This is a genomic window from Corynebacterium sp. HMSC068G04, from assembly GCF_001814885.1.
In the GTDB taxonomy this organism is placed as follows: domain Bacteria; phylum Actinomycetota; class Actinomycetes; order Mycobacteriales; family Mycobacteriaceae; genus Corynebacterium; species Corynebacterium hiratae.
Genome location: NZ_KV818333.1, coordinates 1 through 56,119 on the forward strand (window position 1 = coordinate 1; position 56,119 = coordinate 56,119).

55 protein-coding genes and 1 riboswitch (1 of these 56 cut by a window edge) are annotated in these 56,119 nt (G+C 61.8%); of the genes, 17 read left to right on the plus strand and 38 right to left on the minus strand.

Features of this window, described 5'->3' with window-relative positions; genetic code table 11:
• Nucleotides 1-34: 34 nt before the first annotated feature.
• The gene (gene mqo / locus HMPREF2993_RS07120) at nt 35-1,537 is read right to left on the minus strand and encodes a malate dehydrogenase (quinone) (protein WP_046648068.1); all 1,503 of its coding nucleotides are present in this window, start codon (nt 1,535-1,537) and stop codon (nt 35-37) included.
• A 300-nt stretch (nt 1,538-1,837) separates the two neighbouring features.
• Between mqo and HMPREF2993_RS07125 the strand changes: the two genes are divergently transcribed.
• The 4 genes from HMPREF2993_RS07125 to HMPREF2993_RS07140 all read left to right on the plus strand — a co-directional run bounded on the left by HMPREF2993_RS07125 (nt 1,838) and on the right by HMPREF2993_RS07140 (nt 5,488).
• Nucleotides 1,838-2,851, plus strand: a complete 1,014-nt coding sequence (locus HMPREF2993_RS07125; protein WP_049155451.1) for an alpha/beta hydrolase — start codon at nt 1,838-1,840, stop codon at nt 2,849-2,851.
• 56 nt (nt 2,852-2,907) lie between these two features.
• Entirely contained in the window at nt 2,908-4,293 is a 1,386-nt protein-coding gene (gene mtr / locus HMPREF2993_RS07130) for a mycothione reductase (protein ID WP_049155408.1), read from the plus strand.
• Nucleotides 4,294-4,634: 341 nt separating this feature from the next.
• Nucleotides 4,635-5,051, plus strand: coding sequence for a hypothetical protein (locus tag HMPREF2993_RS07135; RefSeq protein WP_049155406.1), 417 nt, complete (start codon nt 4,635-4,637; stop codon nt 5,049-5,051).
• 35 nt (nt 5,052-5,086) lie between these two features.
• A complete protein-coding gene (locus tag HMPREF2993_RS07140) occupies nt 5,087-5,488 on the plus strand; it encodes a hypothetical protein (RefSeq protein ID WP_070512652.1) in 402 nt (133 codons plus the stop codon).
• A 232-nt stretch (nt 5,489-5,720) separates the two neighbouring features.
• On the opposite strand, the gene map is transcribed toward HMPREF2993_RS07140, so the two are convergent.
• The 5 genes from map to dxr form a co-directional block, all read right to left on the minus strand.
• A complete protein-coding gene (gene map, locus HMPREF2993_RS07145; protein WP_046648064.1) occupies nt 5,721-6,593 on the minus strand; it encodes a type I methionyl aminopeptidase in 873 nt (290 codons plus the stop codon).
• 69 nt (nt 6,594-6,662) lie between these two features.
• Nucleotides 6,663-8,513: a penicillin-binding transpeptidase domain-containing protein gene (locus HMPREF2993_RS07150; RefSeq protein ID WP_046648063.1), complete on the minus strand. Its 1,851-nt coding sequence runs from the start codon at nt 8,511-8,513 to the stop codon at nt 6,663-6,665.
• A 57-nt stretch (nt 8,514-8,570) separates the two neighbouring features.
• Complete coding sequence (gene ispG / locus HMPREF2993_RS07155) at nt 8,571-9,734, minus strand: flavodoxin-dependent (E)-4-hydroxy-3-methylbut-2-enyl-diphosphate synthase (protein ID WP_070701698.1); 1,164 nt, start codon at nt 9,732-9,734, stop codon at nt 8,571-8,573.
• Between the two features lie 74 nt (nt 9,735-9,808).
• Nucleotides 9,809-11,020: a M50 family metallopeptidase gene (locus tag HMPREF2993_RS07160; protein WP_070701700.1), complete on the minus strand. Its 1,212-nt coding sequence runs from the start codon at nt 11,018-11,020 to the stop codon at nt 9,809-9,811.
• A 15-nt stretch (nt 11,021-11,035) separates the two neighbouring features.
• Nucleotides 11,036-12,202: a 1-deoxy-D-xylulose-5-phosphate reductoisomerase gene (dxr, locus tag HMPREF2993_RS07165; protein WP_070701702.1), complete on the minus strand. Its 1,167-nt coding sequence runs from the start codon at nt 12,200-12,202 to the stop codon at nt 11,036-11,038.
• A gap of 192 nt (nt 12,203-12,394) precedes the next feature.
• On the opposite strand from dxr, the gene HMPREF2993_RS07170 reads away from it, so the two are divergent.
• Nucleotides 12,395-12,844 carry a DUF2631 domain-containing protein gene (locus tag HMPREF2993_RS07170; protein ID WP_010190371.1) on the plus strand — a complete coding sequence of 150 codons (450 nt, stop codon included), beginning with the start codon at nt 12,395-12,397 and terminating at the stop codon, nt 12,842-12,844.
• 85 nt (nt 12,845-12,929) lie between these two features.
• Here the strand turns inward: HMPREF2993_RS07170 and HMPREF2993_RS07175 are convergent, their stop codons facing one another.
• The 3 genes from HMPREF2993_RS07175 to rlmN form a co-directional block, all read right to left on the minus strand.
• The gene (locus HMPREF2993_RS07175) at nt 12,930-14,519 is read right to left on the minus strand and encodes an ABC transporter permease (RefSeq protein WP_246818645.1); all 1,590 of its coding nucleotides are present in this window, start codon (nt 14,517-14,519) and stop codon (nt 12,930-12,932) included.
• Nucleotides 14,516-15,337, minus strand: a complete 822-nt coding sequence (locus tag HMPREF2993_RS07180) for an ABC transporter ATP-binding protein (protein ID WP_070701704.1) — start codon at nt 15,335-15,337, stop codon at nt 14,516-14,518. Before HMPREF2993_RS07180 ends, HMPREF2993_RS07175 begins: the two co-directional genes overlap by 4 nt.
• Before the next feature lie 70 nt (nt 15,338-15,407).
• On the minus strand, nt 15,408-16,514 hold the full coding sequence (gene rlmN / locus HMPREF2993_RS07185; RefSeq protein WP_070512717.1) for a dual-specificity RNA methyltransferase RlmN: 1,107 nt from the start codon (nt 16,512-16,514) through the stop codon (nt 15,408-15,410).
• Nucleotides 16,515-16,607: 93 nt separating this feature from the next.
• Here rlmN and HMPREF2993_RS07190 point away from each other — a divergent pair, with 93 nt between their 5' ends.
• Nucleotides 16,608-17,012, plus strand: coding sequence for a LapA family protein (locus HMPREF2993_RS07190; RefSeq protein ID WP_046648056.1), 405 nt, complete (start codon nt 16,608-16,610; stop codon nt 17,010-17,012).
• A gap of 3 nt (nt 17,013-17,015) precedes the next feature.
• Here HMPREF2993_RS07190 and HMPREF2993_RS07195 read toward each other — a convergent pair whose 3' ends face one another.
• From HMPREF2993_RS07195 to rpsB, 5 genes are all read right to left on the minus strand, one after another.
• Nucleotides 17,016-17,870: a phosphatidate cytidylyltransferase gene (locus HMPREF2993_RS07195; RefSeq protein WP_175973262.1), complete on the minus strand. Its 855-nt coding sequence runs from the start codon at nt 17,868-17,870 to the stop codon at nt 17,016-17,018.
• A 132-nt stretch (nt 17,871-18,002) separates the two neighbouring features.
• Entirely contained in the window at nt 18,003-18,560 is a 558-nt protein-coding gene (gene frr, locus HMPREF2993_RS07200) for a ribosome recycling factor (RefSeq protein ID WP_046648055.1), read from the minus strand.
• Between the two features lie 70 nt (nt 18,561-18,630).
• Entirely contained in the window at nt 18,631-19,368 is a 738-nt protein-coding gene (pyrH, locus tag HMPREF2993_RS07205; protein ID WP_070512635.1) for a UMP kinase, read from the minus strand.
• A gap of 248 nt (nt 19,369-19,616) precedes the next feature.
• Nucleotides 19,617-20,429: a translation elongation factor Ts gene (gene tsf, locus HMPREF2993_RS07210; protein WP_070701706.1), complete on the minus strand. Its 813-nt coding sequence runs from the start codon at nt 20,427-20,429 to the stop codon at nt 19,617-19,619.
• Nucleotides 20,430-20,675: 246 nt separating this feature from the next.
• Complete coding sequence (gene rpsB / locus HMPREF2993_RS07215) at nt 20,676-21,503, minus strand: 30S ribosomal protein S2 (protein WP_010190382.1); 828 nt, start codon at nt 21,501-21,503, stop codon at nt 20,676-20,678.
• A gap of 394 nt (nt 21,504-21,897) precedes the next feature.
• On the opposite strand from rpsB, the gene HMPREF2993_RS07220 reads away from it, so the two are divergent.
• Nucleotides 21,898-22,404 (plus strand): M23 family metallopeptidase, encoded by a 507-nt coding sequence (locus HMPREF2993_RS07220; protein ID WP_070515659.1) that lies wholly within the window; start codon nt 21,898-21,900, stop codon nt 22,402-22,404.
• On the opposite strand, the gene HMPREF2993_RS07225 is transcribed toward HMPREF2993_RS07220, so the two are convergent.
• From HMPREF2993_RS07225 to rplS, 9 genes are all read right to left on the minus strand, one after another.
• Nucleotides 22,367-23,278, minus strand: a complete 912-nt coding sequence (locus HMPREF2993_RS07225) for a tyrosine recombinase XerC (protein WP_070545798.1) — start codon at nt 23,276-23,278, stop codon at nt 22,367-22,369. The two genes, HMPREF2993_RS07220 and HMPREF2993_RS07225, sit on opposite strands and share 38 nt — an antisense overlap.
• 15 nt (nt 23,279-23,293) lie before the next feature.
• Complete coding sequence (gene dprA / locus HMPREF2993_RS07230) at nt 23,294-24,472, minus strand: DNA-processing protein DprA (protein WP_070512629.1); 1,179 nt, start codon at nt 24,470-24,472, stop codon at nt 23,294-23,296.
• On the minus strand, nt 24,469-25,992 hold the full coding sequence (locus HMPREF2993_RS07235; protein WP_070701708.1) for a YifB family Mg chelatase-like AAA ATPase: 1,524 nt from the start codon (nt 25,990-25,992) through the stop codon (nt 24,469-24,471). The genes dprA and HMPREF2993_RS07235 overlap by 4 nt, the downstream gene beginning before the upstream one ends.
• The gene (locus HMPREF2993_RS07240) at nt 25,979-26,416 is read right to left on the minus strand and encodes a YraN family protein (RefSeq protein WP_070701710.1); all 438 of its coding nucleotides are present in this window, start codon (nt 26,414-26,416) and stop codon (nt 25,979-25,981) included. The genes HMPREF2993_RS07235 and HMPREF2993_RS07240 overlap by 14 nt, the downstream gene beginning before the upstream one ends.
• A gap of 205 nt (nt 26,417-26,621) precedes the next feature.
• A complete protein-coding gene (locus tag HMPREF2993_RS07245) occupies nt 26,622-26,927 on the minus strand; it encodes a DUF2469 domain-containing protein (RefSeq protein WP_005528899.1) in 306 nt (101 codons plus the stop codon).
• Between the two features lie 88 nt (nt 26,928-27,015).
• The gene (locus tag HMPREF2993_RS07250; RefSeq protein WP_046648047.1) at nt 27,016-27,657 is read right to left on the minus strand and encodes a ribonuclease HII; all 642 of its coding nucleotides are present in this window, start codon (nt 27,655-27,657) and stop codon (nt 27,016-27,018) included.
• A gap of 5 nt (nt 27,658-27,662) precedes the next feature.
• Nucleotides 27,663-28,364 (minus strand): signal peptidase I, encoded by a 702-nt coding sequence (lepB, locus tag HMPREF2993_RS07255; protein WP_070701711.1) that lies wholly within the window; start codon nt 28,362-28,364, stop codon nt 27,663-27,665.
• On the minus strand, nt 28,342-29,037 hold the full coding sequence (gene lepB / locus HMPREF2993_RS07260; protein WP_246818647.1) for a signal peptidase I: 696 nt from the start codon (nt 29,035-29,037) through the stop codon (nt 28,342-28,344). Before lepB (HMPREF2993_RS07260) ends, lepB (HMPREF2993_RS07255) begins: the two co-directional genes overlap by 23 nt.
• Nucleotides 29,038-29,258: 221 nt before the next feature.
• Complete coding sequence (gene rplS / locus HMPREF2993_RS07265; protein WP_046648044.1) at nt 29,259-29,603, minus strand: 50S ribosomal protein L19; 345 nt, start codon at nt 29,601-29,603, stop codon at nt 29,259-29,261.
• A 173-nt stretch (nt 29,604-29,776) separates the two neighbouring features.
• Nucleotides 29,777-29,891: riboswitch (TPP riboswitch) on the plus strand.
• On the opposite strand from rplS, the gene thiC reads away from it, so the two are divergent.
• The 6 genes from thiC to HMPREF2993_RS07295 all read left to right on the plus strand — a co-directional run bounded on the left by thiC (nt 29,887) and on the right by HMPREF2993_RS07295 (nt 35,532).
• Nucleotides 29,887-31,689 carry a phosphomethylpyrimidine synthase ThiC gene (gene thiC, locus HMPREF2993_RS07270; RefSeq protein WP_070701715.1) on the plus strand — a complete coding sequence of 601 codons (1,803 nt, stop codon included), beginning with the start codon at nt 29,887-29,889 and terminating at the stop codon, nt 31,687-31,689. (Overlaps the previous riboswitch by 5 nt.)
• Nucleotides 31,682-32,332, plus strand: coding sequence for a thiamine phosphate synthase (locus HMPREF2993_RS07275; protein ID WP_070701717.1), 651 nt, complete (start codon nt 31,682-31,684; stop codon nt 32,330-32,332). The genes thiC and HMPREF2993_RS07275 overlap by 8 nt, the downstream gene beginning before the upstream one ends.
• Entirely contained in the window at nt 32,329-33,474 is a 1,146-nt protein-coding gene (gene thiO, locus HMPREF2993_RS07280) for a glycine oxidase ThiO (RefSeq protein ID WP_070701719.1), read from the plus strand. Before HMPREF2993_RS07275 ends, thiO begins: the two co-directional genes overlap by 4 nt.
• Nucleotides 33,471-33,668 carry a sulfur carrier protein ThiS gene (gene thiS, locus HMPREF2993_RS07285; RefSeq protein WP_070701721.1) on the plus strand — a complete coding sequence of 66 codons (198 nt, stop codon included), beginning with the start codon at nt 33,471-33,473 and terminating at the stop codon, nt 33,666-33,668. Before thiO ends, thiS begins: the two co-directional genes overlap by 4 nt.
• Nucleotides 33,669-34,448, plus strand: coding sequence for a thiazole synthase (locus HMPREF2993_RS07290; RefSeq protein WP_070701723.1), 780 nt, complete (start codon nt 33,669-33,671; stop codon nt 34,446-34,448).
• A gap of 25 nt (nt 34,449-34,473) precedes the next feature.
• Nucleotides 34,474-35,532 (plus strand): ThiF family adenylyltransferase, encoded by a 1,059-nt coding sequence (locus HMPREF2993_RS07295; protein ID WP_070701725.1) that lies wholly within the window; start codon nt 34,474-34,476, stop codon nt 35,530-35,532.
• Here the strand turns inward: HMPREF2993_RS07295 and HMPREF2993_RS07300 are convergent.
• Nucleotides 35,529-37,694, minus strand: a complete 2,166-nt coding sequence (locus tag HMPREF2993_RS07300; RefSeq protein WP_070515664.1) for a YhgE/Pip domain-containing protein — start codon at nt 37,692-37,694, stop codon at nt 35,529-35,531. The genes HMPREF2993_RS07295 and HMPREF2993_RS07300 overlap by 4 nt on opposite strands.
• A 319-nt stretch (nt 37,695-38,013) precedes the next feature.
• Between HMPREF2993_RS07300 and HMPREF2993_RS07305 the strand changes: the two genes are divergently transcribed.
• Nucleotides 38,014-39,123: an HNH endonuclease signature motif containing protein gene (locus HMPREF2993_RS07305; protein WP_046648037.1), complete on the plus strand. Its 1,110-nt coding sequence runs from the start codon at nt 38,014-38,016 to the stop codon at nt 39,121-39,123.
• A gap of 218 nt (nt 39,124-39,341) precedes the next feature.
• Here HMPREF2993_RS07305 and HMPREF2993_RS07310 read toward each other — a convergent pair whose 3' ends face one another.
• The 4 genes from HMPREF2993_RS07310 to rimM are packed head-to-tail and all read right to left on the minus strand — an operon-like array spanning nt 39,342 to nt 43,398.
• A complete protein-coding gene (locus tag HMPREF2993_RS07310; protein ID WP_070701727.1) occupies nt 39,342-41,648 on the minus strand; it encodes a Tex family protein in 2,307 nt (768 codons plus the stop codon).
• Nucleotides 41,649-41,688: 40 nt separating this feature from the next.
• Nucleotides 41,689-42,057 carry a hypothetical protein gene (locus tag HMPREF2993_RS07315; protein WP_046648035.1) on the minus strand — a complete coding sequence of 123 codons (369 nt, stop codon included), beginning with the start codon at nt 42,055-42,057 and terminating at the stop codon, nt 41,689-41,691.
• Nucleotide 42,058: 1 nt separating this feature from the next.
• Nucleotides 42,059-42,901: a tRNA (guanosine(37)-N1)-methyltransferase TrmD gene (trmD, locus tag HMPREF2993_RS07320; RefSeq protein ID WP_070701729.1), complete on the minus strand. Its 843-nt coding sequence runs from the start codon at nt 42,899-42,901 to the stop codon at nt 42,059-42,061.
• Entirely contained in the window at nt 42,898-43,398 is a 501-nt protein-coding gene (gene rimM / locus HMPREF2993_RS07325) for a ribosome maturation factor RimM (RefSeq protein ID WP_046648033.1), read from the minus strand. Before rimM ends, trmD begins: the two co-directional genes overlap by 4 nt.
• Before the next feature lie 33 nt (nt 43,399-43,431).
• Here rimM and HMPREF2993_RS07330 point away from each other — a divergent pair, with 33 nt between their 5' ends.
• Together HMPREF2993_RS07330 and HMPREF2993_RS07335 are read left to right on the plus strand one after the other, a co-directional pair.
• A complete protein-coding gene (locus tag HMPREF2993_RS07330; RefSeq protein ID WP_070515676.1) occupies nt 43,432-43,830 on the plus strand; it encodes a cupin domain-containing protein in 399 nt (132 codons plus the stop codon).
• A 23-nt stretch (nt 43,831-43,853) separates the two neighbouring features.
• Nucleotides 43,854-44,522: a TetR/AcrR family transcriptional regulator gene (locus tag HMPREF2993_RS07335; RefSeq protein ID WP_046648031.1), complete on the plus strand. Its 669-nt coding sequence runs from the start codon at nt 43,854-43,856 to the stop codon at nt 44,520-44,522.
• 53 nt (nt 44,523-44,575) lie between these two features.
• Here HMPREF2993_RS07335 and rpsP read toward each other — a convergent pair whose 3' ends face one another.
• A complete protein-coding gene (gene rpsP, locus HMPREF2993_RS07340) occupies nt 44,576-45,100 on the minus strand; it encodes a 30S ribosomal protein S16 (protein ID WP_046648030.1) in 525 nt (174 codons plus the stop codon).
• Between the two features lie 294 nt (nt 45,101-45,394).
• Here rpsP and HMPREF2993_RS07345 point away from each other — a divergent pair, with 294 nt between their 5' ends.
• The gene (locus HMPREF2993_RS07345) at nt 45,395-47,647 is read left to right on the plus strand and encodes an acyltransferase family protein (protein WP_070701731.1); all 2,253 of its coding nucleotides are present in this window, start codon (nt 45,395-45,397) and stop codon (nt 47,645-47,647) included.
• A gap of 69 nt (nt 47,648-47,716) precedes the next feature.
• Here HMPREF2993_RS07345 and ffh read toward each other — a convergent pair whose 3' ends face one another.
• From ffh to HMPREF2993_RS07390, 9 genes are all read right to left on the minus strand, one after another.
• Nucleotides 47,717-49,315, minus strand: a complete 1,599-nt coding sequence (gene ffh, locus HMPREF2993_RS07350; RefSeq protein ID WP_070701732.1) for a signal recognition particle protein — start codon at nt 49,313-49,315, stop codon at nt 47,717-47,719.
• A 49-nt stretch (nt 49,316-49,364) separates the two neighbouring features.
• On the minus strand, nt 49,365-51,464 hold the full coding sequence (locus HMPREF2993_RS07355; protein ID WP_070701734.1) for a [protein-PII] uridylyltransferase: 2,100 nt from the start codon (nt 51,462-51,464) through the stop codon (nt 49,365-49,367).
• A gap of 3 nt (nt 51,465-51,467) precedes the next feature.
• Nucleotides 51,468-51,806 (minus strand): P-II family nitrogen regulator, encoded by a 339-nt coding sequence (locus HMPREF2993_RS07360; RefSeq protein ID WP_070701736.1) that lies wholly within the window; start codon nt 51,804-51,806, stop codon nt 51,468-51,470.
• 3 nt (nt 51,807-51,809) lie between these two features.
• Nucleotides 51,810-53,195 carry an ammonium transporter gene (locus HMPREF2993_RS07365; RefSeq protein WP_070701738.1) on the minus strand — a complete coding sequence of 462 codons (1,386 nt, stop codon included), beginning with the start codon at nt 53,193-53,195 and terminating at the stop codon, nt 51,810-51,812.
• Between the two features lie 157 nt (nt 53,196-53,352).
• Nucleotides 53,353-53,721, minus strand: coding sequence for a Na+/H+ antiporter subunit G (locus HMPREF2993_RS07370; protein ID WP_070701740.1), 369 nt, complete (start codon nt 53,719-53,721; stop codon nt 53,353-53,355).
• A gap of 4 nt (nt 53,722-53,725) precedes the next feature.
• Complete coding sequence (locus HMPREF2993_RS07375; protein WP_070701742.1) at nt 53,726-54,016, minus strand: cation:proton antiporter; 291 nt, start codon at nt 54,014-54,016, stop codon at nt 53,726-53,728.
• A complete protein-coding gene (locus HMPREF2993_RS07380; RefSeq protein ID WP_070701744.1) occupies nt 54,016-54,567 on the minus strand; it encodes a monovalent cation/H+ antiporter subunit E in 552 nt (183 codons plus the stop codon). The genes HMPREF2993_RS07375 and HMPREF2993_RS07380 overlap by 1 nt, the downstream gene beginning before the upstream one ends.
• Nucleotides 54,568-56,109: a monovalent cation/H+ antiporter subunit D family protein gene (locus tag HMPREF2993_RS07385; RefSeq protein WP_070515684.1), complete on the minus strand. Its 1,542-nt coding sequence runs from the start codon at nt 56,107-56,109 to the stop codon at nt 54,568-54,570.
• Nucleotides 56,110-56,119, minus strand: the 3' portion of a protein-coding gene (locus HMPREF2993_RS07390) for a cation:proton antiporter subunit C (protein WP_010190439.1). The gene runs 428 nt beyond the window's last position; the window shows 10 of its 438 coding nt (coding positions 429-438); the start codon falls outside the window, past its right edge; its stop codon occupies nt 56,110-56,112.

Here is a 56,119-nt window from a genome sequence, read left to right on the forward strand (position 1 = left end):
TTACTGAGAGTTACCTGCGAAGCGAAAAGCGGGACTACTTGGACTCAAGCTGCAGGGTCTTCTGCGTGTACTCCCACATCTCCTCGTAGAGCTTCTTGTCCTTGGAGAGCTTGGTGCCGTAGGACGGAATCATTTCCTGAATCTTGTCGCCCCACTGAATCATGTGCTCACCGAAGCAGCGCTCCAGCAGCTCGACCATGATGGCCGGGGTGATGGAGGCACCCGGGGAAGCGCCGAGCAGGCCGGCGATGCTGCCCTCGGGGTTGTTGATGAGGGTGGTACCGAACTCCAAGGAGCCGAACTGCGGTGCACCCGCCGGCTTAATGACCTGGACGCGCTGGCCAGCGATGACGGTCTCCCAATCGGCCGGATCGGCGCTCGGGACGTATTCCTTGAGGGTTTCGACGCGCTTGTCGAAGTCCTTGAGGACCTCAGTAACCAGGTACTTGGTCAGGCCGAACTCCTGTGCTGCCACGCCCAGGTAGGAGGTGATGTTGTCCGGACGGATGGACTTGAACAGGTCCAGGTAAGAGCCCTTCTTCAGGAACTTCGGGGACCAGCCACCATAGGGGCCAAACAGCAGGCCTTCTTCACCGTCGATGACACGGGTGTCCAGATGCGGCACGGACATCGGCGGAGCACCGACGGCAGCCTTGCCATAGACCTTGGCGTGGTGCTGCTTGACCAGCTCCGGGTTCTTGGAGCGCAGCCACAGGCCAGAGACCGGGAAGCCCGCGAAACCAGAGACCTCACGGACACCTGCCTTGCGCAGCAGATCGAGCGCGTAACCGCCCGCGCCGACGAAGACAAACTTGGCGTGGACAGCTTCGTAATCACCGGTGTGCAGGTTCTTTGCTACCACACGCCACTTGGAACCGTCACGCTTAATATCGACGACCTCGTGGCCGTAGCGGATCTCGGTGCCTGCAGCCTTAGCTGCGGTGAAGAACTGCTTAGCCAGGGCGCCAAAGTTAACGTCAGTACCGGCATCGGTCCACGAAATGGCCACCTTCTGGGAGCCGAAATCGCGGCCCTCAGACATCAGGGGCAGCTTCTCCTGGAAGGTGGCGTCATCATCACTGAACTGCATGTTGGGGAACATGTGATTGTCCTTCAGCGCGTCGAAACGGCGCTTCAGGTAATCCACCTGAATGGAACCCTGCGCGAAGGACACGTGCGGAACCGGGTTGATGAAGGCCTTCGGGTCAGTGAGGATGCCGTTGTTGAGCTGGTGGGACCAGAACTGGCGAGAAACCTGGAACTTCTCGTTGATGTTCAGGGCCTTGGAAACGTCAATGCGGCCGTTCTTCTCCGGGGTGTAGTTCAACTCGCACAGTGCAGAGTGGCCCGTACCGGCGTTATTCCACGGGGAGGAGGACTCAAGAGCAGGACCGTCCAAGCGCTCGAACACCATCTGAGTCCAGCTGGGCTCGAGTTCACGCAGCATGGCGCCGAGGGTGGCGCTCATGATACCTGCACCAATGAGTGCGACCTCAACCTCGTCTACTACTTGTGCTGTCTTCTTATCGGAGGACACTGTACTTATTACCTCTTAGAGTCGATGTATTCGATGTGGTCAAATGCCCTGCGCATGTGGGTGCGCAGGGCGCGGTGAGAAAGCGCTCGACGATGCTAAGGCCAAGCCGGCATACAGACCTCCACTCAGGAAGATCCGTCAAGCATTAATTCCACCTTACGCCCCTTCCTGCGAAATAGGCATTCCTCGAAACATAAATGCCCGAATCCCAAACCACCACCCCTTTTGAGGTGCAGGGCATATCAGCTCAGCTCCCCGCCCATCCGAACGGATCTGACCGCACGACCTATCATGAACTCCATGACATTTGACAAACTCGAATGGTCAGAAGATCTTCTCGGCCCAGACTTTCAGGCTGCCACGCTCGAGCTCGGCACCGATCCCGATGGCGAAGGCGATGTCTGCGCGACTCTCGTGCGCTACAGCCCCGCCGCCAACGCCCACGACGATCGCCCCGCTCTAGTGTGGGTCCACGGCATGACAGACTACTTCTTCCACGAGCACGTTGCCCGCTACTTCTATGAGCTCGGCTACGCCTTCTATGCAGTCGATTTGCGCAAATGTGGTCGCTCCCGCCGGGAGGGACAAACCTGGCACTACATCAGTGATGTGCAGTATTACGATGCCGACCTCAACGCGGCCCTCGACGCCCTCCCCAACCCACGTGTCGTCATCATGGGACACTCCACAGCCGGCACCATCATCGCTCTGTGGCTTGATCGTCTTCGCCGCCACGACCCCGCGCGTTTCAGCCGTATCGCCGGTGTCGTTTTCAACAGCCCTTGGCTGGCCATGATGGGAATGTCGGACGGCGCTTATGAGGTGGTCAAGCGCATAGTTTATGCCGGCGCTGCTATCGCTCCACGCGTCGAGCTACCCGCCGGGGATCTCACCACCTACGGGGAATCCATCCATTCCCACGAACAGGGCGAGTGGGATTTTGATCGCCGCTTGAAACCGCTGGGCGGGCACGCGAAATACTTGGGCTGGGTCGCTGCTGTTTTCCACGGCTTCGACGCCATCCATTCCGGGCGTATCACCATTGGAGTTCCACTGCTGACGATGACCTCGGCGCGCTCACAACTTGATCAGCCCTATAGCGAGTCCTCCAACACGGCCGATGTCGTCGTCGATGTCCGGCAAAGTCAGCGCTGGGCTAAGGAGCTGAGCTCGCGCTACACCCTCCACGTCGTCCAAGATGGCCGCCACGACCTTTTCCTCTCTCGGCCCGAACCGTTGGAGGACGCGCTGAATGCCGCGGCCGAGTGGCTTCGCGTCGTTGCGCCGATAAACGCAGAACAGCGTGCTCAGTAAGTGTGCGCGCTGCGCGCTCTTCGACCTCCAGAAGCCGCGGCTGTAGAACCTTTAGAATGGTCGCCATGACTTCTGCACAGCACTTTGATCTCGTCATCATTGGCACCGGGTCGGGAAACTCCATCCCCTCCCCCGAGTTTGACGATAAATCTATCGCCATCATTGAAAAGGGAACCTTCGGAGGTACCTGCCTCAACGTGGGCTGCATCCCTACAAAAATGTATGTCTATGCGGCCGACGTTGCGCTTGCTGCGCGTGAAGCCACGCGCCTTGGCGTCAGCGCCCACGTGGACGCTGTGGACTGGGAGGGCATTGTCAAGCGCGTTTTCGACAACCGCATTGATCTGATCGCCCAAGGCGGCGAAGAGTACCGCCGCGGGGAGGAGACCCCAAATATTACGGTCTTTGACCAACACGCGCGGTTCATCGGGCCAAAGACCCTGCAGGTGGGCGATGACATTATCACTGGCGACAACATCGTCATCGCTACCGGTTCGCGCCCGGTACTACCTGAGCCCTACGCCAGCGCAACTGCCCCGATCCATACCAACGAAGACATCATGCGCCTGGATAAACAGCCCCGCAGCCTCATCGTTGTCGGCGGCGGCTACATCGCTATGGAGTTCGCCCATGTCTTTGACGGCCTGGGCACCAAGGTGACCGTGGTCAACCGCTCGGAGACATTCCTCCGCTTCCTCGATGAAGACCTACGCTCACGCTTCAACGTCATCCTGCGAGAGCGTTTCGATGTCCGCATCGGTAGCGCCACGGCGGTGGAAGAAACCGCAGACGGTGTCCGCCTCACCTTGGATAACGGTGACGTCCTGGAAGCAGAGGCAATCCTTGTCGCCACCGGCCGCCAGCCTAACGGCGACCTGATGGATCTCTCCGCCAGTGGGATCGAGATGCACGAGGACGGACGCATCAAGGTCGACGAGTACGGCCGCACCACTTGTGAGGGCGTGTGGGCGCTGGGCGACGTCTCCTCGCCCTACATGCTCAAGCACGTCGCCAACGCGGAGCAGCGAGCAGTGCAGCACAATCTGTTGCACCCAGAGGATCTTCAGCCCATGCCCCACGAGCACGTTCCCGCCGCCGTCTTCACCCACCCGCAGATTGCGACCGTGGGCCTCACCGAAGCCCAGGCCCGCGAGCAGGGCTACGACGTCACAGTGAAGGTACAGAACTTCGGCGATGTCGCCTATGGCTGGGCCATGGAGGATTCAACGGGCGTCTGCAAGCTCATCGCCGACCGCTCGACCGGTCAGCTCCTCGGCGCTCACCTCATGGGCCCGCAAGCCTCCACTCTCATACAACAGTTAATCACCGCAATGAGCTGCGGCCTCGACATGCGCACGTTCGCCCGTTCACAGTATTGGATCCACCCGGCGTTGCCGGAGGTCGTCGAAAATGCCGTTTTGGGACTAGAGTGGCTAGAGTGATCGTTACAGATCGTTCAGTGATTTATTTCACACTACCCTTGAACTACTTTCCCCTTATTTATCTATTGGCATTACAAGGCCACCTTAACGCCCGCAACATCACTCAGCCAGCTTTCAGGGTTTAACCCAATTTGGGGGTACCCCTGCCGCTTGCGTAAAAGAACGCTCCAACTAGCGTGCATTTTGGCTGACCGTTGGATAGGTTTTATACAGACACCGGAACGAGTCGATGGTCTCTGTCGGCTCAGTGTGTTTTGGGGATACCAAACTCATCCCTATCCCTGTGAATCGAGGCTCCTCCGCCAGGAGGCCTTGCACGTACGACATTAAGGAATTTTGATATGCGTATCCGCAATGCAGCCCTCGCCGGCGCTACCGCTCTCGCAGTTGCCTTCGGCGGCTCCACCGTTGCCACCGCAGCCACCTTCGACGGCTCCAACACCACCGAAGCTGTCGAAGACGCAAAGGGCGGTCAGCCTTACGACAAGCCTGAGGGCTCCCTGTCCTCCAAGGTTGGCGGCTGGTTCAACGTCGACGAGGACGACAACATCGGCACCGAGGCTGACGGCCGTGCCATCTTTGGTTCCTCCAAGTCTGAGCACTGCGATGAGGGCGAAGCTGGCGAGTGCACCACCATCGGCGACCAGCCGACCTGGGCCAAGACCTTCTACGGCGTAGGCGTTGCTAGCGCCGTCGCTTCCATCGCCGGCCTCATCGGCGTGGTCTACAACTTCTTCGTCCACGGCCCGTCCTTCTAAGACGCCCCACACACTTTCCGAAAGGCTTAAACTTCATGCGTAACTTCCGCACCGCCGCTGTTGCTGCTGCAACCGCCGCCTCCGTTGCTTTCGCTGGCACCTCCGTTGCTTTCGCTGCTGAGAACACCGAGGAAACCTCCCTCTCCTCCGAGCTGTCCTCCGCAAACGAGAAGGTCAAGGAGGACGACAGCGACGCTACCCTGTCCTCCAAGTGGGGCGACGCTACCGAGGGTGACAAGAAGGTCACCGGCGCTGACCTCTTCGGCGAGAACACCGCTGATGACACCACCAACCCGACCTGGGCTAAGGCTTGGCGTGAGGGCACCTACGCTGCTATCGGCTCCGCCATCGCAGGTGCCCTGTTCGCTGCGTACAACTTCGCTGTGTACAACCACATTATCCCGGCACACGTGCTGGACCCGATCTTCCGCCGCTAATTAGTACGCGGACTCGCTGATTAGCTCAGCGCCTTAGAAAGCGCCCATCTCCTTTTACGGAGGTGGGCGCTTTGTCTATCTCCGACCTCTGGCGCAACGGGCGCACGCACCCCCTCCAAACTGACGAAAGTGCTCCGGATCCTTTGAAGAATCCGGAGCACTTTCGTCAACAAGGGCAGCTCTGTGCGTCTTAAGAGGTACTGTCTTAAGACCGAGCCTTACCGCCTCTTAGCTAGTCGAGTTCACCAGGCAGGGTAAGGATCTCGTTGCCGTCATCGGTGATAACGATGGTGTGCTCGAACTGGGCGGTGAACTTGCCATCGGTGTTCTGGACGGTCCAGCCGTTGTCCCAAATCTCATAGTCCAGCGAGCCCAGGTTGATCATCGGCTCGATGGTCAGCGTCATTCCTGGCTCAAGGATGTCGCGGTAGGTCATAGAGTCGTAGTGCAGCACGACGAGGCCGTTGTGGAAGGTGGGGCCTACACCGTGGCCAGTGAAATCGGTAACCACGTTGTAGCCGAAACGATTGGCATAAGACTCAATAACGCGACCAATAACGTTAATCTCACGGCCGGGCTTCGCCGCCTTGATGCCGCGCATCATCGCTTCCTTCGTGCGCTCCACCAACAGCTTGTGCTCCTCCGAGACATTGCCGGCGAGGAAGGTGGCGTTGGTATCGCCGTGCACACCATTCTTGAAGGCAGTGACGTCGATATTGACGATGTCGCCATCCTCAATCACCGTGGTATCCGGGATGCCGTGGCAGACAATCTCATTGAGGGACACGCAGCAGGATTTCGGAAAGCCCAAGTACCCCAGCGTCGACGGGTAGGCACCGTGATCGCACATATACTCGTGCGCAACGCGGTCAATCTCATCCGTGGTCACACCGGGAGCCACAGCCTTTCCGGCTTCCTGCAGAGCGTTGGCCGCTATGCGTGAGGCCTCACGCATGGCCTCAATGACCTCCGGGGTCTGCACAAATGGCTCGCCCTGCGCTTCCTGGACCGTATCTTTCCACACGTACTCTGGGCGTTCGATATCCTTCGGTACCGTGCGGATTGGAGTATCTTTTTCTTGTTTCAGCATCGCGCGCTTAGTCATAACTACTCATGGTAGCCCTCTTCCCCAGCACCCGACAAAGAGCACCATTGGCACACTCATGAGCGCGCGCTACTGCTCTTGTGCGGGAGCAACCTCGCCGTGGCCTTCCGCGCGGAGGGCATCCAAACGCTGTAGGAAGTTATCAGTGATGTTGACGGAAATCGTCGAGCCACCACCCAACACCACGAGAGTGGCGAAAGCAATGTCATCATCGCGGAAACCGGTAAACCACGCGTGCGAGCCGTCGTTGATTTCTGCCTCACCGGTCTTTCCATAAATGGTTCCCTGTGCTTGCATACCCGCCGCAGTACCGCTCGCCACCACCTGACGCATCATGTCCCGTACCTGATTCAGCGTCTCCTCACTCGGCGCGGGGACCTCCTCGGAAACCTTGGTCTCCCGTGTCTCGATGAGAGTCGGCGTCGGGGTCCTGCCAGCCGCTACTGTCGAAGAAACAAGCGCCATGCCAAAGGGAGAGACAAGGTCAAGGCCCTGGCCATAGCCGGCTTCCGTGCGTTCAAGCGGGGTTTCTCCCTCTGGGATCGAACCGGTAATCGTCGAGAGCCCCGGCACCTCATAGTCGATGCCCAGCCCGTATTGCTTGCCCACGTCGCGAAGCTCACCCTTGGGGAGGTCGGTCGAGATCTGCGCGAACGTGGTGTTGCAGGATTGTGCAAAGGCTTGGCGCAGCGGTACCGAACCGAGCGAGAACCCGTTGTAGTTGGTCACGGTGCGCCCGTACAGATCCATGGTGCCCGGGCAGGGCACGATGGAATCTGTGGACAGGCCTTGCTTGTCGACGCCCGCCGAGGCCGTAATAATCTTGAAGACCGATCCGGGAGGGAACTGGCCTTGGAGGGCGATGTCGCCCTTCTTATCTGCTTCCGGGGTTTGCGCCACGGCCAGAATTTCGCCCGTGGAGGGGCGCATGGCCACAATCATGGCCTCGTACCCGGGGTGCAGATTAATGGCTTCTTGCGCAGCACGCTGAACGTCATAATCCAGCGAAACCTTGATGGACGGAGCCGCTTCGGGCTCGTGATACTCGACGTCGGATAGCGCAGCCCCGTGTTCGTTCACGACAGAGACGGACCAACCATTCTTGCCATCGACTTCTTCAGAAACCATGGATCGCACACGGGAGAGGATGTCGGGTGCCAGGCCGGTATCGCGAGTGATGAGCGCCGGCTCCTCATTGAAGCGAATCCCCTTCTGGTTTTCCAGGACGGGACGCAGCCTCGCTGCCTGGGCCTCGTTGAGCATGGTGACCGAGTAGGAGCCATCGATTCCTTCGAGGTTTGTGGCAAGTTCGCCAGAATCAACCTCCGGAATGGAATCATCCTCCCGATGCGCTTGGCTCAAAGCGCCGGAAATCTTAGCTGCCAGCGGACGCGGGTCATCGACAGCGTCGGTATCGACAACAAGGCGGTATTGCAGCCCCGGTGACATCAGCTCGACGCCATCGGAGGAGACCACGCCCGCGCGCTTCGGCGCGACTGAGCGCAGCTCGAGGTGCTGGTGCGCGCCGAGATCGGGGTGAATGATGCTGGGCTGCCAGCGGACAGTCCAGTCCTTGTCCTTGCGAGTCAAGGCCATAGACGTGTCATAGCGGAGGGAACGATTACGCGGCAGAGTCCACGTCACTGAATAGTGCGCGGTGGCCTGAGCCTCTTCCTGATCTACCCCGGTCAGTTCGACGTCGAGGCCCTCTGCTTGCAGGCCCGCGAAGGTGGCGTCAAGGGTGTTCGTGGCGGTCGAGCCATCGTCGATCAGCTGCACCAGCTCTTCGTTGTTGCGAGTTTCCATGCTCTCGAGAAACTCTTCTGCAATTGGGCGTGCGGACACCGGCTTGGGGGTACATCCCACCACAGACGACGCCGCGAAACCTACCGCACCCAGCAGCGCCACGAACCTCTTCATGCTTGGGCAGCGTAGCAGCCTGGGGCGGCGCGGCGGCCACCCCACACCGCAGGCGTGCTACTTGGTAACGCGAACCTCAGCCTTGGCGCCTTCCACGGCCTCCAGGCCCTGTTCTTCTGCCAGGCGCATTGCTTCTTCGATGAGCGTTTCCACGATCTTGGATTCGGGCACGGTCTTGATGACCTCACCCTTGACGAAGATCTGGCCCTTGCCGTTGCCAGAGGCCACACCGAGATCTGCATCGCGGGCCTCGCCCGGGCCGTTCACCACGCAGCCCATAACGGCCACGCGCAGCGGGAATTCCATACCGTCAAGGCCCTCGGTGACCTCGTTGGCCAGCTTGTACACGTCCACCTGTGCGCGACCACAGGACGGGCAGGAGACAATCTCCAGCTTGCGCGGGCGCAAATTGAGGGACTGCAGAATCTGGTCACCGACCTTGATCTCTTCGACCGGGTCCGCGGACAAGGACACGCGGATGGTGTCACCGATGCCTTCGGCAAGCAGGGCACCGAAAGCGACCGAAGACTTGATGGTGCCCTGGAATGCGGGGCCGGCCTCGGTAACGCCGAGGTGCAGCGGGTAGTCGCACTGAGCGGCGAGCTGGCGGTAGGCCTCCACCATGACGACCGGGTCATTGTGCTTTACGGAAATGGCGATATCGCCATAACCGTGCTCCTCGAAGAGCCCGGCCTCCCAGAGTGCAGACTCGACGAGGGCCTCCGGAGTGGCCTTGCCGTACTTCTCCATGATGCGCTTGTCCAGGGAGCCTGCGTTAACGCCAATGCGAATCGGAATACCAGCATCGCCGGCTGCCTTAGCTACCTCCTTGACGCGGCCATCAAATTCCTTGATGTTGCCCGGGTTAACGCGGACAGCGGCACAGCCGGCATCGATGGCGGCGAAGATGTACTTGGGCTGGAAGTGAATATCGGCAATCACCGGGATCGGGGACTTCTGCGCAATTGCTGGCAAAGCCTCCGCATCCACAGTCTTCGGACAAGCTACGCGAACAATATCGCAGCCACTGGCGGTCAGCTGAGCAATCTGCTGAAGGGTGGCGTTGATGTCATGCGTCTTCGTCGTAGTCATCGACTGCACGGAGATGGGGTGGTCAGAGCCCACGCCAACCTGGCCGACCATGAGCTGACGCGTCTTGCGGCGCGGCGCCAAGGTGGGAGGTGGGCCGTCGGGAATACCAAGACCAATAGGGGTCGACATGTGTGCTCCTTGCTAATTGGGTTTTAACGCCCCTACTCTAGCACCGCGCACGACAGCGGGAGCAGGCAGCCAGATCACCAGCCAAACAGCCGAATTGGGTTGACCACGTCCGCAATCATGATGAGCGCACCCACCGCCATAAGAATGAAAGCCAACACATAGGTCACCGGCATGAGCTTGGTGTAATCCGCCGGGCCCTTCGGTTCCTTGCCCATGAGACGGCGCAGGGCATCACGGATCTTTTCGTAGAAAATCACGGCGATGTGACCGCCATCAAAAGGCGGTAGCGGAATGAGGTTGAACAACGCGAGGAAGAAATTGAGGGTGGCCAGCATCATAAAGAAGGAGGACCACAGACTGCGCTCCACCAGCTCGCCGCCCACACGGGAGGCGCCCACCACGGAAATAGGCCCGTTGACATCACGCTCCTGCCCGAAGATAGAAGCCACCACACCCGGAATCTTTGCCGGGAATTGGGCGATGCCCTGGACGGTGGCGTTCAAGGCATATCCCGAGTAGCGCGCGGTGGCCGGGATAGCGTCGACAAAGGAGTAGGTCTCCCTGATATCGATAATCTGGTTGGTCATGCCGATGGCGCCGACCTTCACCAGCTGTCCCTCCGCGTTGAGTCGAGTCACCGTAGCAAGCGTGATATCGAAATCACGCGCTGCACCATCGCGCTCGACGGTGAGGGTGACGGTGTCACCGGGGTAGTTCATGACGGTATCGCGAAGCTGCGCGAAGGAGTCCATAGTCTCGCCGTTGAGCGCGACAACGATATCCCCCGGCTCCACGCCCGCTTCACCGGCTGGGCCCAGGCCCTGGCAGGGTTCTAATTCACCCTCGGCATTCTGGTTCACAGCACAGGAGACCTCCCCTACGCGTGGACGAACATCCGCGTCTGGGTTAGGCAGGCCGGTGGTCATGGCAATGATCAGCAGGATAATGAATCCCAACAGCAGGTTAACCGTGATACCGCCGGCCAGAACGATGATCCGCTGCCACGCCGGCTTCTTATACATGGCATAGGGCTCTTCTTCCTCCGTGAGGAACTCATCCTGCGCCGTCATGCCCGCGATATCGCAAAAGCCACCCACTGGAAAAGCGGCAAGGCCGTATTCGGTGTGGCCACGTGTAAAGGAGGCGACGCGCGGCCCAAAGCCGATAAAGTAGCGCCGCACTCGCATCCCGAAGGCACGGGCGGTGAACATGTGGCCCGCCTCGTGTAAGGCAACGGTGATGCCGATCCCCACAGCGAAGAGGACTATACCGAGGACATTTGCCATAAAATAGGGGGCTTTCTAACGAGCGAGCGAATCCACCAACGCATTAGCGCGACGGCGGGCCTCACCTTCCACGGCGAGGACATCATCGACGCTAGAGGGTACACCAGCAAACTCTGAGGCCTCACCCACGACGTGGCTAACCACGTCAACAATTTCCGGGAAGTGAATGCGGCCCGCCAAGAAAGCAGCTGCCGCTTCCTCGTTCGCGGCGTTGTACACGGCAGCGTGGGTACCTCCGGCAGCGGCCACCTCACGGGCAAGGCGAACGGCCGGGAAGGCTTCGTCATCGAGCGGCTCGAAGCGCCAATCATGTGCGGCGGAAAAATCTAACGCCGGCTGTGCGCCTGGCACGCGGTGCGGCCAATCCAACGCCAAGGAGATCGGCAGCTTCATCGACGGCGGGGAGCATTGTGCAATCGTGCAGCCATCGGTGAAGGTGGCCATGGAATGCACGATGGATTGGGGGTGGACGGTGACGTCAATGAGGTCCGGGTGGACGTCGAAAAGCAGCGTCGCCTCAATGAGCTCAAGGCCCTTATTCACCAACGTCGCCGAATTCAGGGTGTTCATCTGCCCCATCGACCACGTCGGGTGTTGCGCAGCCTGCTGCGGGGTGACATCCCACATCTCCTCGCGAGTCCACCCGCGGAAAGGACCACCGGAGGCGGTGAGTACGAGGCGCTCGAGCTCCACACCGCTGCCTGCGCGCAGGCACTGCGCCATGGCGGAATGCTCGGAATCCACCGGGATGATCTGCCCCTCCCCCGCCAGGCGGGTCACGATGGAACCACCAGCAACGAGGGATTCCTTATTCGCCAACGCCAACAGCTCACCCTTCTCCAAGGTGGCGATGGTGGAGGCCAAGCCCATGGAGCCCACAAGCGCGTTGAGGACCTTATCGGCGTCCACCGCCTTGACCAGCTCCTCGGCAGAGTCTGGGCCCGAAAGCACGGTGCCACCGAGGGCCTCGGAAACGGTGCGTGCCGCATCGGGCTTGGCGACGGCCACGTGGTCAAACGAAAGGTTGAGCGCACGAGCCTGCTCAACGACGAGCTGCGGGTTGGAACCGCCGGCGGCGATACCCACGACTGTGAACTTATCCGGGTTATCCGCGATAACGTCCAGAGCCTGGGTGCCAATCGAGCCAGTAGAGCCGAGAATAAGAATGCGTTGGGTACTCACCCTCTCAACCCTAGCCGGTCAACCCAAGCAAGAGTCGTGAGCGCTGCGCTAACGATAGTCGGGGGTGTTTAATCGCGGTTATCGGCAGGATCATTTAAACTACTACACAGAATAACTGGCATTTTTCGTGCACTCGCTCGAATCAATTAGTTCTAAGCAGGGCGAGCTGCATGTACACGCAAAGGAGAGCAAGTGTCTTCCCACAAGCCGGCATCGCAGGTTTTCGACGGCGTATCCACCGATGACGTCCCGTCCGCAGGTTTCGGTTGGTCCCGCATCAGCCGCTCGGGCGTACAGATCGCTGGTTGGACGTCCGTCGTGTTCCTGCTTGCTTATAACTTTGGTAACCACAAGGGTCACGTGGAGACGATCTGGCTCTTCGCCCTGGCAATCCTGATTGCCCTTGGTCTGGTGATTTACGCCCTGCAGCCAAAGCTCTCCCAGGTGCGCACCCTGACCGCCCGTAACAAGCCGGTGGGCCACGAGGAACCGGATTGGGCATATGAGCAGAAGACCGTTCACAACGTCTACGCTTCCCTGACCGATGATGAGCTGCGCGCCCTCAACATTGAGCCCTCCCGCATTGCTCACCTCCGCGGTGTTTCCGAAGGCCGCCACGCCGCCAAGCCGGTGACCAACTAAAGCTTCTTCGCTTTAAACAAAGCTCCCTTCCCGCAGTTCATGAATGGACTGCAGGAAGGGAGCTTTTTCTGTCTGCCCTTGTCCCCTAGCTCACGTAACGGTTGACCTTGGCGTAGATTTCCGGCGTCCGCTCTTGTGCCTTGTTTCCAGCGAACCGCCAGACCCCGGCGTAGACAAGCGACGGAACCAGCACGGAAACAATCAACGCGGTATACAACAACCAGCCGCCACGCTCATAGGCGAGGGCAGAAACCACGATGCCAGGAAGCGCGGGCCCCCACACCAACAGCATGCCGACAAACGCAGTGAGAAAAGCACCAGCAGAATAGCCAGACTTATCATTCCACCGGTTCTGCCCAGGAGCGGACAAGGGATAAGGGTTAAGCACGGTCAGGCCCAAACCCACCGCCGCGGTGGAGATGAACACGCCTATGGCCACAGCTGTGCTCAACAAGCCCAAGGTGAAGTTCTCGCTAAAGACAAGAGCCACTACGGCGAGCAGAACAAACCCAATAAAGGGAATAGTCACGTGTGCGAGGTGACGCGCATGAAGGATGGTGCGCGGGGCAACCGGCGCCACCATATGGACCCAATTCGATGGCCCATCGAAGCCATAATCATTAGCCAAGAGAGATGAGAGCACGATTGCGCTGAAGCACAGCATGAAATAGGCGGTGAAATCATCGCCTCTCCACAACTGATAGAGCGTCAGCACGCCGAACAGAGGCATCATGTACAGCATGCCTGTTTGCCGTTTATCACGGGTGAGATAGCGCAACGCGCGGGTATATTCCATCGCCGCAGGGCTGGAATAAGACCACGCGCCCAACTCCAACTTGGACACGCCCTTTCCTGTCACCTCGCTGGCTACGTCACCACCCGCTCCCGGATTGCGCATGAGACCAGTTATCTGACGGGACCACACCCAGCCAAGCAGCCCAAGGCTGGCCACCGCGATGAGCAGTTGGGCTAGGGCGGTGAGGAGGTGACCGTCGGCAAGCGCGAGCGTCCACCCCACCCCTGCGCCAAACGGGGTCCAGGCGCTAACGGCACCCACGGTGTGAAGAGGCGGCAAAGACTCCAAGACACTCTGCGCTTGCAGCATGCCAAAGACCAGCAGGCCCATAACCACCATCGCCGCGATTTGGGTACGGGATTTCTGGGAATCTGCGATGACGGAAGCCACTTGGCCGAGACATTCGCCGAAGATGATGGTTGTCGCGCACGATAAAACCATGCCCACAACGAAGGGCACTGCAGCCCACCCAGGCCCCGTCAGAATAAGAAAGACACTTCCGATGACCGCATACACTAGGGAAAAGACAACCGACATGATAGCGCGGGTAGTCAGCAGGCCCGACAAGAAAAGGCCCGGAAGAACCTCGCGGGAAGTCAGAGGAAGAGCTCCTAAGGTTGTCGGACTCAGTTGCTTCTCCCCCGCCGGCATGAAGAGAGCGAGGAGTACGTAGATGAGCATGCCGCCTGCCACCCCGACAGTCAGCGCTTGGTAACCGTGGCCCGGGGTGGTGATATCGGAATACACCATGAATGCGAGCGACAGGAGGCCGAGTGCCCCGTAGATCAGCATCATAAGCCCCATGATGAGCGTCGCCGGGTTGGAGGAAACGCTTCGCCACCACAGAGTGCGATGAAGGCTGAACAGAGTGGATGTCATTCGCGCTCACCTGCCGCTGGCGAGCGCAGCCACCCAAACTTCGAGGCGTCCAGATCCCGTCCCCCAACGGCCGCGATGAACAGATCGCTCAGGCTTTGGCCCTGCCGGACATCATCCACGTGGCCTGCGGTGATGACTTGGCCGCCGTTGATGATGGCAACGTGGTCACAAAGCCCCTCAACAAGCTCCATGACGTGCGAAGACAAAATAACCGTGCCGCCACGCGCAGCATAGGCGCGCAGCATCTGCTGGATGAGGCGCCCGGAGACCGGATCCACGGCTTCCAGCGGCTCATCCAAGATGAGCACCTCTGGGTTGTGCAGGACGGCGCCGGCCAAGAGGATCTTTTTGGTCATGCCGGCGGAATAATCCGCAATGCGCTTATCAGCGGCATCGGAGAGGGAGAGGGCGTCGAGAAGCTCCTGGGCACGGCGGAGCGACTCGGTGCGTTCCAGTTTGTGCAGCGCTCCAAGGTAGTGGAGGTACTCAGCGCCGGTCAGTCGGTCAAAGACCGGTGCCCCATCCATGAGCAGACCCATGGCCCGCTTGGCGGGGATGGGATCCTCCCACACATTGTGACCAGCGATGAAGCTGTGGCCAGAATCCGGGCGCTGGAGGCCACAGGCCATGGTCAGCATCGTGGTCTTGCCCGCGCCATTGGGCCCCACTATCCCGTAGATGGAACCACGCGGGACATCCAGGTTGAGGTGGTTGACAGCGATCTGAGAACCAAAGGACTTGCGCAGGTCGCGCACCGCAAGAGCTTGGGTGCGCGGATCAGCGGCTAAGTCCGCACGATAAGGATAAGTCATAAGCATTAACGGTATCAAGAACCATTAATGCTTTGTTCTCCGAAAAACTATCGTTAGGAAACTGTAAGCAGAGCCCTTAAGCGGTCTCGCGCTCATCAGCGGCGAGCTGGCCACAAGCCGCAGCGATTTCATCGCCCTTGGTATCACGCACGGTACACGGCACGCCCTGCGCGATGACGCGGCGAACGAACTCGTCCTGGCGCGCCTTCGGGGCAGCGTCCCACTCCGAACCCGGTGTGGGGTTGAGCGGAATGACGTTGACGTGAACCTTAGAGCCCAGTGCCGCATGCAGCTTCCGGCCCAGCATGTCGGCGCGAAAATCCTGATCGTTCTTATCGCGGATCAGCGCATACTCGATGGACACGCGGCGGCCAGACTTGTCGGCGTAGTACTTAGCGGCATCGAGCACCTCCTCGACCGGCCAGCGGTTGTTGACCGGCACGAGAGTATCGCGCAGCTCATCGTCCGGGGTGTGCAGGGACACTGCGAGGGTGCAGGACAAATCCTCATCCGCGAGCTTGCGGATGGCCGGGGCCAGCCCCACCGTCGATACAGTGACGTTGCGCTGGGACAATCCGAAGCCGCTGAGATCAGGTCCGGTAATCTGGCGCACCGCATGAACCACGCGCTTGTAGTTGGCCAGCGGCTCGCCCATGCCCATGAAGACAACGTTGCTTAAGCGCCCGCCTTCCTCTTCCAAAAGGCGAGCAGCGTGCCTAAACTGCTCCACAATTTCCGCGGTGGACAGGTTGCGGTCCAGCCCGCCCTGGCCGGTGGCGCAGAACGGACAGGCCATGCCGCACCCGGCCTGGGAGGAGATACACAGGGTGGCGCGCCCTGGGTAGCGCATGAGCACGGACTCCAGCAGCGTGCCGTCGTGCAAACGCCACAGGGACTTGGTGGTCTCGCCGTCGTCGGTGGAAGTCTGCCGAATGGGTTGCATGAGCGTGGGGAACAAACGCTCCTGGACTGCCTCGCGGGAGGCAGCCGGGATATCCGTCATCTCGGAAACATCGGCGGTGTGGTGGACGTAGTAGTGCTTGGCCAGCTGCTTTGCCCGGAACTTAGGCAGGCCAAGTTCCGCGAGCGCCTCAATGCGCTCGGCCTCGGTCAGGTCCGCGAAGTGCTTCGGGGGTAGCCCGCGGCGCGGAGCGGAGAAATTCAGTTTCAGTGGTTCAGCCATGGTAGAGCCCATTTTCCACGTTCTCAGCCACATTATCCAATCTAGGCTCTGCTGGAGTGGCGAAAGTGACATCTCAACCTATTTAATAGATGCATGACGAATCCAGAAAACTCCCCTGAGGAATTCCGCACCACCGCTCCGGCCGACGAGCCGCTGACCGACCTGTCTGCGGAAACCACTTCCGGTGGCGGTGCGGTGGAGCCGGCTCCGCGCGCAACCGACTATGACAATAAAAATGACGGAAAGGTCAAGGGCTCCTTCGCCGCCAGCACGTGGATTGCCCTCATCGTGGGCTTCCTGCTGCTCATCGTCCTTATCATCTTCATCCTGCAGAACCAGCACCAAGTACCGCTGAACTTCCTTAACTGGTCAGTGCAGTTCCCCGCCGGTGTCACTTACCTCATCTGCGCCATTGCCGGCGCGCTCATTATGGCCCTGGTGGGCGGCTGGCGCATGTTCGAGTTGCGCCGCCAGGTACGCAAGCAAGCGCGCCGCTAAGACCTACGGCGCCAGGGTGGTCAGGAAGCTCATTGCCACCCACGTGACCATCGCGGATGGCAGCATGCCATCCAGGCGGTCCATGATGCCGCCGTGACCGGGCAGCAAGGCAGACATATCCTTGATGCCCAATTCCCGCTTAAACTGAGACTCCACCAAGTCACCGAGGGTGGCGCAGAAAACGAGCCCGAGGCCCATGAGCGCGCCCACCCATGGAGTGTGGTGCAGCAGGAACGCGAAACTCAATGCACCGGTCAGGGTGCCGAAAACTACCGAGCCGGCAAAGCCCTCCCACGACTTCTTGGGGCTCACCGCGGGGGCCATGGGGTGCGATCCAAACATCACGCCGGCGATGAAACCACCGGTGTCGGAGGCGACGACGCAGAGCATAAACACGACAATCGACGCCGCCCCCGAGGCGAAGGGGGTCTCCACCCGCGAAAGCATCGCGGCAAAAGTGCCAAAAAGTGGGATCCAGGTGAGAACGAAAATACCCACGGACATATCGCGCAAATAGTTGATCGGGGGGCGATGTCTGCCGTTGTGAAAGAGGCGGCCGAACATGAGCGCCAAGACCGCAACCACATAAACCGCGACGAGGCCGGAGGCATTGAGGAACCACGAGACCCACACCATGGCTTGTCCCAAGACGATGAGCAACGTCCGCGGGACGTAGTAGGAGTGCTCCCGCAGCCTGGTAAGGACCTCCCACATGGCTAAGCCCAGCGCTGTGGCTACGACGAGGTACCACACAAGGGGCCCGGCCCACACCGCAAAGACAACGAGCGCACCCAAACCAACACCAACGGCAATCGCCGCGGGCATGTCTCGACCCGCGGAGTTTTTGGGTTTGGGCATTCGGCTCGAGTGCTCAGTGCTCACGCGTGCTCCTCATTCAATCGTGGGGTAAGTCAAGTTCTACACAGAAAAGACCGCCGTGCTGGTCGGTGCCTGGCGCGGCGGCAAGTCAAAACTCTGTGAGCGCGGAGGCTAGACCTCCATGAGCTCTTCTTCCTTGTTGGCTACGAGCTGGTCCACCTGCTCGATGTAGCCGGACGTAATCTTTTCCATCTCCTTCTCGGCGGCGATAACTTCGTCCTCACCCGCGTCGCCATCCTTCTGCAGCTTCTTCAGCTGCTCCATGGCACGGCGGCGGATGTTGCGGATAGCAATCTTGCCGTCCTCGCCCTTGCTCTTGGCCATCTTGACCATGTCGCGGCGGCGCTCCTCGGTCAGCTGCGGGATGGTCACTCGCAGTACCTGACCATCATTGGTCGGGTTCACACCGAGATCCGAGTTGCGAATTGCGTTCTCAATCTCATTCATCACGGACTGCTCATAAGGCTTGATGAGCAGCATGCGCGGCTCAGGGACCGAGATGGTGGCCATCTGGGTAATCGGGGTCGGAACCCCGTAGTACTCAGCGACCAAGCCGTTAAACATGGACGGGTTGGCGCGGCCGGTGCGGATGGTGAGCAGCTGCTCACGGGTGTGCTCTACCGAAGCGGTCATGTGCTCTTCAGCTTCGAGCTGGATCTCGTCGATCATGAGGGTTACAACTCCCTTGAAATAGTCAAAAGTTCTGGGAAAGAATTTAGCAGGTCGCAGCCCATTTGTACTAGGACTGGACCAGCGTGCCGATCTGCTCGCCGTTGACAGCGCGCTTGATATTGCCTTCCGTGAGAAGGTTGAAGACCAAAATCGGCATATTGTTGTCCATACAGAGGCTGAATGCGGTGGCATCGGCCACCTTCAGACCCTTCTCAATAACCTCACGCGGGGTGATTTCGGAATACAGTTCGGCATCCGGGTTGGTGCGGGGGTCGGCCGAATAGACGCCATCGACTGCCTTGGCCAAGAAGAGGACTTCCGCGCCGATCTCTAGGGCTCGCTGCGCCGCAGTGGTATCGGTGGAGAAGTACGGCATGCCCATTCCGGCGCCGAAGATGACGACGCGGCCCTTTTCCAAGTGGCGGTCGGCACGCAGCGGGAGGTAGGGCTCAGCGATCTGTGCCATGTTGATGGAGGTCTGCACGCGGCAGTCGATGCCCTGCTGTTTGAGAAAGTCCTGCAGCGCCAGGGAGTTCATGACGGTGCCGAGCATGCCCATGTAGTCGGAGCGCGCGCGGTCCATGCCGCGCTGGGAAAGTTCGGCGCCGCGGAAGAAGTTACCGCCGCCGATAACGACGGCGATTTCGGTCCCCTGCTGCGCCACCTCGGCAATTTGGCGGGCGACGTTTTCTACCACATCAGGGTCGATGCCGACCTTGCCACCGCCGAACATCTCACCGCCCAGCTTGAGCATGACTCGCTTGTATCCGGTTCGCTTCGGTTCAGGGTTGGTCACGGTCTTCATCGTCTCCTTCACGCATGGCGACGCTTCAGTTAAGCGCTTGAATAATTCTGTTCCATCTTAACCATAGGAAGCCGCTCGCTAATACTCAGCTGCGAGCGAGCCCCACCCTCAGGGGCAGGCTAAAACAGCGAACTCCCTCCCCCACTTGTTTCCTTTGGCCACACGGCGTAGGGAAAAGGAGTGGAGGAGGGAGCAGAAGGCAGTCGCCGCACGACATGCGGCCATGACTGCGACAGCTTCAGAAGCGCTTAGACGCCGACCTCGTAACGGACGAAACCGGTAATGGTGGTGCCAGCCTCCTCTGCAACCTGCTTAACGGTCTTCTTGGAGTCCGACAATGCTGCCTGCTCCAGCAGGACCACAGACTTGTAGAAGCCGTTCAGGCGGCCTTCCACAATCTTCGGCAGGGCAGCCTCCGGCTTGCCCTCCTCGCGGGTGGTGGCCTCCGCGATCTCGCGCTCCTTCTCAACGATCTCAGCCGGAACGTCCTCGCGGGTGAGGTACTCGGCATTCATAGCTGCGATCTGGAGAGCGACTGCGTGTGCGCCTTCTGCGTTGCCCTCGTAGGACACCAGGACACCCACTGCCGGCGGCAGGTCAGCGGAACGCTGGTGCAGGTACACAGCTACGTTGTCACCCTCAATGGTGACGGCACGGCGGGCCTGCAGCTTCTCGCCGGTCTTTGCGGACTCTTCGTCGACGACCTCGGAAACCTTCTTGCCGTCAATCTCCAGGTTGTTGAGTTCCTCACCGGAGTTGACCTTGGCCTCACCAGCAGCCTCAGCGATCTTGGCAGCGAAGGACTTGAAAGCCTCGTTCTTGGCCACGAAGTCGGTCTCGCAGTTGATCTCCACCATCGTGTTGCCGGAGACAGCAATCAGGCCCTCAGTTGCCTCACGCTCAGCGCGCTTGGACACGTTCTTTGCGCCCTTGATGCGCAGGTACTCGACGGCCTTGTCATAGTCACCCTGGGACTCGTCGAGAGCCTTCTTGCAATCGAGCATGCCGGCGCCGGTGGCCTCACGCAATGCCTTTACGTCTGCAGCAGTGTAGTTCGCCATAGTTGGAGCGATCCTCCTTGGATTTAAACGGTATTCGTTGAAACAGCGTAGCTGAATCGCTACCACCACGTCGCGTTGAGGGGGTGTTAGCTTTCTCCCACTCCCCCAACGGAGGAAACCCTCCGCGTGGTGTTTCACCCCTGTGGTGTGTCACGCGCCTTCGCAAGCTTCGGAAAACACGTGAGAAAAGCCCCCATCGCCGCGGACAGTAGGGGCCGCGCGGTACGGGGGCTTCAGGTATGCAGATTACTCTGCGGACTTCTCGGCGTCCTCGGACTTCTCAGCGGAAGCCGGGTCAGACGCAGCGGCAGCCTCAGCGGCGTCGCGGGCGTCCTTCTCAGCGGTGTCGCCAGCAGCCTCCTTGGCCTGTGCAAGCTGACGCTCCTCGCGAGCCTTCTTGCCCTCATCCACAGCGGTGGCGATGATGCCGGAGAGCAGCTTGGTGGCGCGGATAGCGTCGTCGTTGCCCGGAATCGGGAAGTCGACCTCATCCGGGTCGCAGTTGGTGTCCAGGATGGCAACAACCGGGATGTTAAGCTTCTGGGCTTCCTTGACCGCGATGTGCTCCTTGTTGGTGTCAACGATCCACAGTGCGGACGGAGCCTTGGTCATATCGGAGATGCCGCCCAAGACGCGCTCCAGCTTGGTGCGCTCGCGGGTCAGCATCAGAACTTCCTTCTTGGTGCGGCCCTTGTAGCCGTCCTCAGCTGCATCCATAGCCTGCAGCTCCTTCATGCGCTTCAGGCGCTTGGAGACAGTCTGGAAGTTGGTGAGCATGCCACCGAGCCAGCGGTGGTTCACGTACGGCATACCAACGCGGGAAGCTTCTTCAGCAACGGCTTCCTGAGCCTGCTTCTTGGTACCAACGAAGAGGATGGTGCCGCCGTGTGCGACGGTCTCCTTCACGAACTCGAAGGCCTCATCGATGTAGGTCAGCGTCTGCTGCAGGTCGATGATGTAGATGCCGTTACGGTCGGTGAAGATGAAACGCTTCATCTTCGGGTTCCAGCGACGGGTCTGGTGACCGAAGTGGACACCAGCGTCGAGGAGCTCGCGCATGGTTACGACTGCCATGTTTCGCTCGCTTTCTATATGTTGTTTCGGTTTTGCAAAGATTGTGCGGTGTTTTATTCCGCACCCTAGCAACGAAGGCCCTGGTTAACACCCCATTATCCCGGGGACCACGTCAACCACGGACTGTCTCTTCCTTAACCCAGGAAGCGACTACTTCGCCGCGCGTAGTCAGTCCATGTGGTAACCATTCGGTGCCGAGCACAGACTGCTGTGGGCTAGCTTAGTACTGCACACACGGTGATTCCAAACGACGCGACCGAATCACCTCCGCTGGATTGTTGACAGGCTTAACGAACTTTTCCCTAGCGCACCATGGGTTACTTCTGTAACGAGTTATCCACAGGTCGACCGCACGCTCTTCCCTCGAGCCGCGCTCACGCGCAGGCTTGAGGTCATGCGTCACCGTCTACTTTGTTTATCTGCCCTGCTATGCGTTTGGGCCGCGCTTGCCGACGTCCCCCTCGCCGCCGCCTTCGTCGACCCCACCACTGGGGAGCCGGTTGCTTCGCGTGTCTTGCGTGGCTTCGAACCTCCTGAGAAGCGGTGGATGGCCGGGCACCGCGGTGTCGATCTGGATCTGCCCGTCGGCGGTAAGGTGCGTGCCGCTGGCGACGGCGTTGTGTACTTCGCAGGCTCCATAGCGGGTAAGCCAGCCCTTTCGATTGCTCATGGCAACGGCCTACGCACCACTTATCAACCAGTGTTCGCGCGGGTTAAGAAAGGTGACCGAGTGCAGGAAGGAGACGTGATCGGCACGCTCGCGCCGTCCGTGGATGGCTATCCGGGACTCCATTGGGGCGCAATTAAAGGTCGCGAGGACTACATCAACCCGCTGGATCTCCTCGGCGAGCCCGTCATTCGACTCAAGCCCGCGGGTGGGAGCGAGCGTAGACGTCCTTAAGGCGCTGGGCAGAAACGTGCGTATAGACCTGCGTGGTCTGCAGAGAAGAATGGCCGAGCAACTCTTGCACGATGCGTAAATCGGCCCCGCCCTCGAGCAGATGCGTAGCCGCGGAGTGGCGTAGGCCGTGCGGGGTGAGCCCCGGCGCGCCCGTGACTTGTGCGGCGCGTTCGACGACGCGGCGGACCTGGCGCGCATCGATTCGGCGTCCGCGCGTGCCCACGAAGACCGCTTCCGTTTCACCGGCGAGCTCGGGGCGCCCCGTCTTCAGCCAGGCGCGCAGCGCGTCGTGGGCCGCGTCCCCGAAGGGAACGACGCGCTGCTTATTGCCCTTACCAGTCACGCGCGCGGTGCGGCGGGAAAGATCCACATCCCCGATGTCCAAGCTCACCAATTCGGCTACGCGCGCGCCGGTGGCATAGAGAAACTCGAGCATGGCGCTATCACGCAGGAAATGGATCTCATCGGCGGAGACCGCATTGCCCATCAGTTCCCCGGCGGCAGCGGGCGACATCACAGTGGGCAGATGCTTGCCCACCTTGGGCGTAGCCAGGCGCTGGGCGACATCAGTCTCGAGGTGCCCCTCGCGCGCAGCCCACGTGGAAAAGGCGCGCACCGCCGCGGTACGCCGCGCCAGCGTGGAGCGAGATTTTCCCTCATCGACGGCACCCGCCAGCCATGCGCGAAGGGCGTTCAGAGTAAATGACGAGAAACTCGGGACGTCGGCAGCCAGCAGGCGCAGGTCTGAGCAGTAACCACGGACAGTCGCCTCGGAGCGGCCGCGAACGATGCGCTGGTAATCCGCAAAGTCCTCGATCGCTTCCTCCAGCTGGCCGCCCACGCGCCGTTCGGCGTTACCACTTGCTCCACTCATGTCACATGAGTGTACTCAGGTGCGCTGCCACATCGCGCCCGAGCGCGTTATCACCCCCATCTTTTGCATCGCCACGAGCAGGTGGATGGTCAGCGCCACCCGCATTCCCGCAGCAGCCGCGATATCCTCCGCACTCGCTCCCTCCTCCGCACTTTCCGGCGGAGTGGAGTCATACACTTTGAGCTCGTTGCGGGACAAGCGCTGCACCGGGGTTGGCTGGAACTCAAGTTCATACTGACCCGCAGCGTCCACTTCCCCGACTTTGCCCACGAGTCCACGTATTTCGTCGACTGAGGCCACCAGTTGCGCTCGCCCATCCTGGATGCGTTGGTGGCACCCCAAGGACCCAGACGTCGTGACTGGGCCCGGCACCGCCATGGCAACCCGGCCCAGAGCCTCCGCCCAGTTCAGCGTGTTCAACGCGCCAGAACGAAACCCGGCTTCCACCACCACGGTGCCGCTGGTCATCGCCGCCACGAGGCGGTTGCGGGACAAGAAGCGGAAACGCTGTGGCCGTGTGCCCGGCGCGAACTCGGACACGATGCACCCATTCCCGGCAATCCTGTCAAAGAGACGTGCATTGCGCGCCGGGTAGGAAATGTCAATACCGCAGGCCGCCACCGCGACGGTCTGCCCACCTGCGTCGAGAGCTGCCTCGTGCACCGCTGTATCAACCCCCACTGCCCCACCGGACACCACGGTCCATTGGTGCGCTGCGAGGCCACCAGCCAGAAGTGAGCCCGCCTCCCAGCCGTACCGGCTCACGGCGCGCGTGCCCACCAGGGCAACGGATTGGGCTACCGCTTCGCGCAGGTTCCCGCCGCGAACCCAGAGGCTGTGGGGCGGGACTGCTTGGTCATCAAACGTCGCCGGGGCATCGACGAGCCCCTGCTGGTAGAACCCAAAGGCACGGGCAAATTCCTCCCCGGGCCACTCCGCGTCATCGGGTGTGATGAGCCGGGCTCCGACCGCCTCTGCGGCAGCGAGGTCTTCGTCTTGTCGTAGCCAGTCCCGCCGCGATGCCGTGGCCTGCTGCAGGGGCCCGATCCAGTCCTCTCCCTTATAGATTCCTCGCGCTATCTCCTCAGCCGGGTATTGGGTCAGCAGACCGTGGAGGGTTGGTGAGGGTCCTTCCACCACGCGGTTGAGGTAGGCCCAGGTGTGACGGCTGGTCGACACGTTGAGTTCGCTCATGCGGCCAACCTCTCGATCGTGTCAGCACCACGGAGATCAAGTGCGCGGCTGACGTGGTCAAGCTCAGGACGGGCGGTTCCATCGAGGTCCGCCAACGTCCACGCCAAGCGCAGCACACGATCGACCCCTCGCTGGCTCAGCTCCCCTTCAGCCAAGTAGGCAGCAAGCATAATCATCGCCGACTCCGCTGCTGGGCGATGACGCCGCAAATAGGAAGCAGATACGGCGCCATTGACTACGCTTCCCAGTCCATCGGCCTCCCAGCGCGCCTTCATTCGTTCCCTGGCGGCGGCCACGCGTTGAGCAATGTCTGCGGAGGTTTCCTCCCCTTCTGGGTGCAGTACCGCGGATTGCCCAGACAAAGACACAATGATGTCGAGGCGGTCGCGCAATGGGCCCGAAAGGTTGGATAGGTAGTTCATCCTGTCTGCTGCCCGGCATTCGCAGCGTGACGGTTCCTCAGCGCCACAGCGGCACGGGTTCGCAGCCAACACCAGTTGAAAGCGGGCGGGAAAGATTACCTCGCGGCTAGCCCGAGTCAGGCGCACCTGTCCTTCTTCCAGCGGTGCGCGCAAGCTATCCAGTACTTGCGCCGGAACCTCGCTGACCTCGTCGAGAAAGAGCACTCCATGGTGCGCCAGACTCACCGCACCTGGCCGCGGGCGCCCCGATCCACCGCCGATCAGCGCGGCCCTCGTGACCGAAGCGTGCGGCGCGATGAAGGGCGCCCGGGAAATCGCCGTGCCAACGGCTCCCGCCACCGAGTGGATCGCGGTAGCCTCCACCGCTTCTTCCGTGGTCAAGCGCGGAAGGATGCCCGGCAAACGCGAAGCAATCATTGATTTGCCGGAACCAGGTGGCCCCACCATCATCACGTGATGGCCGCCAGCCGCGGCAACCTCTGCTGCCCACTTGGCTTCCCGCTGTCCGGCTACTTCGCTGAAGTCTGCAACTTGTTCGCGCGCGGGCGCCGCAGCGTGCGTGATCAGCTGCGCGTCCGGCAGGCAATCACTCCCGCATACCCAAGCGAAAGCATCCCAGAGGGTCTCGGCCACCAGCACTCGCATGCCGGGAACCAATGCTGCTTCCGCCGCATTACCAACCGGAATGATCAGCGTGTCATAGCCTTGCGAGCGCGCCGCCAGAATCGCCGGGATGATGCCGGAGACCGGGCGAACCTGCCCGTCCAGTCCCAACTCGCCGAGCACGAGCGCCCCGCTGAGTCGGCTTTTCTCACTCTGGCCTGCCGCTAAGATGGCCAGCGCCATGGGGAGATCGAAATGTGCGCCGGCCTTGGGCAACGATGCTGGTGACATGGACACCACGACCTTTGTTTTCGGCCACGGTAGGTGCGAGTTGCTCACCGCGGTCCGGATGCGATCCCGCGACTCCGAAATCGCGGCATCACCCAGTCCCACCACATGGACACCGGGCAGCCCGGGACCCACGTTGGCTTCCACGGTGACCACCCTGGCCAGCACACCATCCAGCGCAATCGTGTCGCACCTACCGAGAGCCATGGTCAACTCCCTGGAAATACTCCACGTCGAAGGCCTCCCCCTTCTCAGCCCCTGTGGACACGAGCCCGAGTACATCAAAGCGAACCTTGCTTAAGGGCTGGGTAGTACTCCGCCTTGCGGTCAGCCACTGCGCGGCAGCCTTGCGAAGGCGCTTTAGCTTGCGCGGTGTTACCGCTTCAGCCACGCCAAAGTTGCGGGTTGCCCGGGTTTTAACTTCACAGAAGACGATGGTTCCATCAGGCTCGCGCACAACGAGGTCGAGCTCGCCCACACGATAGTGGACGTTCGCGGCTATCACCTGAGCCCCGCGCGCCCGGTAGAAGTCAGCGGCGAACTTCTCCCCCGCTTTCCCCAGTGCATCCGCAGGACGGATGGTCTGCCCCACGCTCGGTGAATGCACGGAAGTCGCTAGATTTTTTGTCATTATGGTGCTCCTTGGAATTGAACGTGTACACAACACGCCGCAAGCACGACACAGGACAATTCCTGTGCCGCACCCCCTTACGGCACTTCCAGAACACCTCACTCGGCATCCCCCTGGCGAGAGCTTTGAGTCTCGCCACACCAAATCTGTGGATAACTAGTCCGGACTCACCACTTTATTGGCACCCGCACCCCGCACACGAGCTTTACTCTGGGAGGACAAAGTCCGGCTTGTCCAGCTCTTCAATGTTGACGTCCTTGTAAGTGATCACACGGACGTAGCGCACAAAGCGCGCCGAGCGGTACATATCCCATACCCATGCATCGGACATGCGGACCTCGTAGTAAACGTCTGGCCCAGACGTATGCGGAATGAGCTCGACCGCATTGGCCAGGTAAAACCTGCGTTCGGTTTCCACCACATAGGAGAATTGGCTGACTACATCGCGGTATTCGCGGTACAGCGACAGCTCGACTTCAGCCTCGTAGTTATCGAGTTCCTCAGCGCTCACGGTGTGCTTCTCCTTCGCTCACAATCAACCGGGATCTACGGTGTCACAGATTGAGCACCAGCTTAGTTCCCGCACCCCGCCTCAGGCTTCAGGCGCGCGCGAGGAATTGCGCATGAGCCCCAGCAACGTTGCGATAACTCATGCGGTGCTCCGGCGTCGCTCCCAACTGCACGATGGCCTCTTGGTGTGCGGCGGTGCCATACCCCTTATGCGATTCCAAGGCATAGCCCGGGTAGCGCTGCGCGAGCTCATCCATCAAGCGATCACGAGACACCTTGGCCACAACGCTTGCCGCAGCGATGCAGCGTGCGGCAGTATCACCGCCGATGATCGGCAGTTGCGGGGTAGGCAGGCCGGGGACAAAGAGGGCGTCGCTCAGCACATAGCCCGGGCGGACCTTAAGCTGTGCTACCGCGCGGCGCATCCCCGACAGGTTGGCGTGCTGGATGCCAAAGGCATCGATGTCCTTTGCTCCCACGTGCACCACCGACCACGCCAGCGCGCGACGTTTGATCAGCGGCTCCAGCTTCTCCCTGGCCGCCGGCGTGAGCTTCTTCGAGTCATCGAGCCGCTCCAAACCGGGAATGATGCGATCGGGCAAAATGCACGCGGCAATCGTCACCGGCCCGCAGCAGGCCCCACGCCCGGCTTCATCCACCCCCGCGACAGGCCCCAGCCCCGCCTTGGAGAGCGCAACCTCATAGGTTCTCTTCTGTTTGAGACGGCGCATAGCGTTTACGCCGGTTGAGCATCGATAGTCTGGGCGCGGCTGAACGGCATCACCACGGCGGCGACCTTCCCACGAACGTTCTCCACGGGTACGGTGCCCTGCAGTTTGTCTCCGAGGTGAGCGCGCGAATCCAGCGAGTTTGTGCGATTGTCTCCCATGACCCACAGGTGACCCTCCGGGACCGTGACGGGACCAAAGTAGGCGCCACCGCAGGCCTGCGAGCCCACGCGTTCATCAACAGGTATCTCCGGCGGATTCAGAACGAAGTCCTGGTTGGTGGGCTTGCCATCCACCATCACGGCTGGATCCCCCTCCTGGCATGACACGGTCTGCCCGCCGGTGGCGATGACTCGCTTGACCAAGATGTTGTCGCCGTTGGGAACGAGCCCCACGGCGGCACCAAGGTTTTGTATGCCGCGCAGGAGCACGTTGCGGGAACGCTTTACCTCAAAAGACGTGTTCCACGAGTCTGGCCCGGAAAAGACCACGACCTCCCCAGGACGCGGGTCGTTGAAGTAATAGCTCATCTTCTGCACGGCGATGCGGTCATTTGTGCATCCCGGGCAGCCATGCAGTGTGGGTTCCATGGAGGAGGACGGGATGAGGTACATCCTGCCCACGAAGGCCTGAATCAGCGCCAGCGCCACGAAGGTAACTGCCAGCGCCCACAGGACATCGCGAACTCTAGGACTGGATGTCCGGGTCATCGACTCCACCGATGCGGTTGAAGGGGAAGTAGATGAACATGACCTTGCCGCGGACGTTCTCCAGCGGGATCGTTCCTTGGAACTCATCCTGCATGTGATAGCGCGAGTCCGCGGAGGCCGTGCGGTTATCTCCCATCACCCAGATATTGCCCTCTGGCACGGTCACGGGGCCAAAATACGCGCCGCCACAGGCGTAAGAACCGGTGGTCTCATCAACGCGATACGTCGGCGGGTCCTGCACATAGTCCTGTTCGATGGGCTTGCCATCCACCATGACCGCAGGATCACCCTCCTGGCAGGACACGGTCTGGCCACCGGTAGCAACAACACGCTTGACCAAGATGTTCTCGTCTGGCGGGGTGAGCGAAACGTAGCTCAGCGCGTCCTGAATGCGGTGGATGACCGGGTTGTCGGAACGCGGCGATACCCAATTCCTGTCCCAGTCCGGCGTTCCCTTGAACACCACGACATCACCGGGCTCTGGGTTCTTGTCGCCGTAATAGGAGACCTTCTCGGTAAAAATGCGGTCGTTATTGCAGCCTTCACAGCCATGCAAAGTCGGCTCCATCGACCCTGATGGAATGACGTACTGCCGGCCCACAAAGTTTTGGAAAACACCAACGACCGCAAGCACGGAAACCATCACCAGTGCGGTCTCCAGCAACCAAGGCATCTGCTTCTTTTCCTCAGCGGGGGGTGCTGCGCTCTCCGACGCCTCTTTCCCCACGCCCTGGGAACCTTCAGTAATGTCGTTTTCTTTTTCCACGGGCTAAATCCTAGCAATGCGCGCCGACATCCCGGTATGCGGCTCGGCCGGAGGCTGCTGAAAACACAAAGCCCTCCGCCTTACCCACAAGAATCGGTGGGAAGCGGAGGGCTGAAGAGCAGCTAGAACTAGCGGCGCTCCTTGATGCGGGCCTTCTTGCCACGCAGGTCGCGCAGGTAGTACAGCTTCGCGCGGCGCACGCGGCCGCGGCGAACTACCTCGATGGAGGCAATGTTCGGGGAGTGAACCGGGAAGGTACGCTCAACGCCGATGCCGAAGGAAACCTTACGCACGGTGAAGGTCTCGCGGATGCCGTCGCCCTGACGGCGGATGCAGACACCCTTGAAGAGCTGGGTACGCTCGGTGCTGCCCTCGATGACCTTGACGTTGACGTCAAGGGTATCGCCCGGGCGGAAGGACGGGATATCGTCGCGCAGCGAAGCTGCATCAACCTTATCAATGAGGTTTGCCATTGGTGTTTTCCTTTTCAGTTTAAGACAGAGGACCCTGGCGCCACCGCGAGGCGGCTGACCGGTTCGTGCCTATTACACAGAACATCGCTATCTTTCCACACCCCACCCCCGCAGAACAAATTGCCCCAAACGCCTGACACCTGCCCACCGGGGGCTCTAAGGTGGGTGACGCACTGATACCCCACGGGTGCCCACGGGAAGTGGGCTGAGAGTGGCGCTGATACCGCGCCTGCACCGTTCGAACCTGTCTGGTTAGCACCAGCGAAGGAAGAGAGGAGCAGCCATGACGGCTACCCATAACCCCATCCAGTCCACCGACTCCGGCGAGATCCACCCCAAGCACTCCTACTCCCCCATCCGGGAGAAAGGTCTGGAGGTGCCCGAGACCGAGATCCAGCTGGATGATTCCCCCACAGGGCCCAACGAACCCTTCCGCATCTACCGCACGCGCGGCCCGGAGTGTGAGCCTGAAGTAGGCCTGCCGGCCCTGCGCGCCGAATGGATTGCGGAGCGCGGAGACGTTGAAGAGTATGAGGGCCGCGCACGCAACCTTGCTGACGATGGCCGCTCGGCCGAGCGCCGCGGTGCGGCTTCCTTGGAGTGGAAGGGGGAGCGTCGCCAGCCGCTGCGTGCGAAGGAAGGCAAGCGCGTTACCCAGATGCACTACGCACGCCAGGGGATCGTCACCAAGGAGATGGAGTTCGTGGCTCTGCGCGAGCACTGCGACCCAGAGTTCGTGCGTTCCGAGATCGCCCGTGGCCGCGCCATCCTGCCTAACAACGTCAACCACCCCGAGTCGGAGCCGATGATTATCGGCCGCAAGTTCCTGACCAAGATCAACGCCAACATCGGCAACTCCGCGGTGACCTCCTCCATTGAGGAAGAGGTGTCGAAGCTGCGCTGGGCCACCCGCTGGGGCGCGGATACCGTTATGGACCTCTCCACCGGTGATGACATCCACACCACGCGCGAGTGGATCCTGCGCAACTCACCGGTCCCCATCGGCACCGTGCCCATCTACCAGGCGCTGGAGAAGGTCAACGGCGTAGCTGAGGACCTGACGTGGGAGATTTTCCGCGATACCGTCATCGAACAGTGCGAGCAGGGCGTGGATTACATGACCGTGCACGCCGGCGTGCTGCTGCCCTATGTGCCGTTGACCACGAACCGTGTTACCGGCATTGTTTCCCGCGGCGGCTCTATCATGGCGGGCTGGTGCCTGGCGCACCATAAGGAGTCCTTCCTCTATGAAAACTTCGACGAACTCTGTGAGATTTTTGCGCGCTACGACGTCGCTTTCTCGCTCGGCGATGGCTTGCGCCCCGGCTCCCTAGCGGATGCCAACGACACCGCCCAGTTCGCCGAGCTCAAGACCATCGGTGAGCTCACCCGGCGCGCCTGGGAGTACGACGTCCAGGTCATGGTGGAAGGCCCGGGGCACGTGCCGCTCAACATGATTCAGGAAAACAACGAGCTCGAGCAGGACTGGGCCTCCGATGCGCCCTTCTACACGCTGGGCCCGCTGGTCACCGATATTGCCCCGGGCTATGACCACATCACCTCCGCCATTGGCGCGGCGCACATCGCCATGGGTGGTACGGCCATGCTGTGCTACGTCACCCCGAAGGAGCACTTGGGGCTGCCCAACCGCGATGACGTCAAGACCGGCGTCATCACCTATAAGCTTGCCGCCCATGCGGCCGACGTGGCCAAGGGCCACCCAGGTGCGCGCGCCTGGGATGACGCGATGAGCAAGGCTCGCTTTGAGTTTCGCTGGCACGACCAGTTCGCGCTCTCCCTCGACCCAGACACCGCGCAGGCCTACCACGACGAGACCCTGCCCGCGGAGCCGGCGAAGACCGCGCACTTCTGCTCCATGTGCGGCCCGAAGTTCTGCTCTATGCGCATCAGCCAGGACATCCGGGATACCTTCTCCGATTCCCTTGGTATGCCAAGCTTCCCGGGTAAGGGCGCCATCGATCCCGAGGTTGTGGCCGCTGCCCGTGCCGGTGAGAAGCAGATGTCGGAAGAGTTTAAGGCTCAGGGATCCCAGCTCTATCAGGAGGAAGAAACCACGCATGCCTGATCTTCGCTGCTACTTCGTCACGGGCAAGGGCACGCCTGCGGAGATCGTGCGCATCGCTGCCGCAGCGGCCCGGGGCGGTGCCGGGGTGGTACAGGTACGCTCCAAGCCGATTTCCGCCCGCGACCTCTACCATCTGGGTCGAGAGGTAGCCCGCGCGGTGGCACAGGCCAACCCAGAAACGCGTGTGCTTATCGACGACCGCGTCGACGTCGCCGCCGCCCTACGCCACGCCGGCGAGCCGGTGCACGGCGTGCATGTTGGCCAGGACGATCTGCCCGTGGCCGCCGCCCGCGCGTTGTTGGGGCCGGACGCGATTATCGGTCTGACCACCGGCACCCGCGAGTTGGTTGAGTCCGCCAATGACGTCGCAGATGTCATTGACTACATCGGCTGCGGCCCGTTCCGCGCGACACCGACGAAGGAATCCGGCCGCACGCCATTAGGGCTTGATGCCTACCCGGATTTGGTGAAGCTCTCCCGCGTACCGCTCGTGGCCATCGGGGATGTCACCGCCAACGATGCAGCCGATCTGGCGGCAACCGGCGTGGCCGGCCTAGCCGTCGTGCGCGGCATCATGCACGCCGAGGACCCGGAAGCCTACTGCCGCGAGCTGCTTGCCGGTTTTGATGAAGGTGCGCGATGAGTACCAGCTCTGAATCCTCAGTCATCGTCGTCGGCGCGGGCGTCATCGGTCTGGCCACCGCCGTGGAACTGGCCGCGCGGGGCTTTAAGGTCACGGTGCTGGATCCGGCGCCGGCCTCCGGAGCTACCCACTTCGCCGGCGGCATGCTCGCCCCTGCCGCCGAGGTGGTCTACCAGCAGGATCCTCTCTTCCCGCTGATGCGTGCCTCCGGCGCGTGGTACCCAGAGCTTATCGATCTGGTTGCCGCCCACACGGAGGTCCCCACTGGCTACCGCGCCGAGGGAACACTCGTCGTCGCCGCCGACCGCGCGGATGCTCAGCACCTCACCGAGCTGGCAGATTATCAGTCCCTCCACGGTATGGAGGTCGAGCGCATCACCGTGCGCGAAGCCCGGCGCGCCGAACCGTTGCTGTCACCACGCTTGGCCGGGGCCGTCAGCATCCCGGGTGACACGCAGGTCTTCCCCCGCCAGTGGACAGCTGCCCTCATCAGCGCTGCCCAAGCACTCGGTGTGCGTTTCTTCCGCACGGCAGCGCAGTCGATCAATGCTGACGCGGGCGTGGTCACCACGGCCGCTGGCGAGTTCGAAGCGGAACAGGTGGTGCTCGCTGCAGGCCTGGGGGCACGCGATATCGAGTGGGCAGCCGCGGCTGGGCTCACAGATTCCCCGCTGCACCTGCGCCCGGTGTACGGAGATATCCTGCGCCTGCGCGTACCGGACGAGCTCCAGCCGCTGCTCACCCGAGTCGTCCGCGGCTTCGTGGAGGACCGCCCCATCTACCTCATCCCCCGCGGAGATGGCACCCTCGCGGTCGGCGCTACAACCCGCGAGGACACGCTTGCCACGGCCCAAGCCGGCGGTGTCTACGCGCTGCTTCGCGACGCCATCCGCATTCTCCCCGCCATCGAAGAATGCGAATTCCTCGAGGCCAGCGCCGGTGCCCGCCCTGGCACTCCGGATGACTTGCCGTATCTGGGCAGGGTGAGCGAGAAACTTATTATTTCTACCGGCTATTTCCGCCACGGCATTCTGCTCACGGCCCTAGCCGCGCGCTGCACCCGCGAGCTCATCGAAGGCACCGCACCGAGCATTGATCTCGCGGCCTGCAGCCCCCTACGACACCTCAAGGAGCAACAATGATTCTGATCCTTAACGGTCAGCCCTATGACACGGCAGCAGACACCGTCGCCCAACTGCTGGAAGAAAAAGGCATCGACGCCGACGGCACCGCCGTGGCACTGTCCGAGCAGGTCGTTCCACGCTCGCAGTGGGAATCCACCCCACTCACCGAAGGCGCGGCCGTGGAAATCCTCACTGCGGTCCAAGGAGGTTAAATGCTCACCATCGCCGATACCACTTTTTCCTCCCACCTCATCATGGGCACCGGTGGGGCCACGAGCCATGACGCCCTCGAGCGCGCGCTCGTCGCCTCTGGAACCGAGCTGACCACGGTGGCCATGCGCCGCCACGCTGGCACCCGTGACGGTGAGAGCATCTTCGACCTGTTGCGCCGGTTGGGCATCGCTCCGTTGCCCAACACCGCCGGGTGCCGCACGGCCCGCGAGGCTGTGCTCACCGCCCGCATGGCCCGTGAGGCGCTGGGCACCACGTGGGTCAAGGTAGAGGTCATCGCCGACGCGCACACGCTCCTGCCCGATGTCGTGGAAACCCTCGACGCCACTGAGCTGCTGAGCGCCGAAGGTTTCACCGTGCTGGCCTACACCAGCGACGATCCCGTCGCCGCCCAGCGCCTCGAGGATGCCGGAGCAGCAGCCGTCATGCCGCTGGGCGCTCCCATCGGCACCGGGCTGGGCATCCTCAACCCGCACAACCTCGAGCTCATCTGCTCGCGGGCCTCGGTGCCTGTGCTTGTCGACGCCGGCATCGGCACCGCCTCCGATGCCACCCTCGCCATGGAGCTCGGCTGCTCCGGCGTGCTGCTCGCCAGCGCAGTCAACCGCTGCCAAGATCCGGAAGCCATGGCCACCGCCATGCGCCACGCCGTCGAAGCGGGACGACTCGCGCGCAGCGCCGGTCGTATCCCGCAGCGCGAACATGCCCAGGCATCCTCCACCTTCGAGGGCCTAGCCTCCTGGGCGGACCAGGTCCTATAGCCCACTGCTTAAAAGTACAGACATCATGCTCAGCAAAACCGAACGCGCCCGGACCGCGCGCCAACGCCTCCTGCCCGGCTTCGGCGATGCGGCCCAGGAGCGTCTCAATGCCGCGCACGTGCTCGTCGTGGGAGCCGGCGGGCTGGGCTGCCCGGCTATCCAGCAACTAGCGGCGGCAGGCATCGGGCGCATCACGCTCATCGATTCCGATACCGTCGATATCAGCAACCTGCACAGGCAGGTGCTGTTTGGTGCGGGGGACGTCGGCAAGCCCAAGGCCGAGGTAGCCGCCGCGCGCGCCCGCGAGCTTGCCCCCGAGCTGCAAATCACCGCGCTCAACGCGCGGCTGACTTCCTCTACTGTTCTTGACCTCTGCGCCGAGGCCGACCTCGTCCTCGATGGCTCAGATACCTTCGACACGAAGTACCTCGTCGCAGACGCCTGCGAGCTCACCTCTACCCCGCTGGCTTGGGGAACCGTGCTGCGCTACGGCGGGCAGGCCGCGCTGTGGCATTCCGGTAAGGACTGCGCTGACGGGCGCGGGGGGGGCTTGCGTGATCTCTTCCCCGCCCCGCCGGAGGGCGAGGCGCTCGAGTGCTCCACGGCTGGGGTCCTGGGTGCTACGACGTCCGTCATCGCGGGGCTCATGGCCACCGCGACACTGGGCTGGTTGGGGAAGCTTCCGCACCATGAGGAGCTGCGTGGCCGTGTTACGTCCTATGAGGCGCTGCCCGGTAGTTTCCGCACGCTCACAGTCGGCCCGGATCCTGCGCGCCCGCTGGTCAGCACCTTGCCCGGAGAGCGCAGCTTTCCGCCTGAGCTTCGCGACGGCCACGCCGCCCTCCTCGATATCTCCGAGAACACCGGCTTTCCTGATGCCACGGTGTCACTGCCCTGGCATACCGTCACCGATGATGATGCCGTGCGCCGAGCGCTCGCTTCGTGCTCTTCCGAACTGGTCTACGTTGCCTGCCCCTCCGGTGGGCGCAGCGCTGGCTTCGTCCTACGCTACGCCGATCTGGCAGCGGATATGGGCATCGAGCTGCGTAACCTTCCGGGTGGGCTCGCGTCTCGCGATTACTAGGCGTCGACCACCGCCGGAGCGCGGAAGAGGTGCTCGTCCACAATTCGGGCGGTGCCATGGTGGCGAGCCCGGAAGACCACGCAGGAAGCCACCAGTGCGAGGGCAGTCACAATAAACAACACTGCAATACCGGCCCAGAAAGTTCCGTCGTGGATGCCGTCGGTGGCGCGGGTAAAGGCATTCTTCGCATAGGACATCGGATGGAAAGGATGCAACATGCTCAACGGGCGCGGAATCGCCGCCACCGGCCATACACCGCCGAAGACCATGATGCCCAGAGCGAACGCACCTACGGCGAAGATGGCGCCGATCTTGCGTCCAAAGGTGACCAGGAAGAACTGGTAGGTCGCCGCCCCCACGGCGGCGATGGCGGCGATAACTAGCAGCATCATCGGCCAGCTCGCCGGTGACCATCCCATCATGGAGGACATGAAGGCCATGAAGGCTAGGACGAGGAAATTCAAGCCCGCCACGACTCCAAAGGCTGCGAGGATACCGCGCACCGGGCTCGTGGCCGACTCGCCCCGGCGCCCCAGGTAGTACGGCAGTGTCATGGCAACCAGCAGCATGACGAGGAATCCGAAGACGAGCACGAAGAGCATCGATACGCCACCGGTGATGTTCTTCTGGGTTGGATCGACCGGGTCGACCACCGTCTGCACTGGGTGAAGGTTGGAGGAGGTGAAGTTGATGGGCACGGCCATGTTCTGCGCAGACGTATCCGGCTGGGTAATGGAGGGGGCCTTGGCGGCGCCGTCGGCAAGCTTGGTGGCCAATTCGTTCGAGCCCGCCTTGAGCTGGTCCATGCCATCCTTCAACTCCGTGCCACCGGCGGCGAGCTGGCTCGTGCCATCCTTCAACGTGCCGGTGCCCTCGTGCAAGCGGGAAGCACCGTCCTTCAGCTGGGCGGCACCGTCGCTCAGTTCGCCAACACCCGCACGCAGCTGCTGGGAACCATCGGACAAGCGGTGCGCACCGTCATTAAGAGCCATCATGCCGCCCAGGTACTCCGAATTGGGATCAGCCAGGTTGTAGTAGAGCTGGCCGGTGCCGGCAGAAAGCTTCTCCAACTGCGCCACCATGTTGCCGCTGGCGGCCGGGTCCAGCTTGGAGACCAGTGAATAAAGCTGCTCAGCTTGTTGGTGCATGCCGAGGCCGCGGAGGACGTCGACAAGCTGCAGGAGTGCCGGGGCCACAGCCTGCGCCTGCTTGAGCACCGGGATGAGCATGCCCGTGAGCTGGTTAACACCGCCGTCGATCTGACCCGCGCCATCCGCTAGGCGGCCGGTGCCGGCAAGGAGCTTGTCGGAGCCGTCGGCAAGCTGGGCGGCGCCATCATCGAGCTGCGCGGCGCCATCGCTGAGGCGTCCTACTCCGTCATTCAGGCGGTTCGTGCCGTCCAGCAGCTGGCCCGTACCGTTGTTGAGATCGCCCGCGCCGGCGTCCAGCTTGGCGATTCCCTCGACCGCGCGCCCGCCGCCTTCCTGCAATTTGCCCGCACCCTCATCGAGACGGCCGGCGCCTTCCGCCGCGGTGCCCAGGCCGTCGCTGAGTTTGTTGAGACCTTCGATGACCTGGTCGGCGTACTTCTTGGAAATCGCATTTTCCACGCTGGTCTGGACCTGCGGGATGAGGCTGGAGGAAATCACCGAGCCATTCGTGCCGTAATAATCATTGGTGGCGAAATGAATCTCCGGTTTGACTGGTTTATCGCTGATGATGGTGACGGCCTGCTCGGAAAAGTTCTCCGGGATGGTCACCACCATGAGGTACTTGCCCTTGAGCAACCCCTCGTCCCCATCGTCTTTGCTGACCTCGGCGAAGTTCAGGTACCCCGTCTCCAACAGGCCTTCGACGACCTGATCACCGTAATTGGTGTATTTGCCCTGCTTCTCGACGCCCGCATCCTCATTCACCACCGCCAGGTCAATGTTGCGCATGTACTTTGACGGGTCCCACATGGCCCACATCATGGTGCCGGCGACGATCAGCGGTGCAACGAGAAGAAAAACGATGAGCACGCGCGACACGGTACTCGTGGGGCGCCAATCCAGGACGCGGTGCCAGCCCATGGCTTCGCTGTCGCGGGTCGCAGCACTCCCCTCATTCGCCCGACCAGGCGAAGAACCATTCTTCCGGTCTTCTTCAGTCTCACGGCTCATTCCCGCCTCCTTATAGTGATAGCTCAGGTCCGCTCTTAACCTTCTGCCCAGGACTTTCAGCGGCAGAACAAAGATGAGCGGGACGCTAGTTCATTTGTTTCACCAAACATACCACTTGATATGTTGGCCCTGTGAACTTATAGCCATTCGTGTCATTGCGCCCAGTCCAGTTATTCTCGCGTGGATTACGAGCTCGGGGCTGCGTTTGGCCGTGTGGGTGCTGGCCATTCCCGCGTGAGATCCAAGTTATGAGGCACATGAACAGGGCGTTTTCTCCTCCGGTTGCGAGGCATTAAGGCCTGTTTTAGTCTCTGTGCCCATGGGGGATATCGAAACCTACATCCGCCTTCGCAATTCGGGGATTGCGTTGGTGGAAGCAGCAACCAGCACACCCGAAGGCTTACGTGCGCTCGGCGCCTCGGCCGGTGATGCCGCGGAGCTGGCGTCGCTTCATGCCATTTATTTCGGCGATACCCGCTTCACCGGAAAGCAGCGCGCAGCGCGTCAGGCGGCCCAACGCCAGGGCCACGACCTGGCCACGTTGAACCTGATTGAGTCCTACACCGCCAAGTTGAAGAAACAGCTCGATGTCTGGAATTTGCGCGTCGCGCTGGCATCCACGCCTTCAGAACGGGTTGCTTCAGTGGCGGTGGAGCGCTTGAAGGAGCTCAGGCCCAAACGCGTGCCTTCACCAGGGGTGCGGCTGACCTACCGCAAGAATGGCCCGCACTCGCTCACGGTTACCGATACCGCTCTGAACATATCCACCATTCGCAGCACACTCGAGTCCATCAACCCCGCCGACCTCCTGGACGCCACCCACCAGGTTTTCTTCAAAGAAGGCGTGGGCTCGCGGCCGGCGGTGGGAACCAACGTCGTGATAACGCTCGACGAGCTCGACAAAGTCGTCCGCCATGACGGCGACGACATCGAACTCGAGCTCACCAACGGCGGGCGCATGAGTGGCGCAGAGTTTCTCACCTACAAGTTCGCCGAAACTGGCTACGCCACATTGGTCCACCCCACCATCGGGCCGGTGTGGTTGCACCGACTTTCGCGCTTTGCCAGCCTCGAGCAGCGCATCATGGCCAGCGCCGAACACCCCACCTGCGCTATCGAGGACTGCAATAAACCGGCGGACTACTGCCAAGTCCACCACATCATTCCCTGGCAGGCAGGCGGGGAGACCAACCCGCCCAACCTGACCATGCTGTGCGCCTACCACAACGGCATCAACGACGATGACCCCACCAGCCCGACCGGCAGAGGCTATGTCTTTCGTCTAAAAGGGCCCGTTGACTACATCCCGCCCTGGGGAACGCCGATTACCGGGCAGCCCGCCTACCAAGAAGCGGTCAAACGGCTCGCCGCCGACAAAACCCACGCCCGACCGCCGGATCCACCAAACGGTAGCCCACCGCCCGGATAGCTCGCACCCCAGCACCGTGCCGCCAAAGCAGCTCATCCCCAGCATGGTGCCTACTCCACGCGGAGGCCCCGCAAAACCGCGAGGCTTTCCGCGCCTTCGGCGATCCCTCAGCTAAGTCTCATCCCGCCGTCTGCACTGAACGATCTCGGATTCTCAGGAGACGGACTCTAAAGCCGCCGCTGGGGCGAGAACACACAAAGCTCCGACCGTTTGAACGGTTAGAAGCCGGCCTTCTTGAGAGCGTCGGCCATTGAGCCACCGCCGCCGCGGCCCGAGCGGCCACGCCCACCGTCGCGAGGGTTGTTGCGGCGTCCGGAATTACTGCTGTTTCGCTCTCCCGAGCGTCCGCCGTTGTTGCGGCGCTTGGGGGCGGGTTGGCCAGGCTCGTCGTCAAGCCGCAGCGACAAACCAATGCGCTGGCGCTCCACGTCGACCTCCATGACCTTGACCTTCACCACCTGGCCGGAACGGACCACGTCGTGTGGGTCGGAGACGAACTTGTGGCTCATCGCGGACACATGCACAAGCCCGTCTTGGTGCACGCCAACGTCGATGAACGCACCGAAGGCCGCAACGTTGGTCACGGTGCCCTCGAGAATCATCCCCGGCTTCAAGTCCGAGACCTTGTCCACGCCCTCCTTGAATGTCGCGGTCTTAAACTCCGGGCGCGGGTCGCGGCCCGGCTTATCCAGCTCCGCGATGATATCCGTCACCGTCGGAACGCCAAAGGTGTCATCGGCGAAGTCTGCCGGCGACAGCTTCGACAACACGCGCGAATTGCCGATGAGCTCCGAAACCCCCAGCCCGGTCTTCTCCGCAATGCGCGCCACCACAGGGTAGGCCTCCGGGTGCACGGCCGAGGCATCGAGCGGATCCTTACCGCCATTGATGCGCAGGAAGCCCGCCGCCTGCTCGAAAGCCTTCGGCCCCAAGCGCGGCACCTTCTTCAGCTCCTTGCGCGAGGCAAACGTGCCATTCTCATCGCGGTAGGCCACGATGTTGGCCGCAATCGTGGAGTTCACACCAGCCACGCGCTCCAGCAGCGGGGCCGACGCCGTGTTCAGGTCCACGCCGACGCCATTCACCGCGTCTTCCACCACGCCATCGAGCGTGCGCGCGAGTGCGACCTGGTTGACGTCATGTTGGTACTGCCCCACACCAATGGCCTTCGGGTCAATCTTCACCAGCTCCGCCAGCGGGTCCTGCAGGCGGCGCGCGATGGACACCGCGCCGCGCAGTGAGACATCCATGTCGGGGAACTCATCGGCCGCCAGCTGCGAAGCCGAATACACCGACGCGCCCGCCTCCGACACCACGACCGGGCTCGGCCGCTTCCCACCCGCCTGCGCGATGAGGTCCGCGACTTCACCGGCAAGCTTCTCCGTCTCCCGCGACGCGGTGCCATTACCAATTGCCATGAGGTCCACCGAATGAGCCGCGCTTAACGACGCCAACTCTCTCACCGCCTCAGCCCACTTCTGCTGCGGCTGGTGCGGGTAGACGATGGTGGTGGCAAGGACCTTGCCCGTCGGGTCGACGACCGCACACTTGACGCCGTTGCGGTAGCCCGGGTCCAAGCCCAGCGTCGCGCGCTGGCCCGCCGGGGCCGCCAGCAGAACATCGCGCAGGTTGGTCGCGAAAACCTTGAGCGCGCCTTCCTCCGCCTTCTCTTTCAGGCGCATGCGCACGTCGAGGCCCGAGGAGATGGAGAGTTTGGTGCGCCAGCCCCAGTGGACGGCGTCGGCAAGCCAGCGGGAGGTGTCAACGTCTAGGTCGAAGCGATCTGCGATCATGCCCTCGTAGATGGCGTCATCGCCGGCATCGAGGTTGAGCTGCAGCACGCCCTCGTTCTCACCGCGCAGCAGCGCCAAGATGCGGTGCGAGGGAAGCTTGTCGAAAGGCTCGGAGAACTCGAAGTAATCTTTGAACTTTGCGCCTTCGGCTTCCTTGCCTTCCACCACACCGGCGTTCATGGAACCGCTGGTGTACATACGCTCGCGCACCTCACCGACGAGGTCCGCATCCAGCGCAAAACGGTCCACCAAGATGGCGCGAGCACCGTCGAGGGCCTTCTTCGCTTCCTCGAAACCTTCGGTGAGGTACTCCCCTGCCAGCTCGGCCGGATCCGCCGAAGGGTTCTCGATGAGCTTATCGGTCAGCGGCTCCAAGCCTGCCTCACGCGCGATATCCGCCTTGGTTTTGCGGCGCTTCTTATACGGCAGGTACAGATCCTCTAAGCGCGCCTTGGTTTCGCAGCCCTGGATGAGGGCACGCAGCTCGTCGGTCAGCTTGCCCTGCTCCTCAATCGCGGCCAGCACCGTTTCCTTGCGCTCCTCCAGTTCCCGCAGGTAGGTCGAGCGCTCCTCGATGATACGCAGCTGCGAGTCATCCAGCCCACCGGTGGCTTCCTTGCGGTATCGGGCGATGAACGGAACGGTGTTACCCTCCGCCATGAGCTTGAGGGCGGCTTCGACAAACTGCTCTTTGACGCCCAGCTCTCCAGCGATGGTGGCTGCGATATTCACAAAACCTCTTTTTGGGTCGGGGACTTAAGACCTTCTCACCCTATACCCCGCCCTGCCACGCGCAGGAAGTGCCCAGGCCAAACTCGGTGTGACCAATCTCTGAGGTTCCGTACCAGAGAGTATGCGGCGGCAAGCACTCCGCAACGGCGGCGGTGACCTTGGTCAGCGGCAGGTCAGAGGTGCCGTTGACGATGACCCTCCACACGTGCTCACTCACCGGCGGCTGGCCGTGTTTATCCATGTACTCGTTGACCAAGATATTGTCGGGCTCGCAGGTAAAGGAGATGATCTCTGCGTTGATGTCGAGCGGTTCGACGCCTCCTTCGCGCAGGCGCTGCGGCATGGCCTTGAGGACCTTGTTCCATTCAGCCTCAGTCATAAGTATTGACAAGTCAGTGCTGACGTCCATCTCAATCCTCCTTTAAGGTTTCCAGGTAGGCGCGATCGGCCTCACTTAACTCCGCTGCATCGAGCAGCTCTGGGCGGCGCTGCCATGTTCGCGCCAGCGACTGCTCGCGGCGCCACCGGTCCACACGGGCGTGGTCACCGGAGGTCAGCACGTCCGGAACCTTGAGGCCGCGCCACTCGCGCGGCTTGGTGTAGCTGGGCCCCTCCAGCAGGCCATCGGAGAAGGAATCTTCTTCGTGCGAGCGCCGGTTCCCCAACACGCCAGGTATGAGGCGCACCACGGCTTCGGCGATGACGAGCACAGCTACCTCGCCGCCGATGAGCACGTAGTCGCCGATGGAGACCTCGCGTACGCGGTAACGGTGCTGCGCATCGTCGACGACGCGCTGGTCGATGCCCTCGTAGCGCCCGCACGCAAAGACAATGTGCTCCTCCGCAGACCACGTTTGCGCATCAGCCTGAGTAAAAGGCTCTCCCGCGGGAGTCGGCACGATGAGCAGCGGCTTATCCGACCCCTCGCTTTCGCTATAGGAGCGCGCCTCGACGCCATGGATATCGTCGTGGCGCGGCTTGCTCAGGTGCGGCAGAGCGCTCTGCAGGTCCCGGGTGGAGGCGGTGCCGGAGGAGACGTCGTCAAGCGCGGGCCCCCACACCTCAGGCTTCATCACCATGCCGGGACCACCGCCATAGGGGGAATCATCGACGGATTTATGCACGTCGGTGGCCCACTGGCGCAGGTCATGCACGCCCACCGCGAGCTTCCCCTGCTCGATGGCCTTGCCCAGCAGTGCGTGGCGCAGCGGGTCGAGGTACTCCGGAAAGATGGTGAGAACGTCGATTCTCATAGGTCGAGCAGCCCCTCCGGTGGAGTAATCGTGCAGGTCCCTTCCTCCAGATCGACCTCCGGCACGATCTCCTCCACGAAGGGGACGAGCGCTTCTTTGCCATCGGTGAGCGTGACTTCTAGGAGGGACTGCGTAGGGCCGTGGGTCACGCCGGTCACCTCGCCAACCTCTACACCGTCGAGGAGGACGCGCAGCCCTTCTAACTCGTGGTCATAGAAGCCGTCATCTTCCGGATCATCCAGGGGCTCGGCAAAGAACTGGGTGCCACGCAGCGAGTCCGCGGCCGTGCGGTCCGGGATTTCCTTAAAGGTGATGAGCAGGCGCCCCTTGTGGGCACGCACCGCTGCGATGGTGAGTTCGTGCTCCTTTTTGCCTTGTGTGCCGTGGAGAACCTCGCCGACGGCGAATCGGGTCTCCGGGGAATCGGTGGTCACCTCGACGGAGACCTCGCCTTTAATGCCGTGGGATTTCACCACGCGACCAATGAGTAGTTCCATGCCTGCTAGCTTAACGGGCTACGCTGGGGCGGCATGACTGAGCTTCCCATCAATGATGCAACCACCTTTGGCGACGCCTCCCACAACAGTGCCGCCCTCACAACGCTGAATCTGCTCGATGAGGCCCCCGAGCCGAACCCCACACGCCCCAGACCAGCCGTTAAGAGGGTCCTCAGTGCCGACGGCGCAAACCTCATCCTCTTCTCCTTCCTGCCTGGACAAGACCTACCTGATCACAAGGCCGCGCACCCCATCACCGTCCAGGTGCTCCAGGGATCGGTGATTTTTAGTTGCGGGGAACAAGATGAGGTGCTCGCTCCCGGACGCATAGTGCACCTTCCGGCGTACGTGCCGCATGCGGTGACATGTAGCGAGGAACCTGCACTCATGCTGCTCACCATGTTGACACCGAACACTGGCGCGAATGTCTAGACTTTTAGTACGATTCTAAGATCGTGAGTAGTTCGAAGCCGTATCACCATGGAAATTTGCATGAAGAGATCCTCCGGGAGGCCATTAAGCTCGGCCGGGAGGGCGGACCGGAGGCTGTGACGATTCGCGCCGCAACGCGCGCGGTGGGCGTCTCCCCCACCGCCGCCTACCGTCACTTCAAGGACCAAGCCGCGCTTCTCGACGCCGTCGGGGCCGTCGCCACCTACGAACTCATCAACAAGCTCAGCGATACCTTCGAAACGACTGAGGGCACCATCATTGACAAGATGATGGCGGCCGGTTTCACCTACTTCCACCACGCCTTGGAAGAGCCGCACTTCTTTATGTGCATGATGGCCGCGAGCAGCTTTGATATTCCGGCCGGGCTCGTAGCCGCGGCTGAGGGGCCCGGCGAAGATCCACGTGTGCAAGCCATGTTCAATTTCTACGGCTACATGGAGCAGTACGCGCGATCCATCGGCCAGCAACCCAAGAGGCAGCACATGATGCAAAATTGCCTGGCCGGCTGGTCAACGGTGCACGGCTTCACGGTCTTGTGCCTCAGCGGTCATTTGGGGTCGCTACCGGAGGAAAAGGTGGAAGCTATGGCGCAGTCAGTTATTGCCTCCGCTGTCCGCGGCTTGGACTTCGAAAACCCTCTGGAGGTCCGCCTCCCACGGCCGAAAAACTAGATAATCCCCGCGACCTACTGGTCAGCGGGGATATTACGTTTGGAGTGCAGGAATTACTCTGCGGACTCCTCAGCCTCAGCGGAGTCGGCCTCTTCAGCCTTAGCGGCCTCTTCCTCGGCCTTAGCAGCCTCAGCGGCAGCGGCTTCCTCAGCAGCCTTCTCGGCGGCAGCCTTAGCCTCAGCCTCTTCCTTGGCCTTGCGCTTCTTCTCGGTGATGGCCTCGATGGTCGGGCCGTTGTTGGCCTCAGCCAGAGCAGCGTTGAAGAGGTCCAGCTTGGACGGCTTCGGCTCAGCAACCTTCAAGGTGCCCTCTGCGCCCGGCAGACCCTTGAACTTCTGCCAGTCACCGGTCACCTTGAGCAGTGCGAGAACCGGCTCGGTCGGCTGTGCGCCGACACCCAGCCAGTACTGAGCGCGCTCGGAATCGATCTGGATCAGGGACGGCTCCTGCTTCGGCTGGTAGATACCGATGTTCTCGATAGCCTTGCCGGAGCGGCGGGTGCGTGCATCAGCGACGATGACGCGGTACTCAGCGTTGCGGATCTTACCCATACGCTGCAGCTTGATCTTAACGGCCATGATTGGCTCCTTTTCTAGTCACCGGGCAGTTCAGACACGCGCCGCTTTCTGGCGCGCCGGTTCAACCCTTGGATTTATCCTGCGCGTGACGTGCCGGCCGTCCGTAGGCGGTACCGGCGTTACGCAGAGATGAAGTTTTACGTGTCCTCCACGCGGTGCGTGAACAACCTCAACAACTTTAGCGGAACCCACACGAGATAGGAAATTCCCTTTAGCTCTTGCAGAGTTAGGCCTTACCCCGCGAAGGGGGTAGTCTGTAATGCGGTTATTTCGACGCCACACAATCCTCTTTTTATGAATAAACAAGCCCCCTCTACATTCCGCTACCGTTACGACCTCGACGGCCTCCGCGGCATCGCGATCGCCTTGGTTGTTCTGTACCACGTCTTCGTCGGGCGTGTCTCAGGTGGTGTCGATGTCTTCCTCCTGCTTTCCGGGTACTTCTTCTTGGGCTCGCAGCTGCGCTATGCCGCGCGGCCCAACGCCTCCCTGAACCCGTGGTGGCCCATCTGGCGCACGCTCCGCCGGCTTGTTCCTTCCCTCGTGCTCGTCATCGGCGTGAGCTATCTACTCGTCCGGCTTTTCGCTCCGAAGCTCATGAACACGGAGCTCACCAAGCAGATCACGGCCACGGTCTTCTACTACCAAAACTGGGAACTGGCGCGACAAAACGCCGACTACGCCGCTGCCTCCGCAAGCACATCACCACTGCAGCACATGTGGTCCATGGCGGTCCAGGGCCAGTTCTACCTCATCGGCATCTTCTTCGCTCTCGGCCTAGCTGCTTTCATGCGCCTGCGCCCCAAGAACACGGGCCTGCGAGAACAGCGCTTCTCTTCCATTAATTCCATCGCTGGCCCGATTCTCCTCGTAGTTACCGTCGCTTCTTTTGCCTATGCATCCCGCGACGGGCTCTTTGGCACCCCGGAGAACTACTACTCCACATGGTCGCGCGCCTGGGAGCTGACTTTGGGCGCGGTGCTCGTCATCTATGGTTCGCACCTGCGCATGCCGCAGCACTTGTCCAACCTCGCCACCGCCGTCGGTCTGGCCGCGCTCGCCTGCACCGGTCTGGTCATTTCCGATACCTTGGCGTTCCCAGGGCCGCTGTCTCTTTTGCCCATCGGCGGTGCAGTACTCATCATCATTGGTTCCGGCGGGTCTTTCTCGCGGGTGCTCACCACCCGGGTTTCTCGTTGGCTCGGTGATATCGCCTACCCGCTCTACCTGTGGCATTGGCCTCTGCTCATCATTTCCATCGCCGCCCTCGGCCTTGACACCCCTCCGTGGTGGCTCGGTGCCATCATCATCCTGGTGTCGCTGGGATTGGCGGATGTGACGCATCGTTTCGTCGAGAAGCCCCTGCGCCAGCATCGCAAACGCCCGCTTGCCGACGACCTCCCCGTCCACCGCGGCCTTGCCGACCTCCGCACCCGCACCGGCGCTCTCCGCGGGGTCGGTGGCGTCGTCGTTGCTGCCTGCACCATTGCGCTCGTGGCCGTTCAGCCGCTGTGGCTGCGCAGCCTGCAGGAGGCCAACCGCGAAATCCTAGATCCGAAGCTCTACCCGGGAGCCACGACCTTCGTTGAGAACATCACGCCGCCTGAGAACGTGGAGATCAAACCGGATCCGATTCTCGCTCGTGGCATCCAGCCGCCGGTCGCCGACAACTGGTGCTTCATCCCGGAGCAGGAACCAACGGACTACTTCATCGAGACGCAGAAAGACGGCGTGACGCCGTGCATCTTTGGTGACGTTGATTCCGACGTCGAGGTCTACTTGGTGGGTGGTTCGCATGCGGAGCAGTTCTCCTCGGCGCTGGATTACTTGGGCCGCGAGATGGGCTTTAAGCTCGTCCCGCTCACCCGCGTGGGATGCCCCATCGAGCTGGGCGATGAACTGAGTGTGAAGCCCTCTTGCGCCGAATGGAGCAAGGAAGTGGTCAAGCGCATCATCGACGCGGACCCAGCGTTGGTTGTGTCCAATTCCACGCGGCCAGGACAGCCGTTTGGCCACGGCCCCGATGCTGTCCCACCAGGCTACATAGCCTTTTGGGACGAGCTGGCCAAGCACGATATCCCCTTCGTAGGCTTCCGCGACAACCCGTGGGGCTTCGATGAACACGGCAATGGCCGCCAGTTTGATGAGTGCTACGTGGCCACCAAGGATTCTCTCGGGTGTGGCATGCGTTTCGAGGAGGTCTACGCGCCCTATGATCCCGGCGCTGAAGTCCTCTCGCAGTACGACAACATGCTCGCCGTGGACACCTCGAAGTGGTTCTGCAACGCCGACGGCGATTGCCCGGTCATCATCGGCAATATTATGGTCTATCGCGATATGCACCACTTCACCAAGGCCTTCGCCGACTCTGCCATCCCGCTCATCCGTGAAGCAATCGCGCCTATCCTCAACGGCGAGCAGGTCAAACAGCAGCCCCCGCAGATTCCCGCCGATAGCCCCGTGATCCCCCAGTCCGCTGAGACGCCTCCGGCCACACCCGCGGAGCCCATCCCCTATCCGGCCTACCCCACAGGAGAAGCCATCTAGTACGCAGAAGGGCCGGCGCTACAAAGCGCCGGCCCTTGTCTCACCGAAGAAGGCTATGTTCTTCTTCGGTTATTTCTTCTTGCCCTGCCCAAAGTCCAGGTTGCTGAGGTCGATATTTTCCATGCCCTTCGGCATCTTTATATCGCCTAGTCCGGGCATGCCGCCGCCCATTTGCTCCTGCATCTTTTGCAGCTCCTGCATCGACGGCATGCCACCCGGCATACCGCCGCCGCCACCACGACGCTTCGGCGGCTTGCGCTTGCCGTTCTTGCCCTTGCGGCCCTTCGGCTTCTTCTTGGTAGCGGAACGCCCACCGCCCATGCCCGGCATACCAAAACGACCGGCCATCTGCGACATCATCTTCTTGGCTTCGGTGAAGCGCTCGATGAGCTGGTTGACGTCAGAAACGCTCACACCGGAACCAAGGGCAATACGCTTGCGGCGCGAAGCGTTGAGAATCTTCGGGTTCTCGCGCTCCTCCGGGGTCATACCGCGGATGATGGCCTGGATGCGGTCGAGCTGCTTCTCGTCGACCATGTCGGCGATCTGGTTCATCTTGTTGCCGCCCGGCATCATCTTGAGCAGGTTGCCCATCGGCCCCAGATTGCGCACCATGAGCATCATGTCCAAGAAGTCATTGAGCGTCATCTCGCCGGAGCCCATCTTCTTGGCGGCTTCCTCCGCCTTGGACTGATCCAGCTTGGACTCCGCCTGCTCGATAAGTGTCAGCAGGTCACCCATGCCCAAGATGCGCGAGGACATGCGCTCCGGGTGGAAGACGTCGAAGTCCTCGAGCTTCTCACCTGTGGAGGCGAACATGATGGGCTTACCCGTGACCTCACGGATGGACAGGGCTGCACCACCGCGGGCATCACCATCCAGCTTGGTCAGGACGACACCGGTAAAGTCCACGCCATCGCGGAAAGCTTCAGCGGTCTGCACGGCGTCTTGGCCGATCATGGAGTCAATGACGAAGAGCACTTCGTCCGGGTTGACGGCATCGCGGATGTTGCGCGCCTGCGTCATCAGGGTCTCATCGATGCCGAGGCGACCGGCAGTATCGATGATGACGATGTCGTGCTGCGTACGCTTAGCCTCTTCGATACCGCGCTTGGCGACGTCCACCGGATCCCCATGCGAGGTACCCATCTCATGCTCGTGGGAGTCCAGGGAGGTGCCAGGATCCGGCGCGTAGACGTCGACCCCGGCGCGCTCGCCGACGATTTGGAGCTGCTGCACCGCGCCCGGGCGCTGGAGGTCACAGGCCACCAGCATCGGGGTATGTCCCTTCGAAGCTAGGTGCTTGGAAAGCTTGCCCGCCAAAGTAGTCTTACCAGCACCCTGGAGGCCGGCGAGCATGATGACCGTCGGTGGATTCTTAGCCAGGTTGAGGCGGCGGGTCTCGCCGCCGAGAATCTCGATGAGCTCCTCGTTGACGATCTTGACTACCTGCTGCGCCGGGTTGAGGGCCTCGGAGACCTCGGCACCGGCCGCACGCTCCTTGATGCGCTTGATAAAGCCGCGCACGACGTTGAGCGAGACGTCCGCCTCCAACAACGCAAGGCGGATTTCGCGCGCTGTGGCGTTGATGTCCGCCTCGGTCAGCTTGCCCTTGCCGCGCAGGCCGGACAGGGCTGATTGCAAGCGGTCAGACAAAGACTCAAACACGGTGCAGTGCTCCCTCAACTATCGTGGATAAATTTATAACTTCCCCAGCTTAGCCGTTGACCAGTGCTTGGGTCACATTCCGGACGAGGGCGGCGCGGGGGACGTCGCCAAGCGGCACGGCGTGGAGCACCATCGTGGCGCCGGGCGCGGCGGTGGATACCCACTCGCACTCGGGAAGCAGCGCCAGCACGTGGCCGAGCGTACCCGGGTAGTCATCGATCCGAACTTCGAAGACTCCCCTGCTCCACATCGCGGTCGCGGGGCCCGGCACAAAATCGGGCAGCACGGTATAGGTGCCGGATTTATAGGACTGAACGAGGCGCTCCTCCACCGTGGCGAGATCGATAGCACCGTGCAGAGCGCGGATGTCGAACTCGCCGGCATAGCCCTCCTCGGTGCGCACGAGGCGCGAGCAAAGAATGTTCCAGCCCAGCGCGGCAATCAGGGCCAGGGGGCGCACTGCCTCCCGCTGGTAGCTGCCGCGCCACAGGACGGTAAAGCTGTCATCCTCCGGGTTGTGGCGCAGGCCGATGTCGCGGTCGGCGGCAACCAGAGGACGAACTGGGCGCAGTGCCTCCAACTGCGCAAAAGCATGCCCGCTGACCGCTTCAATGCCCTGCTCTAGCCTGCGGTTCCACACACCGGGTCCGGTGGATTCGGCATCGGCGCGGGCGAGCACGACGAGGAGAGCCAAGGTGAGGTAGTCATAGCGCACAGCTTCGAGGAGCTCGTCACGGGCTTCATCGGATGAAGGATCGGTGCGGGAGACGATGCGCGCCAGCGTGGTGTGCTCAGCGACCACGGTTTGGACGCGGGAGCGGTCCGCCAGGTCGAGTCCCAACTTGGCTGCGGCTCGCGCCACCATCTCCGCCCCCACCATCTCGTGCGGGCGCCCATAGCCTTTCCCGATGTCGTGATAGAGCCCCACCAGGAGCAGCAGGTCCGGCCGGGCCACGGAGGTGCGCGCTTCCGCACAGCGCGCGACGGTAAGGATGGAGTGGTAGTCCACGGTGTGAGCGTGCGTGCGCTCGCGCGGCAACAGCCCCCGGATGTGCTCCCACTCTGGGACGAGCCGCTCCCACAAGCCGTGAGCGTCCATCTCCTGGATGAGGCGCGGAGTGTTGAGCGGCGAGGACAACAGGCTGAAGAAGGCATCCGTCGCGGCGGCGGGCCAGCGTTCGGGCAGTTCCGGCAACTCGCGCAATTGCTCCCAGACGTGGGAGGGCACTGTTCTACTCGAGCGCGCCGCAGCGGCGGCCACGCGCAGGAGCAGCCACGGCTCGTCGAGATCGGCGGTGCGAGCGAGGCGGATCTCGCCCCCGGCATCGACCACCCCGATATCGAGTGGCTTGCGGGAGCGGATGTGGCTGCGTCTGGCCACCACGCCCCGCGCCGTTGCCAATGCCCGCTCCACGGCCTTGTCTACTGCCGCGGCGGCAGTCACGACGGCTGCGGAGAGGCCATAGCGGTCAGCAAAGCCCAACTCGTGAGCTATCTCCTCAGCGAATTCGGGATCGAGGACGTCGCGGTGTCGGCGGGCGGTGACGTGGAGGAGCGTGCGGACGTCGAGAAGCAGGGCCTGCTCTTCCTCGAGCGCTGGGACGTCGGCGAGGTTGCCCAGGGCGAGGGCCCGCAAGAATTGGATGTCGCGCAGGCCGCCCCGCCCATTCTTGATATCTGGGTGGGTCATCGTGGCCAGGGTGCCGGAGCGGCGCCAGCGGGTGATTGCTAGGTCGACGAAAGCATCGAAATTGCTCTGCAGTAGGCGGCGCCAGGAGGCATAGACCTGGGCGCGGGTGGAGTCCACGAGCTGCTTGTCGCCGGCGACGAAAGCCAGATCCAGCTGCGCGAAGCCGGCGGCGGGATCAGATCCGGCGATGGCGCCGAACTCGCGCGGGGTGCGCACGGCGTAGTCAAGCCGGTATTTGGCGTCCCAGATGGGGTACCAGATTTCGGAGACGACGTCCTCGGGAAGCTCGGTGTCATCCGGGTGGAGGAGAATCAAGTCGAGATCCGAAAAAGGCGTCATCGCCCGCCGGGCAAAAGAACCCGTGGCGGCAAGCGCACAACCGGGCGGAAGCTGCAAGGACTGCGTGAGGCGCAGCGCCGAAGCGTAGGCGTCCTCACGCAGTTGGGCGGCCGTAGACACCTTTTAGAGAGCGGCCTCGCCGCGTTCACCGGTGCGTACGCGGATGACGTCCTCGACGTGCGTGATCCAAATCTTGCCGTCACCGATCTTGCCGGTGTAGGCGGCGTCGACGATGGCGGAGAGGATGTCCTCCACCTGCTCGTCGGAGGTGACTACCTCCAGCTTGACCTTGGGTACGAAATCGGTGGCGTACTCGGCGCCGCGGTAGACCTCGCTGTGGCCGCGCTGCTGACCAAACCCCTGGGTCTCGGTCACGGTCAGGCCGTGCACGTCGTGCTGTTCGAGGGCTTCACGGATGTCCGGCAGCGTGAACGGTTTGACGATGGCAGTGATGAGCTTCATCTGTTACTCCTTAGCTCCGGCGGTGTCGACCCGCGGCTGGACGGTAGGTGCAGGGTTAATCCTAGCGTCGTGGGTGTGGCGACGGTGAGACGCCACGGACTCACGGAAGTCATAGGCGGACTCGCGGTGCTCGCTCAGGTCGATATCGTGGTCTTCATCATCGGCCCTCCACCCCAGGGTGGCGCGGATGAGGAGCGCCACAACCAGCGTAACGGCAGCAGAGAACAGCATGGCGACGAGCACGATGACCGCCTGGACGACGAGCAGCTTGAAGCCTTCCGAGAGGTGACCGGTAAGGATGCCGTTATCCGTGGCGAAGAAGGCCAACCCGATGGTTCCCCACAGACCAGCGCACAAGTGGACGCCAACGACATCCAGGGAGTCATCGAAGCCCCAGCGGTACTTCAGACTGATACACAGGCAGGCGATAATGCCGCCGAGGAACCCGAGGGCGATGGAACCGAGCGGGCTGAGTGCTCCTGCGGCCGGGGTGATGGCGACAAGACCTGCAATCGCGCCGGATGCAGCGCCGAGAGAAGTAGCGGCGTGGTCCCGGGTTCTTTCCACGAGCATCCAGCCGAGCATCGCTGCGGCCGCCGCAACAGTGGTGTTGAGCCATGCCAGGCCAGCAATACCGTCCGCAGCGAAAGCGGAACCGCCGTTAAAGCCGAACCAGCCGAACCACAGAAGCGCAGCGCCCAGCATCACCATCGGAAGGTTGTGGGGCCTATCGATGTGCTTCGGGAAGCCCGCGCGCGGGCCCACGACGATGGCCAGAACCAAGGCAGCAGCGCCAGCGGAAATGTGCACGACGGTACCGCCCGCGAAGTCGATGGGAGCAATGAGGGCCTCACCGTTTGATACACCGAAGAGCCACGCTGCGAGGGAACGCGGGGCATGGGAGAGCACTCCCCCGCCCCACACCATGTGGGCGAGTGGAAAGTAGGCGAAGGTTACCCAGGCGCCCGCAAAGGTGAGCCACGCGGAGAACTTCACGCGGCCGGCGAGGGCGCCGGAGATGATGGCTGTCGAAATAATGGCGAAGGTTGTTTGAAAACCGATGTCGATGATGTTGGGGTAACCAGCACTGCCGGCAAGGTACTCGGCGGAGGGCCCGGTGATTTGGCCGCGTAGCCCCCAGGCTTCAAACGGGTTGCCCACGATACCGGCCAGCGAGCTTTCCGCATAGGACATGGACCACCCCCACAGAACGTAGAGCACGGGGACGAGCGCTAGTGCGCCGAAGGACATCATCATCATGTTGAGGACGTGACGGTTGCCCGCCATTCCGCCGTAGAACAACGCCAATCCGGGGGTCATGAGCAGCACCAAGGATGCGCTGATGAGCATCCATGCTGCGTCGCCGGAAGAAAATGCTTCAGGAGTCATACGTCAACTAACCCCGTTTCTATAGCTTGATAGGTAACGGGACTTAATATACCTATCGCACTATAGAATTAGGAAGGGAAGTGAGCTGCAGATCACACTTGAGATCGAAAAAGCGGCGAGGGAAGCACTCTCCTCGCCGCTTGTCCCAGCACGCGCCCTAGAGCTCGTCCTCGGAAGCCTTCACCGTTTGCTCACGCTCGCGCATACGCTTAGCATACTTCACGTCGGTAACGGTCACACCGTAGATGGAACGCCCCATATAGAACGAACCCACCGACCCGATGATCCATACGCCGAAACACGCAATCATGACCTTGATCAGCGACCACAGCGAAAACCCGTTCTCGGCAAAATCCACGACTACCTTCGCCACAAGCAGCAGCGGGACAGCCAAGCCGACCGTCGGCCCCAGCAGGTTAACGCGGGTCAGTGCATCAGGCGCTCGCCACAAGGCGATGGCCGTCGCGATGACCAAAATCGTGGCCACAACCAACAGAATCGAGGCGATAATCTCCGCGATAGTCATGGTCTTACCTCCTGCCCTTCGAGATGATACGGGCCATCGACAACGTCGGCAGCACGCCGGCCGCGATAGCCGCGAGCATGGCGATGTCATAGACAATGGAAGCGTGATTAGTCATGGCCCACGAAATGTACATGCACAACATGCCATAGAAGACCATGTCACTCATCACGGTGCGGGTGAGCTCATCGCGGGAGCGCAACGCCAATACCAACGCCGCGCACACCGACGCGCCGATCAGGAAAATGCAGACAAAAACTACCCATTGAAAGGCGCTCATCGAGGAAAAATCAATCATTACTTATCATCCTTTCGGGCATCCTTGTTCTGCGCGACCTGGCGCAGGGGCCACACGGAATACTTCTCCACATCGTGCGCGGCCAGCGGGGTATCATCCGACTTCGCGATGTCCGGTGCGCGCATGTGACGGCCCAGCGTATCGAGCGTGTACTCGTAGAAGGTCGGGGCAAGTTCCTCCGTCGGGCCCTGGCCAGGTACGCCATAGTCAATGCCCTTCACCCGTGGCGCGAGGCGCTCCTCCATGTCCGCGAGATCCGCCATAACACTGGCTGGGTCATCCCCCATGACCGCTTGAACCAGCACGATACGCGGCAGGCCTTCCGCGATCGGCTCGCGCAAGCCCAGTGACAAGGTTCCAGGGGTTGCGGTAATGGACGAGGTGAACCAGAAGATCTCCCACGCGCTCGTCACGCGCAAGGGATATCGCAGCACCACGGGGCGGTATTTGTTCTGCGGTTTGAAGGATTCTGCGGCCAATGAAAAGCCCGCGACGAAGATTTCCTTGATCAGCCACAGCGCGTAGCCAACAGCATGCAACGCAGTCTTCATTTAACGGCCCTCCTGAAGGGAGTCGATATCGGGTAGGGCTACGGGGTCGTCGCCAAGCACAGCGTGTGCGTAGGCCTCCGTATCCAACAAGTCTGCAGAAGCTTCCATGGTGATGCTAATGACCGGCCCGGAGAGGATAAACATGGTCAGCGAGCCCAAGATGAGCGCGGCCGAGGGCGCCATCAGCTTCTTGCGGATCACCAGCTCATCGGGCACCTTCTCCTTGGGCAAATCCTTGCCCCAGAAGACGCGACGCCACACCCGCAGCATGGCCAGGAACGCGGCGAAGGAGGCGATGATAATCACCGCGATGACGGTCCATGCCCATCCCCCGCCGGTGCGGGCGACTTCCGCGACGATGAGAACCTTGCCCCACATGCCGGAGAAGGGCGGGAAGCCCACAACAGAGAAGGCACCGGCGGCGAAGATCCACGCGATGATGGGGTCGCGGCGCGCGAGGCCGGAAAGCTTATTAAGACCGCCCGTGCCGTAGGTCTCCTCAATGGCACCGGAGGCCAAGATGAGGGAGCCCACCGTGAGCATGTGGTGAATGGTGTACAGGATTCCGGCAGCCAGCGCGCGCTGCGCATCGTGGGTGGTAAAGGCCATCATCACCAGGATGAAGGGCATACCGTTGAGCATCTGGTAGCCCAGCACGCGGCGGATAGAGTTCTCAGCCAAACCGCCGAAGGAGCCCACCACCATGGAGATGATCATGATGACGATGATGAGCGTTCCCCAGCGCTGGTCCATATCGAACAGCTGCACCCACAGGCGGTACAGCATGTACACCGCCACCTTGGTGTGCAGGCCGGAGAACAAGCCCATGACCGCAGCCGATGTTCCCGGGTAGGTCCGTGGCAGCCAGGACTGCACGGGGAACACGCCGGCCTTCGCAGCGATGGCGATAACGATGATGCCCGAGGCCACCGTCACCGGGCCGTTGCCGGCGGCAGCGCCCGTGAGCGCCGCCAGGTTGACCACGCCGGTCACCGAGTAGATATAGCCCACGCCGACCACCAAAAGCGTAGATGCGAACAAGTTCACCAGCACGAAGGCGCGGCCGGCAGCCAAGCGCGACCAGGTACCGGACATCGTGATGAGGCCATAGGACGGCAGCAGCATGACCTCGATGAACACGAAGAAGTTAAAGAGGTCAGCGGTCAGCAGGGCGCCGCACACACCAGTGATAAGGATTAGTGTCAGCGACGGGTAGTAGCGAGACTTGGTCTCACCGCCCACGATGGCAAACCAGTTGGCACCGAAGGCCACGATCATCGTCGTAATGAGCATGAGTGCCGAGAAGGTATCGGCGGCGAAGGCAATACCCGCGTTGCCCAGGTAGTTACCCACGCTGTGCGCCACCACTCCGTTGCTCATGGTGTAAAGCAACAGCGCAAAGGAGGCGAAAATACCCACGCCCGGAACGATGAGCATGATGGCATCGCGCACGCGGCTCCATGGCGCGAGGAGCGCCAGCGCCGCCGATACGAGGGGAACCGCTGGGAAGAGCGGGAGGAGGGCGCTTACGGTGTCATACATCTAGTTGTCC

What these genes read in the sequence shown, in the direction of transcription:
- HMPREF2993_RS07125 (WP_049155451.1), top strand. Translation starts at nt 1,838, where the DNA reads ATGACATTTGACAAACTCGAATGGTCAGAAGATCTTCTCGGCCCAGAC.
- mtr (WP_049155408.1), top strand. Translation starts at nt 2,908, where the DNA reads ATGGTCGCCATGACTTCTGCACAGCACTTTGATCTCGTCATCATTGGC.
- HMPREF2993_RS07135 (WP_049155406.1), top strand. Translation starts at nt 4,635, where the DNA reads ATGCGTATCCGCAATGCAGCCCTCGCCGGCGCTACCGCTCTCGCAGTT.
- HMPREF2993_RS07140 (WP_070512652.1), top strand. Translation starts at nt 5,087, where the DNA reads ATGCGTAACTTCCGCACCGCCGCTGTTGCTGCTGCAACCGCCGCCTCC.
- map (WP_046648064.1), bottom strand. Translation starts at nt 6,593, where the DNA reads ATGACTAAGCGCGCGATGCTGAAACAAGAAAAAGATACTCCAATCCGC.
- HMPREF2993_RS07150 (WP_046648063.1), bottom strand. Translation starts at nt 8,513, where the DNA reads ATGAAGAGGTTCGTGGCGCTGCTGGGTGCGGTAGGTTTCGCGGCGTCG.
- ispG (WP_070701698.1), bottom strand. Translation starts at nt 9,734, where the DNA reads ATGTCGACCCCTATTGGTCTTGGTATTCCCGACGGCCCACCTCCCACC.
- HMPREF2993_RS07160 (WP_070701700.1), bottom strand. Translation starts at nt 11,020, where the DNA reads ATGGCAAATGTCCTCGGTATAGTCCTCTTCGCTGTGGGGATCGGCATC.
- HMPREF2993_RS07175 (WP_246818645.1), bottom strand. Translation starts at nt 14,519, where the DNA reads ATGACATCCACTCTGTTCAGCCTTCATCGCACTCTGTGGTGGCGAAGC.
- HMPREF2993_RS07180 (WP_070701704.1), bottom strand. Translation starts at nt 15,337, where the DNA reads ATGCTTATGACTTATCCTTATCGTGCGGACTTAGCCGCTGATCCGCGC.
- rlmN (WP_070512717.1), bottom strand. Translation starts at nt 16,514, where the DNA reads ATGGCTGAACCACTGAAACTGAATTTCTCCGCTCCGCGCCGCGGGCTA.
- HMPREF2993_RS07190 (WP_046648056.1), top strand. Translation starts at nt 16,608, where the DNA reads ATGACGAATCCAGAAAACTCCCCTGAGGAATTCCGCACCACCGCTCCG.
- HMPREF2993_RS07195 (WP_175973262.1), bottom strand. Translation starts at nt 17,870, where the DNA reads ATGCCCAAACCCAAAAACTCCGCGGGTCGAGACATGCCCGCGGCGATT.
- frr (WP_046648055.1), bottom strand. Translation starts at nt 18,560, where the DNA reads ATGATCGACGAGATCCAGCTCGAAGCTGAAGAGCACATGACCGCTTCG.
- pyrH (WP_070512635.1), bottom strand. Translation starts at nt 19,368, where the DNA reads ATGAAGACCGTGACCAACCCTGAACCGAAGCGAACCGGATACAAGCGA.
- tsf (WP_070701706.1), bottom strand. Translation starts at nt 20,429, where the DNA reads ATGGCGAACTACACTGCTGCAGACGTAAAGGCATTGCGTGAGGCCACC.
- rpsB (WP_010190382.1), bottom strand. Translation starts at nt 21,503, where the DNA reads ATGGCAGTCGTAACCATGCGCGAGCTCCTCGACGCTGGTGTCCACTTC.
- HMPREF2993_RS07220 (WP_070515659.1), top strand. Translation starts at nt 21,898, where the DNA reads ATGCGTCACCGTCTACTTTGTTTATCTGCCCTGCTATGCGTTTGGGCC.
- HMPREF2993_RS07225 (WP_070545798.1), bottom strand. Translation starts at nt 23,278, where the DNA reads ATGAGTGGAGCAAGTGGTAACGCCGAACGGCGCGTGGGCGGCCAGCTG.
- dprA (WP_070512629.1), bottom strand. Translation starts at nt 24,472, where the DNA reads ATGAGCGAACTCAACGTGTCGACCAGCCGTCACACCTGGGCCTACCTC.
- HMPREF2993_RS07235 (WP_070701708.1), bottom strand. Translation starts at nt 25,992, where the DNA reads ATGGCTCTCGGTAGGTGCGACACGATTGCGCTGGATGGTGTGCTGGCC.
- HMPREF2993_RS07240 (WP_070701710.1), bottom strand. Translation starts at nt 26,416, where the DNA reads ATGACAAAAAATCTAGCGACTTCCGTGCATTCACCGAGCGTGGGGCAG.
- HMPREF2993_RS07250 (WP_046648047.1), bottom strand. Translation starts at nt 27,657, where the DNA reads ATGCGCCGTCTCAAACAGAAGAGAACCTATGAGGTTGCGCTCTCCAAG.
- lepB (WP_070701711.1), bottom strand. Translation starts at nt 28,364, where the DNA reads ATGACCCGGACATCCAGTCCTAGAGTTCGCGATGTCCTGTGGGCGCTG.
- lepB (WP_246818647.1), bottom strand. Translation starts at nt 29,037, where the DNA reads ATGCCTTGGTTGCTGGAGACCGCACTGGTGATGGTTTCCGTGCTTGCG.
- rplS (WP_046648044.1), bottom strand. Translation starts at nt 29,603, where the DNA reads ATGGCAAACCTCATTGATAAGGTTGATGCAGCTTCGCTGCGCGACGAT.
- thiC (WP_070701715.1), top strand. Translation starts at nt 29,887, where the DNA reads ATGACGGCTACCCATAACCCCATCCAGTCCACCGACTCCGGCGAGATC.
- HMPREF2993_RS07275 (WP_070701717.1), top strand. Translation starts at nt 31,682, where the DNA reads ATGCCTGATCTTCGCTGCTACTTCGTCACGGGCAAGGGCACGCCTGCG.
- thiO (WP_070701719.1), top strand. Translation starts at nt 32,329, where the DNA reads ATGAGTACCAGCTCTGAATCCTCAGTCATCGTCGTCGGCGCGGGCGTC.
- thiS (WP_070701721.1), top strand. Translation starts at nt 33,471, where the DNA reads ATGATTCTGATCCTTAACGGTCAGCCCTATGACACGGCAGCAGACACC.
- HMPREF2993_RS07290 (WP_070701723.1), top strand. Translation starts at nt 33,669, where the DNA reads ATGCTCACCATCGCCGATACCACTTTTTCCTCCCACCTCATCATGGGC.
- HMPREF2993_RS07295 (WP_070701725.1), top strand. Translation starts at nt 34,474, where the DNA reads ATGCTCAGCAAAACCGAACGCGCCCGGACCGCGCGCCAACGCCTCCTG.
- HMPREF2993_RS07300 (WP_070515664.1), bottom strand. Translation starts at nt 37,694, where the DNA reads ATGAGCCGTGAGACTGAAGAAGACCGGAAGAATGGTTCTTCGCCTGGT.
- HMPREF2993_RS07305 (WP_046648037.1), top strand. Translation starts at nt 38,014, where the DNA reads ATGGGGGATATCGAAACCTACATCCGCCTTCGCAATTCGGGGATTGCG.
- HMPREF2993_RS07315 (WP_046648035.1), bottom strand. Translation starts at nt 42,057, where the DNA reads ATGGACGTCAGCACTGACTTGTCAATACTTATGACTGAGGCTGAATGG.
- trmD (WP_070701729.1), bottom strand. Translation starts at nt 42,901, where the DNA reads ATGAGAATCGACGTTCTCACCATCTTTCCGGAGTACCTCGACCCGCTG.
- rimM (WP_046648033.1), bottom strand. Translation starts at nt 43,398, where the DNA reads ATGGAACTACTCATTGGTCGCGTGGTGAAATCCCACGGCATTAAAGGC.
- HMPREF2993_RS07330 (WP_070515676.1), top strand. Translation starts at nt 43,432, where the DNA reads ATGACTGAGCTTCCCATCAATGATGCAACCACCTTTGGCGACGCCTCC.
- rpsP (WP_046648030.1), bottom strand. Translation starts at nt 45,100, where the DNA reads ATGGCCGTTAAGATCAAGCTGCAGCGTATGGGTAAGATCCGCAACGCT.
- HMPREF2993_RS07345 (WP_070701731.1), top strand. Translation starts at nt 45,395, where the DNA reads ATGAATAAACAAGCCCCCTCTACATTCCGCTACCGTTACGACCTCGAC.
- HMPREF2993_RS07360 (WP_070701736.1), bottom strand. Translation starts at nt 51,806, where the DNA reads ATGAAGCTCATCACTGCCATCGTCAAACCGTTCACGCTGCCGGACATC.
- HMPREF2993_RS07365 (WP_070701738.1), bottom strand. Translation starts at nt 53,195, where the DNA reads ATGACTCCTGAAGCATTTTCTTCCGGCGACGCAGCATGGATGCTCATC.
- HMPREF2993_RS07370 (WP_070701740.1), bottom strand. Translation starts at nt 53,721, where the DNA reads ATGACTATCGCGGAGATTATCGCCTCGATTCTGTTGGTTGTGGCCACG.
- HMPREF2993_RS07375 (WP_070701742.1), bottom strand. Translation starts at nt 54,016, where the DNA reads ATGATTGATTTTTCCTCGATGAGCGCCTTTCAATGGGTAGTTTTTGTC.
- HMPREF2993_RS07380 (WP_070701744.1), bottom strand. Translation starts at nt 54,567, where the DNA reads ATGAAGACTGCGTTGCATGCTGTTGGCTACGCGCTGTGGCTGATCAAG.
- HMPREF2993_RS07385 (WP_070515684.1), bottom strand. Translation starts at nt 56,109, where the DNA reads ATGTATGACACCGTAAGCGCCCTCCTCCCGCTCTTCCCAGCGGTTCCC.